General features: G+C 69.9%; 54 protein-coding genes (2 of these 54 cut by a window edge). 23 read left to right on the top strand and 31 right to left on the bottom strand.

Features of this window, described 5'->3' with window-relative positions:
* The 3 genes from fahA to ACFVX4_RS08515 form a co-directional block, all read left to right on the top strand.
* Window positions 1-272 carry the 3' portion of a fumarylacetoacetase gene (fahA, locus tag ACFVX4_RS08525; RefSeq protein WP_389973351.1) on the top strand. The gene continues 958 nt to the left of window position 1, outside the view, so 272 of the gene's 1,230 nt are visible here — the last part of the coding sequence; its start codon lies off the left edge, out of view; its stop codon occupies window positions 270-272.
* Complete coding sequence (locus ACFVX4_RS08520; RefSeq protein ID WP_389973348.1) at window positions 269-952, top strand: GPP34 family phosphoprotein; 684 nt, start codon at window positions 269-271, stop codon at window positions 950-952. The genes fahA and ACFVX4_RS08520 overlap by 4 nt, the downstream gene beginning before the upstream one ends.
* A 130-nt stretch (window positions 953-1,082) precedes the next feature.
* Complete coding sequence (locus ACFVX4_RS08515; protein WP_389973988.1) at window positions 1,083-1,691, top strand: Uma2 family endonuclease; 609 nt, start codon at window positions 1,083-1,085, stop codon at window positions 1,689-1,691.
* Between the two features lie 27 nt (window positions 1,692-1,718).
* On the opposite strand, the gene recQ is transcribed toward ACFVX4_RS08515, so the two are convergent.
* The 15 genes from recQ to ACFVX4_RS08440 all read right to left on the bottom strand — a co-directional run bounded on the left by recQ (window position 1,719) and on the right by ACFVX4_RS08440 (window position 19,879).
* Window positions 1,719-3,713, bottom strand: coding sequence for a DNA helicase RecQ (gene recQ / locus ACFVX4_RS08510; protein ID WP_389973345.1), 1,995 nt, complete (start codon window positions 3,711-3,713; stop codon window positions 1,719-1,721).
* A gap of 138 nt (window positions 3,714-3,851) precedes the next feature.
* Window positions 3,852-5,516 carry an NADH-quinone oxidoreductase subunit NuoN gene (gene nuoN / locus ACFVX4_RS08505; RefSeq protein ID WP_389973342.1) on the bottom strand — a complete coding sequence of 555 codons (1,665 nt, stop codon included), beginning with the start codon at window positions 5,514-5,516 and terminating at the stop codon, window positions 3,852-3,854.
* Window positions 5,513-7,108, bottom strand: coding sequence for an NADH-quinone oxidoreductase subunit M (locus ACFVX4_RS08500; RefSeq protein ID WP_389973339.1), 1,596 nt, complete (start codon window positions 7,106-7,108; stop codon window positions 5,513-5,515). The genes nuoN and ACFVX4_RS08500 overlap by 4 nt, the downstream gene beginning before the upstream one ends.
* A 5-nt stretch (window positions 7,109-7,113) precedes the next feature.
* Window positions 7,114-9,009 (bottom strand): NADH-quinone oxidoreductase subunit L, encoded by a 1,896-nt coding sequence (nuoL, locus tag ACFVX4_RS08495; RefSeq protein WP_389973336.1) that lies wholly within the window; start codon window positions 9,007-9,009, stop codon window positions 7,114-7,116.
* 14 nt (window positions 9,010-9,023) lie between these two features.
* Window positions 9,024-9,323, bottom strand: a complete 300-nt coding sequence (nuoK, locus tag ACFVX4_RS08490) for an NADH-quinone oxidoreductase subunit NuoK (RefSeq protein WP_093543641.1) — start codon at window positions 9,321-9,323, stop codon at window positions 9,024-9,026.
* Entirely contained in the window at window positions 9,320-10,147 is an 828-nt protein-coding gene (locus ACFVX4_RS08485; RefSeq protein WP_389973333.1) for an NADH-quinone oxidoreductase subunit J, read from the bottom strand. The genes nuoK and ACFVX4_RS08485 overlap by 4 nt, the downstream gene beginning before the upstream one ends.
* Complete coding sequence (gene nuoI, locus ACFVX4_RS08480) at window positions 10,144-10,782, bottom strand: NADH-quinone oxidoreductase subunit NuoI (RefSeq protein ID WP_389973330.1); 639 nt, start codon at window positions 10,780-10,782, stop codon at window positions 10,144-10,146. Before nuoI ends, ACFVX4_RS08485 begins: the two co-directional genes overlap by 4 nt.
* Window positions 10,775-12,178 (bottom strand): NADH-quinone oxidoreductase subunit NuoH, encoded by a 1,404-nt coding sequence (gene nuoH, locus ACFVX4_RS08475; RefSeq protein ID WP_389973327.1) that lies wholly within the window; start codon window positions 12,176-12,178, stop codon window positions 10,775-10,777. The genes nuoI and nuoH overlap by 8 nt, the downstream gene beginning before the upstream one ends.
* Window positions 12,175-14,706 (bottom strand): NADH-quinone oxidoreductase subunit G, encoded by a 2,532-nt coding sequence (locus tag ACFVX4_RS08470; protein ID WP_389973324.1) that lies wholly within the window; start codon window positions 14,704-14,706, stop codon window positions 12,175-12,177. The genes nuoH and ACFVX4_RS08470 overlap by 4 nt, the downstream gene beginning before the upstream one ends.
* Window positions 14,703-16,085: an NADH-quinone oxidoreductase subunit NuoF gene (nuoF, locus tag ACFVX4_RS08465; RefSeq protein ID WP_385325341.1), complete on the bottom strand. Its 1,383-nt coding sequence runs from the start codon at window positions 16,083-16,085 to the stop codon at window positions 14,703-14,705. The genes ACFVX4_RS08470 and nuoF overlap by 4 nt, the downstream gene beginning before the upstream one ends.
* Window positions 16,085-16,870 (bottom strand): NADH-quinone oxidoreductase subunit NuoE, encoded by a 786-nt coding sequence (gene nuoE / locus ACFVX4_RS08460; RefSeq protein ID WP_389973985.1) that lies wholly within the window; start codon window positions 16,868-16,870, stop codon window positions 16,085-16,087. Before nuoE ends, nuoF begins: the two co-directional genes overlap by 1 nt.
* Window positions 16,871-16,899: 29 nt before the next feature.
* The gene (locus tag ACFVX4_RS08455) at window positions 16,900-18,222 is read right to left on the bottom strand and encodes an NADH-quinone oxidoreductase subunit D (protein ID WP_389973321.1); all 1,323 of its coding nucleotides are present in this window, start codon (window positions 18,220-18,222) and stop codon (window positions 16,900-16,902) included.
* Window positions 18,222-18,950 (bottom strand): NADH-quinone oxidoreductase subunit C, encoded by a 729-nt coding sequence (locus ACFVX4_RS08450; protein ID WP_389973319.1) that lies wholly within the window; start codon window positions 18,948-18,950, stop codon window positions 18,222-18,224. The genes ACFVX4_RS08455 and ACFVX4_RS08450 overlap by 1 nt, the downstream gene beginning before the upstream one ends.
* Window positions 18,947-19,501 carry an NADH-quinone oxidoreductase subunit B family protein gene (locus ACFVX4_RS08445; protein ID WP_030926341.1) on the bottom strand — a complete coding sequence of 185 codons (555 nt, stop codon included), beginning with the start codon at window positions 19,499-19,501 and terminating at the stop codon, window positions 18,947-18,949. The genes ACFVX4_RS08450 and ACFVX4_RS08445 overlap by 4 nt, the downstream gene beginning before the upstream one ends.
* 18 nt (window positions 19,502-19,519) lie before the next feature.
* Window positions 19,520-19,879, bottom strand: coding sequence for an NADH-quinone oxidoreductase subunit A (locus ACFVX4_RS08440; RefSeq protein ID WP_003992243.1), 360 nt, complete (start codon window positions 19,877-19,879; stop codon window positions 19,520-19,522).
* An 818-nt stretch (window positions 19,880-20,697) separates the two neighbouring features.
* On the opposite strand from ACFVX4_RS08440, the gene ACFVX4_RS08435 reads away from it, so the two are divergent.
* Window positions 20,698-21,537 (top strand): C40 family peptidase, encoded by an 840-nt coding sequence (locus ACFVX4_RS08435; RefSeq protein ID WP_389973316.1) that lies wholly within the window; start codon window positions 20,698-20,700, stop codon window positions 21,535-21,537.
* Window positions 21,538-21,826: 289 nt separating this feature from the next.
* Window positions 21,827-23,098 (top strand): MFS transporter, encoded by a 1,272-nt coding sequence (locus tag ACFVX4_RS08430; RefSeq protein WP_389973313.1) that lies wholly within the window; start codon window positions 21,827-21,829, stop codon window positions 23,096-23,098.
* Window positions 23,099-23,281: 183 nt separating this feature from the next.
* Here the strand turns inward: ACFVX4_RS08430 and ACFVX4_RS08425 are convergent, their stop codons facing one another.
* A complete protein-coding gene (locus ACFVX4_RS08425; RefSeq protein WP_389973310.1) occupies window positions 23,282-23,473 on the bottom strand; it encodes a hypothetical protein in 192 nt (63 codons plus the stop codon).
* Between the two features lie 326 nt (window positions 23,474-23,799).
* On the opposite strand from ACFVX4_RS08425, the gene ACFVX4_RS08420 reads away from it, so the two are divergent.
* Window positions 23,800-25,158 carry an acyltransferase gene (locus ACFVX4_RS08420; RefSeq protein WP_389973307.1) on the top strand — a complete coding sequence of 453 codons (1,359 nt, stop codon included), beginning with the start codon at window positions 23,800-23,802 and terminating at the stop codon, window positions 25,156-25,158.
* Between the two features lie 36 nt (window positions 25,159-25,194).
* Here the strand turns inward: ACFVX4_RS08420 and ACFVX4_RS08415 are convergent, their stop codons facing one another.
* Together ACFVX4_RS08415 and ACFVX4_RS08410 are read right to left on the bottom strand one after the other, a co-directional pair.
* On the bottom strand, window positions 25,195-25,392 hold the full coding sequence (locus ACFVX4_RS08415) for a hypothetical protein (protein ID WP_389973304.1): 198 nt from the start codon (window positions 25,390-25,392) through the stop codon (window positions 25,195-25,197).
* A gap of 8 nt (window positions 25,393-25,400) precedes the next feature.
* The gene (locus tag ACFVX4_RS08410) at window positions 25,401-25,658 is read right to left on the bottom strand and encodes a hypothetical protein (protein WP_389973301.1); all 258 of its coding nucleotides are present in this window, start codon (window positions 25,656-25,658) and stop codon (window positions 25,401-25,403) included.
* Window positions 25,659-25,910: 252 nt separating this feature from the next.
* Here ACFVX4_RS08410 and ACFVX4_RS08405 point away from each other — a divergent pair, with 252 nt between their 5' ends.
* The 6 genes from ACFVX4_RS08405 to ACFVX4_RS08380 all read left to right on the top strand — a co-directional run bounded on the left by ACFVX4_RS08405 (window position 25,911) and on the right by ACFVX4_RS08380 (window position 32,613).
* Entirely contained in the window at window positions 25,911-26,765 is an 855-nt protein-coding gene (locus tag ACFVX4_RS08405; protein ID WP_266415666.1) for a helix-turn-helix transcriptional regulator, read from the top strand.
* Between the two features lie 11 nt (window positions 26,766-26,776).
* Complete coding sequence (locus ACFVX4_RS08400; RefSeq protein WP_266415668.1) at window positions 26,777-26,977, top strand: DUF397 domain-containing protein; 201 nt, start codon at window positions 26,777-26,779, stop codon at window positions 26,975-26,977.
* Between the two features lie 222 nt (window positions 26,978-27,199).
* Window positions 27,200-27,601, top strand: coding sequence for a hypothetical protein (locus tag ACFVX4_RS08395; protein ID WP_389973297.1), 402 nt, complete (start codon window positions 27,200-27,202; stop codon window positions 27,599-27,601).
* A gap of 96 nt (window positions 27,602-27,697) precedes the next feature.
* A complete protein-coding gene (locus tag ACFVX4_RS08390) occupies window positions 27,698-28,924 on the top strand; it encodes an MraY family glycosyltransferase (protein WP_389973294.1) in 1,227 nt (408 codons plus the stop codon).
* A 188-nt stretch (window positions 28,925-29,112) separates the two neighbouring features.
* Complete coding sequence (locus tag ACFVX4_RS08385; protein ID WP_389973291.1) at window positions 29,113-31,065, top strand: transglycosylase domain-containing protein; 1,953 nt, start codon at window positions 29,113-29,115, stop codon at window positions 31,063-31,065.
* Between the two features lie 387 nt (window positions 31,066-31,452).
* Entirely contained in the window at window positions 31,453-32,613 is a 1,161-nt protein-coding gene (locus ACFVX4_RS08380; protein ID WP_389973288.1) for an abortive phage infection protein, read from the top strand.
* 35 nt (window positions 32,614-32,648) lie between these two features.
* Here the strand turns inward: ACFVX4_RS08380 and ACFVX4_RS08375 are convergent, their stop codons facing one another.
* The gene (locus ACFVX4_RS08375; RefSeq protein ID WP_385325366.1) at window positions 32,649-33,935 is read right to left on the bottom strand and encodes a geranylgeranyl reductase family protein; all 1,287 of its coding nucleotides are present in this window, start codon (window positions 33,933-33,935) and stop codon (window positions 32,649-32,651) included.
* 97 nt (window positions 33,936-34,032) lie between these two features.
* On the opposite strand from ACFVX4_RS08375, the gene ACFVX4_RS08370 reads away from it, so the two are divergent.
* Window positions 34,033-34,557 (top strand): GNAT family N-acetyltransferase, encoded by a 525-nt coding sequence (locus ACFVX4_RS08370; protein WP_389973285.1) that lies wholly within the window; start codon window positions 34,033-34,035, stop codon window positions 34,555-34,557.
* 102 nt (window positions 34,558-34,659) lie between these two features.
* Here ACFVX4_RS08370 and ACFVX4_RS08365 read toward each other — a convergent pair whose 3' ends face one another.
* The gene (locus ACFVX4_RS08365; protein ID WP_389973282.1) at window positions 34,660-35,352 is read right to left on the bottom strand and encodes a demethylmenaquinone methyltransferase; all 693 of its coding nucleotides are present in this window, start codon (window positions 35,350-35,352) and stop codon (window positions 34,660-34,662) included.
* Window positions 35,353-35,490: 138 nt separating this feature from the next.
* On the opposite strand from ACFVX4_RS08365, the gene ACFVX4_RS08360 reads away from it, so the two are divergent.
* Window positions 35,491-36,222, top strand: coding sequence for a DUF3152 domain-containing protein (locus ACFVX4_RS08360; RefSeq protein WP_389973279.1), 732 nt, complete (start codon window positions 35,491-35,493; stop codon window positions 36,220-36,222).
* A gap of 23 nt (window positions 36,223-36,245) precedes the next feature.
* On the opposite strand, the gene ACFVX4_RS08355 is transcribed toward ACFVX4_RS08360, so the two are convergent.
* From ACFVX4_RS08355 to ACFVX4_RS08340, 4 genes are all read right to left on the bottom strand, one after another.
* On the bottom strand, window positions 36,246-36,872 hold the full coding sequence (locus tag ACFVX4_RS08355) for a hypothetical protein (RefSeq protein WP_389973276.1): 627 nt from the start codon (window positions 36,870-36,872) through the stop codon (window positions 36,246-36,248).
* Window positions 36,873-36,879: 7 nt separating this feature from the next.
* Window positions 36,880-38,079, bottom strand: coding sequence for a cyclic dehypoxanthinyl futalosine synthase (gene mqnC, locus ACFVX4_RS08350; protein WP_385325375.1), 1,200 nt, complete (start codon window positions 38,077-38,079; stop codon window positions 36,880-36,882).
* 72 nt (window positions 38,080-38,151) lie between these two features.
* A complete protein-coding gene (locus ACFVX4_RS08345; RefSeq protein WP_389973273.1) occupies window positions 38,152-40,002 on the bottom strand; it encodes a serine/threonine-protein kinase in 1,851 nt (616 codons plus the stop codon).
* Between the two features lie 356 nt (window positions 40,003-40,358).
* On the bottom strand, window positions 40,359-41,237 hold the full coding sequence (locus ACFVX4_RS08340; protein ID WP_389973270.1) for a menaquinone biosynthetic enzyme MqnA/MqnD family protein: 879 nt from the start codon (window positions 41,235-41,237) through the stop codon (window positions 40,359-40,361).
* A 417-nt stretch (window positions 41,238-41,654) separates the two neighbouring features.
* Here ACFVX4_RS08340 and ACFVX4_RS08335 point away from each other — a divergent pair, with 417 nt between their 5' ends.
* Both ACFVX4_RS08335 and ACFVX4_RS08330 read left to right on the top strand, forming a co-directional pair.
* The gene (locus ACFVX4_RS08335; protein ID WP_003967102.1) at window positions 41,655-41,858 is read left to right on the top strand and encodes a cold-shock protein; all 204 of its coding nucleotides are present in this window, start codon (window positions 41,655-41,657) and stop codon (window positions 41,856-41,858) included.
* 189 nt (window positions 41,859-42,047) lie between these two features.
* On the top strand, window positions 42,048-42,875 hold the full coding sequence (locus ACFVX4_RS08330; protein ID WP_389973268.1) for a MerR family transcriptional regulator: 828 nt from the start codon (window positions 42,048-42,050) through the stop codon (window positions 42,873-42,875).
* 71 nt (window positions 42,876-42,946) lie between these two features.
* Here ACFVX4_RS08330 and ACFVX4_RS08325 read toward each other — a convergent pair whose 3' ends face one another.
* Window positions 42,947-44,179, bottom strand: coding sequence for an amidohydrolase family protein (locus tag ACFVX4_RS08325; RefSeq protein WP_389973265.1), 1,233 nt, complete (start codon window positions 44,177-44,179; stop codon window positions 42,947-42,949).
* A gap of 275 nt (window positions 44,180-44,454) precedes the next feature.
* Here ACFVX4_RS08325 and ACFVX4_RS08320 point away from each other — a divergent pair, with 275 nt between their 5' ends.
* Window positions 44,455-47,412: a BTAD domain-containing putative transcriptional regulator gene (locus tag ACFVX4_RS08320; RefSeq protein WP_389973262.1), complete on the top strand. Its 2,958-nt coding sequence runs from the start codon at window positions 44,455-44,457 to the stop codon at window positions 47,410-47,412.
* Between the two features lie 302 nt (window positions 47,413-47,714).
* Entirely contained in the window at window positions 47,715-47,927 is a 213-nt protein-coding gene (locus tag ACFVX4_RS08315) for a hypothetical protein (RefSeq protein ID WP_389973259.1), read from the top strand.
* A 130-nt stretch (window positions 47,928-48,057) separates the two neighbouring features.
* Here the strand turns inward: ACFVX4_RS08315 and ACFVX4_RS08310 are convergent, their stop codons facing one another.
* Genes ACFVX4_RS08310 through ACFVX4_RS08300 form a run of 3 tightly spaced genes read right to left on the bottom strand, consistent with a single transcriptional unit; the run spans window position 48,058 to window position 49,575 of the window.
* Window positions 48,058-48,459 (bottom strand): PIN domain-containing protein, encoded by a 402-nt coding sequence (locus ACFVX4_RS08310; protein ID WP_389973256.1) that lies wholly within the window; start codon window positions 48,457-48,459, stop codon window positions 48,058-48,060.
* Window positions 48,459-48,734, bottom strand: coding sequence for a hypothetical protein (locus ACFVX4_RS08305; RefSeq protein ID WP_389973253.1), 276 nt, complete (start codon window positions 48,732-48,734; stop codon window positions 48,459-48,461). Before ACFVX4_RS08305 ends, ACFVX4_RS08310 begins: the two co-directional genes overlap by 1 nt.
* A gap of 58 nt (window positions 48,735-48,792) precedes the next feature.
* Window positions 48,793-49,575: an MBL fold metallo-hydrolase gene (locus ACFVX4_RS08300; RefSeq protein ID WP_389973250.1), complete on the bottom strand. Its 783-nt coding sequence runs from the start codon at window positions 49,573-49,575 to the stop codon at window positions 48,793-48,795.
* An 80-nt stretch (window positions 49,576-49,655) separates the two neighbouring features.
* Here ACFVX4_RS08300 and ACFVX4_RS08295 point away from each other — a divergent pair, with 80 nt between their 5' ends.
* The gene (locus tag ACFVX4_RS08295) at window positions 49,656-50,261 is read left to right on the top strand and encodes an ABATE domain-containing protein (RefSeq protein WP_389973247.1); all 606 of its coding nucleotides are present in this window, start codon (window positions 49,656-49,658) and stop codon (window positions 50,259-50,261) included.
* 60 nt (window positions 50,262-50,321) lie between these two features.
* Here the strand turns inward: ACFVX4_RS08295 and ACFVX4_RS08290 are convergent, their stop codons facing one another.
* Window positions 50,322-51,878 carry a FadD3 family acyl-CoA ligase gene (locus tag ACFVX4_RS08290; protein ID WP_389973244.1) on the bottom strand — a complete coding sequence of 519 codons (1,557 nt, stop codon included), beginning with the start codon at window positions 51,876-51,878 and terminating at the stop codon, window positions 50,322-50,324.
* Between the two features lie 91 nt (window positions 51,879-51,969).
* Between ACFVX4_RS08290 and ACFVX4_RS08285 the strand changes: the two genes are divergently transcribed.
* Genes ACFVX4_RS08285 through ACFVX4_RS08275 form a run of 3 tightly spaced genes read left to right on the top strand, consistent with a single transcriptional unit; the run spans window position 51,970 to window position 54,353 of the window.
* Window positions 51,970-53,118: a lipid-transfer protein gene (locus ACFVX4_RS08285; RefSeq protein WP_389973982.1), complete on the top strand. Its 1,149-nt coding sequence runs from the start codon at window positions 51,970-51,972 to the stop codon at window positions 53,116-53,118.
* 14 nt (window positions 53,119-53,132) lie between these two features.
* On the top strand, window positions 53,133-53,573 hold the full coding sequence (locus ACFVX4_RS08280) for a Zn-ribbon domain-containing OB-fold protein (protein ID WP_385325390.1): 441 nt from the start codon (window positions 53,133-53,135) through the stop codon (window positions 53,571-53,573).
* A 6-nt stretch (window positions 53,574-53,579) separates the two neighbouring features.
* The gene (locus tag ACFVX4_RS08275) at window positions 53,580-54,353 is read left to right on the top strand and encodes an enoyl-CoA hydratase/isomerase family protein (protein WP_389973241.1); all 774 of its coding nucleotides are present in this window, start codon (window positions 53,580-53,582) and stop codon (window positions 54,351-54,353) included.
* A 52-nt stretch (window positions 54,354-54,405) separates the two neighbouring features.
* Here ACFVX4_RS08275 and ACFVX4_RS08270 read toward each other — a convergent pair whose 3' ends face one another.
* Window positions 54,406-54,957, bottom strand: coding sequence for a hypothetical protein (locus tag ACFVX4_RS08270; protein WP_389973238.1), 552 nt, complete (start codon window positions 54,955-54,957; stop codon window positions 54,406-54,408).
* A gap of 160 nt (window positions 54,958-55,117) precedes the next feature.
* Between ACFVX4_RS08270 and ACFVX4_RS08265 the strand changes: the two genes are divergently transcribed.
* Complete coding sequence (locus ACFVX4_RS08265) at window positions 55,118-55,798, top strand: hypothetical protein (RefSeq protein WP_389973979.1); 681 nt, start codon at window positions 55,118-55,120, stop codon at window positions 55,796-55,798.
* A gap of 23 nt (window positions 55,799-55,821) precedes the next feature.
* Here ACFVX4_RS08265 and ACFVX4_RS08260 read toward each other — a convergent pair whose 3' ends face one another.
* Window positions 55,822-55,835, bottom strand: partial view of a PQQ-binding-like beta-propeller repeat protein gene (locus ACFVX4_RS08260; RefSeq protein ID WP_389973976.1) — the 3' portion only. 2,353 nt of this gene lie beyond the right edge of the window; the window shows 14 of its 2,367 coding nt (coding positions 2,354-2,367); its start codon lies beyond the right edge, outside the window; it ends in the stop codon at window positions 55,822-55,824.

Here is a 55,835-nt window from a genome sequence, read left to right as displayed (position 1 = left end):
CCCAGATGCTGGCCCAGATGACGGTGAACGGCGCGTCGCTGCGCACCGGTGATCTGTACGGCTCCGGCACGGTCAGCGGCGCCGAGCCCGGCCAGCGCGGCTCTCTCCTGGAGCTGACCTGGAACGGCCGCGACCCGCTGGACCTCCCGGACGGCAAGCGCACCTTCCTGGAGGACGGCGACACGGTGACGATGACCGCCTGGGCTCCGGGCCCGGACGGCACCCGGGTGGGAATCGGCGAGGTCACGGGGCGGATCGTTCCCGCGTCATGATGCCGCCCGCCCCGGAGCTCACGCTCCCCGAGGAGCTGCTGCTGCTCGCGCTGGACCCGCAGCGCGGCAAGCCGTACTGCCCCAACCGCTTCCTGGAGTACGCGACGGCCGGCGCGGTCCTGCGGGAGCTGGAGCTCCAGGGCCGGGTCACCGAACACCTCGGCCGGATACGGGTGGTCAGCCCGCTCGCTCCCCCGGACCCGTTGCTCGCCCAGGTCCTGGGGAGCCTGTCGGCCCCGGCCGTGGGCGGGCTCGCGGGCGACGCCGACACGCGGCGGTGGATCCGGCAGACCGGCCGGTACGTCGAGGAGCTGTGCCTGGAGCACCTGGTGCGCCGCTCGGTCCTGCGCAGGGAGACCCATCGTCTCCTCGGTCTGCTGCCGTACCACCGCCACCCGGCGGCGGACCCGGCTCTGTCGCTCGCCGTCCGGGACCGCTTCGCGGCCGCCGAGGCCGCCGGTTTCCCGGACCCGCGCAGCCGGACCCTGGCCGCTCTGGTCTCGGCGGTCGGTCTGACGGGCGCGGTGGCCCGGGGAGGCCTGCGGGACCGTTGGGCGATGCGCGACCTGGTGCACGAGGAGTGGACCGCGGACGCGGTGTACCGGAACGTCCGCCAGGACCGGGCGAACCGGAACCGCAGAAGAAGGAGCAGCGGCGGCGGGGGCTCCGGGGACAGCTGAGCGGGCGGCGCCGCTCCGGGGCGCCCACGCGTCAGCTTCGCACGGGTGTTCACACGTTCGGGGGAGCCCTCTCCCGTTCCCGACGGATACGCTGAAAAGTCCCACGAGACTCTGCGTCATGGGACCACTGATAAGCGTCGAACCCGAGGCCCCCGAGCCGCGGTGGGCGGTTCCGCCCGTGGGCGGCTGGACCGCCGATGGCCTGGACACACTCCCGAATCTGTCTCCGCACACGGAGCTGATCGACGGGAGCCTGGTCTTCCGGTGTCCGCAGACCGTGTTCCATTCACGGGCGATCGGCTTCTTCAGCAGGCGGCTGCAGTCACTGGTGCCGCATGACCTTGAGGTAATGGCCGAGTTCACCATCGACATCGACCGCTGCAACCGGCCCGAACCCGATGTGATCGTCGTGGGCGGCGAGATCATCCAGGGCCTGAACCAGACCCGCCTTCCCGCCGAGTCCGTACAGCTGGCCATCGAGGTCGTTTCCGACGAGTCCCTGACCCGGGACCGGGAGACCAAGCCCGTGAAGTACGCGCGGGCGAAGATCCCGCACTACTGGCGGGTGGAGAACCACGACGGCCGGGCGGTGGTGTACGTCTTCGAGCTGGAGCCGTCGACCGGTGCCTACGCCTCCACCGGCATCTTCCACGACCGGATGAAGGTCTCCGTCCCCTTCCCGGTCGATCTGGACCTCACCGCGATCACCGCGCGCCGCCGGGCGGCGGACCCGCAGTAGATCCGTCCGCCGCCCGGCCCGTACCGCTCACTCGTACTCGGGCGGCTCCTCGTCCCAGCCGAACTCGGGGTCGGCTTCGGGGGCCGCCAGGGCCGCCGGGGCCGGTGCGGGGGCGGCTTCGCGGGCCGGGGCAGGTTCCGCGGGGGCCGGCGCCTGGGTCTCCCCGAACGTCGCCAGCACCTCCAGCACCCCTTCCCCGTACGTCGCCAGCTTCTTCTCGCCCAGGCCGCTGATCCCGCCCAGCGCGGACACCGAGTCCGGCCGCGCCGTGGCGATCTCGCGCAGCGTCGCGTCGTGGAAGATGACGTACGCCGGGACGCCCTGCTCCTTCGCCTGGGCGCCCCGCCAGGCCCGCAGCGCCTCGAAGACGGGAACGGCCTCGGGAGCCAGCTCGGCGGCGGCCGCCTGCGACTTCGACTTGCGTTCGGCCTTCGTGGCGCGCGACGCGGGCTTCGGCGCCTCCTTGCGCAGCAGCACCTCGCGCTGCCGGCCGAGCACCGAACCGCTCTCCTCCGTGAGCACCAGCGTGCCGTACTCGCCCTCGACCGCGATCAGCCCCTGGGCGAGCAACTGCCGTACGACGCCGCGCCATTCGGCCTCGGCCAGCTCCTCGCCGATGCCGAAGACCGAGAGCTGGTCGTGGTCGAACTGGATGACCTTGGCCGTCTTGCGGCCGAGCAGGATGTCGATGATCTGGCCCGCACCGAACTTCTGCCCGCGCTCCCGCTTCAGCCGCACCACGGTCGACAGCAGTTTCTGCGCGACCACCGTGCCGTCCCAGTTCTCGGGCGGGGTGAGGCAAGTGTCGCAGTTGCCGCAGTCCGCGGCGGTGGGTTCCTGGCCGAAGTACGTCAGCAGCTGGGCGCGGCGGCACCGGACCGTCTCGCACAGGGCCAGCATCGAGTCGAGGTGGGAGGCCGCGCGGCGGCGGAACGCCTCGTCGCCCTCGCTGCCCTGGATGAGCTTGCGCTGCTGGACGACGTCCTGGAGTCCGTACGCCATCCAGGCCGTGGACGGCTGCCCGTCGCGGCCGGCGCGGCCGGTCTCCTGGTAGTAGCCCTCGACCGATTTCGGCAGGTCGAGGTGGGCGACGAAGCGTACGTCCGGCTTGTCGATGCCCATGCCGAAGGCGATGGTCGCGACGACGACCAGGCCTTCCTCGCGCAGGAACCGGGACTGGTGGACGGCGCGCGTGCCCGCGTCGAGGCCCGCGTGGTAGGGGACGGCCTCGATGCCGTTGCGGCAGAGGTACTCGGCGGTCTTCTCCGTCGAATTGCGCGAGAGGCAGTAGACGATGCCCGCGTCCCCGGCGTGCTCGTCCTTGAGGAAGGAGAGCAACTGCTTCTTCGGGTCGGCCTTCGGCACGATCCGGTACTGGATGTTGGGCCGGTCGAAACTGGCGACGAAGTGCTTGGCGTCGGGCATGCCCAGGCGCTGGGTGATCTCCTGGTGCGTGGCGTCGGTCGCGGTCGCCGTCAGGGCGATGCGCGGTACGTCGGGCCAGCGCTCGCCGAGGACGGAGAGGGTCAGATAGTCCGGGCGGAAGTCGTGACCCCACTGGGCCACGCAGTGCGCCTCGTCGATCGCGAAGACGGAGATCTCGCCGCGCGAGAGCAGCGCGAGCGTGGCGTCCAGGCGGAGCCGCTCCGGGGCCAGGTAGAGCAGGTCGAGCTCACCGGCGGCGAACTGGGCCTCCATCGAGCGGCGCTCGTCGAAGTCCTGCGTCGAGTTGATGAAGCCGGCCCGCACCCCGAGCGCCCGCAGCGCGTCCACCTGGTCCTGCATCAGGGCGATCAGGGGTGAGACGACGATGCCCGTACCCGCTCTGACCAGGGCCGGGATCTGGTAGCAGAGGGACTTGCCGCCACCGGTCGGCATGAGCACGACGGCATCCCCGCCCGCGACCACGTGGTCGACGATCGCTTCCTGCTCGCCGCGGAACTCCTCGTACCCGAACACCTTGTGCAGCGTCCGCCGCGCGTCGCTCTCGGTCACATCCATGGTCCCGCCCGTCGTGCCCATCGCTCTGTCCCCCGGGTCCGTCCCGCGTCCTGCGTATTGCCGTCGTCCCCTGCCACGATAGGCGCCGCCTACGACAACGCCGGACGGGCTTGACTTCTCAAGCCCGTCCGGCGTCGCTCCGGCTGTGTGCGGTGTGCGCTACCTCACGAACACTCCCGCCTGGCTCGCCAGGTCCAGGAAGTACTGCGGGGCCAGGCCCAGCACCAGCGTGACCGCGACTCCGACCGCGATCGTCGTCATCGTCAGCGGGGACGGGACGGCGACCGTGGGGCCGTCCGCCTTCGGCTCGCTGAAGAACATCAGCACGATGACCCGGATGTAGAAGAACGCGGCGATGGCCGAGGAGATCACACCGACCACGACCAGCCCGCCCGCGCCGCCGTCCGCCGCGGCCTTGAACACGGCGAACTTTCCGGAGAAGCCGGAGGTGAGCGGGATACCGGCGAAGGCCAGCAGGAACACCGCGAAGACCGCGGCGACCAGCGGCGAGCGCCGGCCGAGCCCTGCCCACTTCGACAGGTGCGTGGCCTCGCCGCCCGCGTCGCGTACCAGGGTGACGACGGCGAACGCGCCGACCGTCACGAAGGAGTACGCGCCCAGGTAGAAGAGGACCGACGAGATGCCGTCCGGGGTCGTCGCGATCACACCGGCGAGGATGAATCCGGCGTGGGCGATCGAGGAATAGGCCAGCAGCCGCTTGATGTCGGTCTGGGTGATGGCGACGATCGCACCGCCCAGCATCGTGACGATCGCGACGGCCCACATGACCGGGCGCCAGTCCCAGGCGAGGCCCGGCAGCACCACGTACAGCAGGCGCAGCAGCGCGCCGAACGCGGCGACCTTGGTGGCCGCGGCCATGAAGCCGGTGACCGGGGTCGGGGCGCCCTGGTAGACGTCCGGGGTCCACATGTGGAACGGGACGGCGCCGACCTTGAAGAGCAGCCCGGTGAGGATCATCGCGCCGCCGATCAGGAGCAGCACGTCGTTGCCCATGGTGTCGGCGAGTGCCGGGTCGATCCGGGTGACGGAGCCGTCGACCACGTTGGCGATGGCCGCGTACGAGACGGAGCCCGCGTACCCGTAGAGCAGGGCGATCCCGAAGAGCAGGAACGCCGAGGAGAAGGCGCCGAGCAGGAAGTACTTCACCGCGGCCTCCTGCGACATCAGCCGCTTGCGGCGGGCGACGGCGCACAGGAGGTAGAGCGGGAGGGAGAAGACCTCCAGGGCCACGAAGAGCGTCAGCAGATCGTTGGCCGCGGGGAAGACCAGCATGCCTGCCACCGAGAAGAGGACCAGCGGGAAGACCTCGGTGGTGGTGAATCCGGCCTTGACCGCCGCCTTCTCGCTGTCGCTGCCGGGGACCGAGGCGGCCTGGGCGGCGAAGGAGTCGACGTGGTTGCCGTGCGAGGCGGGGTCGAGCCGCCGCTCGGCGAAGGTGAAGACGGCGACCAGTGAGGTCAGCAGGATGGTGCCCTGCAGGAACAGCGTCGGCCCGTCGATCGCGATGGCGCCCATCGCGGCGATGTGCGCCTTCGTCGTGCCGTATCCGCCGGCCGCCAGTCCGACGACCGCGGCGAACGCGGCGGCCAGCGCGACGACCGTGAGGAAGACCTGCGTGTAATAACGGGCCCGGCGCGGCACGAAGGCCTCGACGAGTACGCCCACGACGGCGACACCGATCACAATGAGGACCGGGGCCAGCTGGGTGTACTCGATGACCGGTGCCTTGAACTTCTCGACCGGGGCGGCCGATGTCACCCCGCCCGCCATTGCCCACAGGCTGTGGACAGCTGTTGCGCTCACTTGGCGGCCTCCACCTCAGGCTGGGGGTCCTTCTTCTGGACGTCCGACATGGTGTGCTGCACCGCCGGGTTGACGATCTCGGTCAGCGGCTTCGGATAGACACCCAGGAAGAGCAGCAGCGCGATCAGCGGAAGGACCACCACCAGCTCCCGGACCTTGAGGTCCGCCATGCCCTGGAGCTCGGCCTTCACCGGGCCCGTCATCGTCCGCTGGTAGAGGACGAGGACGTAGAGCGCGGCGAGCACGATGCCGGTCGTGGCGATGATGCCCGCCGCCGGATACGCGCTGAACGCGCCGACCAGGACCAGGAACTCACTGACGAACGGGGCGAGTCCGGGCAGCGACAGGGTGGCCAGACCGCCGATCAGGAAGGTGCCGGCCAGGATGGGCGCCACCTTCTGCACCCCGCCGTAGTCGGCGATGAGCCGCGAACCGCGGCGGGTGATCAGGAAACCCGCCACCAGCATCAGCGCGGCGGTCGAGATGCCGTGGTTGACCATGTAGAGCGTGGCACCGGACTGGCCCTGGCTGGTCATCGCGAAGATGCCCAGGATGATGAAGCCGAAGTGCGAGATCGACGCGTAGGCGATCAGCCGCTTGATGTCACGCTGGCCGACGGCGAGCAGCGCCCCGTACACGATGCTGATCAGCGCCAGAACGATGATCACCGGCGTCGCCCACTTGCTGGCCTCCGGGAAGAGCTGGAGGCAGAAGCGGAGCATCGCGAACGTGCCGACCTTGTCGACGACCGCGGTGATCAGGACGGCGACCGGGGAGGTCGCCTCGCCCATGGCGTTGGGCAGCCAGGTGTGCAGCGGCCACAGCGGGGCCTTCACCGCGAAGGCGAAGAAGAACCCGAGGAAGAGCCAGCGCTCCGTGCCGGTCGCCATGGAGAGCGAGCCGTTCGCGCGGGCCTCGGCGATCTCGGAGAGCGAGAACGTCCCCGCGACGACGTAGAGCCCGATCACGGCGGCCAGCATGATGAGGCCGCCGACGAGGTTGTAGAGCAGGAACTTGACCGCGGCGTACGAGCGTTGCGCCGCCGCGTTCTCGTCGCTGCCGCTGTGTGCCCGGTCCCCGAAGCCGCCGATGAGGAAGTACATCGGGATGAGCATGGCTTCGAAGAGGATGTAGAAGAGGAAGACGTCGGTGGCCTCGAAGGAGAGGATCACCATCGCTTCGACCATCAGGATCAGGGCGAAGAAGCCCTGGGTCGGGCGCCAGCGCGAGGACTTCCACGTGGCGGAGCCACTATCGGATACAGCCAGGGGGTCGGCGTCGTGCCAGCCGGCCAGGATGACGAAGGGGATCAGCAGGGCGGTGAGCGCCATGAGCGCCACCCCGATGCCGTCCACACCCAGTTCGTACCGGACGCCGAAGTCCTTGATCCAGGCGTGCGATTCGGTGAGCTGGTAGCGGTCGCCGCCGGGCTCGAAGCGGGCGAGCGCGATGCCCGCCAGGACGAGTGTGGCCAGCGAGAAGACCAGCGCCAGCCATTTGGCGGTGGTGCGCCGGGCGGCCGGGACGGCGGCGGTGGCGACCGCGCCGATCGCCGGGAGCGCCGCCGTCGCTGTCAGGAGGGGAAAGGACATGGTGATCAGACCGCCCTCATCAGCAGGGTCGCGGCGATGAGAACCGCCGTACCGCCGAACATCGAGACCGCGTAGGAGCGGGCGTAGCCGTTCTGCAGCTTGCGCAGCCGGCCGGAGAGCCCGCCCATCGAGGCCGCCGTGCCGTTGACGACGCCGTCGACCAGGGTGTGGTCGACGTACACCAGGGAGCGGGTGAGGTGCTCGCCGCCGCGGACCAGGACCACGTGGTTGAAGTCGTCCTGGAGGAGATCGCGGCGGGCGGCCCGGGTGAGCAGCGAGCCGCGCGGGGCGACGACCGGGACGGGCTTGCGGCCGTACATCGCCCAGGCGATGGCGACGCCGATGACGAGCACCACCATGGTGGCGGCGGTGACCGTCGTGGCGCTGACCGGCGCGTGTCCGTGGCTGTGGCCGGTGACCGGCTCCAGCCAGTTCAGGAAGCGGTCGCCGATGGAGAAGAAGCCTCCGGCGAAGACCGAACCGAACGCCAGGATGATCATGGGGATGGTCATCGACTTCGGGGACTCGTGCGGATGCGGCTCGTGGCCCTCCGCGTCGGGCTGCCAGCGCTTCTCGCCGAAGAACGTCAGCAGCATCACGCGCGTCATGTAGAACGCGGTGATCGCGGCGCCCAGCAGGGCCACCGAGCCGAGGATCCAGCCCTCGGTGCCGCCCTTGGCGAAGGCCGCCTCGATGATCTTGTCCTTGGAGAAGAAGCCGGACAGGCCGGGGAAGCCGATGATCGCCAGATAGCCGAGGCCGAAGGTGATGAAGGTGACCGGCATGTACTTCCGCAGGCCGCCGAACTTCCGCATGTCGACCTCGTCGTTCATGCCGTGCATGACCGAACCGGCGCCGAGGAAGAGCCCGGCCTTGAAGAAGCCGTGCGTCACCAGGTGCATGATCGCGAAGACGTAGCCGATCGGGCCGAGCCCGGCGGCCAGGATCATGTAGCCGATCTGCGACATCGTCGACCCGGCGAGGGCCTTCTTGATGTCGTCCTTCGCACAACCGACGATCGCACCGAAGAGCAGCGTGACCGCTCCGACGACCACGACGACCAGCTGTGCGTCCGGCGCGGCGTTGAAGATCGCGCCGGACCTGACGATGAGGTACACACCCGCGGTCACCATGGTCGCGGCGTGGATGAGGGCCGAGACCGGGGTCGGGCCCTCCATCGCGTCACCGAGCCAGGACTGCAGCGGCACCTGGGCCGACTTGCCGCAGGCCGCGAGCAGCAGCATCAGGCCGATCGCCGTCAGCTTGCCCTCGCTCGTCTGCCCCGTCGCTTCGAGGACGGGGCCGAAGGCGAAGGTGCCGAAGGTGGTGAACATCAGCATGATCGCGATCGACAGGCCCATGTCGCCGACCCGGTTGACCAGGAATGCCTTCTTGGCGGCCGTGGCCGCGCTGGGCTTGTGCTGCCAGAAGCCGATGAGCAGGTACGACGCCAGACCGACGCCCTCCCACCCGACGTACAGCAGCAGGTAGTTGTCGGCGATGACCAGGATCAGCATCGCCGCGAGGAACAGGTTCAGATAGCCGAAGAAGCGGCGCCGGCGCTCGTCGTGCGCCATGTAGCCGATCGAGTAGATGTGGATCAGGGTGCCCACACCGGTGATCAGCAGCACGAACGTCATCGACAACTGGTCGAGCTGGAAGGCCACATCGGCCTGGAAGCCCTCGACCGGGATCCAGCTGAACAGCTTCTGGTGCAGCGCCCGGTCCTCCGCGCCCTTCCCCAGCATGTCGACGAAGAGCACGACACCGATGACGAACGACACGGCGGCGAGCAGGGTGCCGACCCAGTGTCCGGCCCGGTCCAGCCGTCGGCCGCCGCAGAGCAGGACCGCCGCTCCGAGCAGAGGCGCCGCGACGAGCAGCGCGATCAGGTTCTCCACGATTCAACGTCCCCTTACAGCTTCATCAGGCTGGCGTCGTCGACCGAGGCCGAGTGGCGGGAACGGAACACCGACACGATGATCGCGAGCCCGACCACGACCTCCGCCGCGGCGACGACCATCGTGAAGAAGGCGATGATCTGGCCGTCGAGATTGCCGTGCATCCGGGAGAAGGTGACGAACGCGAGGTTGCAGGCGTTGAGCATCAGCTCCACGCACATGAACACCACGATCGCGTTCCGCCGGATCAGCACCCCGGCCGCACCGATGGTGAACAGCAGGGCTGCGAGATAGAGGTAGTTGACCGGATTCACTTGGCGACCTCCTCTTCTTCGTTGTCACGGCCGAGCCGTTCCTCGGAGCGCTGCTCCAGCGCCTTGAGCTGGTCCAGCGACTCGTTCGACACATCGCGGATCTGGCCGCGGTTGCGCAGCGTCTGCATGACGGTGAGCTCGGAGGGCGTGCCGTCCGGGAGCAGACCCGGGATGTCCACGGCGTTGTGCCGGGCGTAGACACCGGGGGCGGGCAGCGGCGGCAGCTGCTTTCCGCGTACGCGCTCCTCGGACATCTCCCGCTGGCTCTTGGCCCGTTCGGTGCGCTCCCGGTGGGTGAGCACCATCGCGCCGACCGTCGCCGTGATCAGCAGGGCGCCGGTGATCTCGAAGGCGAAGACGTACTTGGTGAAGATGAGGCTGGCCAGCCCCTCGACGTTTCCGCCGTGCTCGGTGTTGGCGGTGCCGAGCCCGTTGAAGCTGTTCAGCGAGGCGTTGCCGATGCCCGCGATGAGCAGGATGCCGAAGCCGAGCCCGCAGCCGGCGGCCAGCCAGCGCTGCCCCTTCAGGGTCTCCTTCAGCGAGTCGGCCGCGGTGACACCGACGAGCATGACCACGAAGAGGAACAGCATCATGATCGCGCCGGTGTAGACGACGACCTGGACGATGCCCAGGAAGTAGGCGCCGTTGGCGAGGTAGAACACCGCAAGGACGATCATGGTCCCGGCGAGGCTCAGCGCGCTGTGCACGGCCTTCTTCATCAGTACGGTGGACAGCGCGCCGATCACGGCGACGATGCCGAGCACCCAGAACTGGACGGCCTCACCGGTCGAGGTCTGGGAGGCCGCAGCGGCCAGGGCGGTCATGCGCCCACCCCCTGCGCCGAGCCGTTGTTCTCGCTGTGCGCGTCGGCCGGCTTCTCACCCTTGGAGACGGCGACCTGGGGCTCCGTACCGGGCGCGGCCTCGGTGACGAGGCCCCGGTAGTAGTCCTGTTCGTCCATCCCGGGGAAGATCGCGTGCGGGGTGTCGACCATGCCCTCCTCCAAGCCCGCGAGCAGCTCGTCCTTGGTGTAGATGAGGCTTTCGCGGGTGGTGTTGGCGAGCTCGAACTCATTGGTCATCGTCAGCGCCCGGGTCGGGCAGGCCTCGATGCACAGTCCGCAGAGAATGCAGCGCGCGTAATTGATCTGGTAGACGCGGCCGTAGCGCTCACCCGGGGAGTAGCGCTCCTCGTCGGTGTTGTCCGCGCCCTCGACGTAGATCGCGTCCGCCGGGCAGGCCCAGGCGCACAGCTCGCAGCCGATGCACTTCTCCAGACCGTCCGGGTGACGGTTGAGCTGATGCCGGCCATGGAAGCGCGGCGCCGTCACCTTCGGCGTTTCCGGATACTGCTCGGTCAGCCGCTTCTTGAACATGGCCTTGAAGGTCACGCCGAAGCCGGCGACGGGGTTCTGGAACTTCTCCCCCGAGGACCCCGAGGACTCTGATGACTCAGACACCGTCCGCCTCCTTTCCGTCACTCGGATGTTCGTCACTCTGAGTATCCGACCCGCCACTGACAACGAGCTCCCGCTCGCCCCGCGGCCTGCGGCGCGGCACCGGCGGCAGGGTCTGTCCGGGCAGCGGCGGCACCGGGAACCCGCCCGCCATCGGGTCGAACGCCGGCTCCGGTCCGGCCTCCGCCGCGGCGGCCCGGCCCTTCTTGTCGCGGAAGATGTCGGCGACGAAGGAGATCAGCAGGATCGCGATCACGGCCCCGGCCACGTACAGCACGATCTTCGTGAAGTCGTAGCCCTCGTTGCGCAGCGCCCGCACCGTCGCGACCAGCATCAGCCAGACCACGGAGACCGGGATCAGGACCTTCCAGCCGAGCTTCATCAGCTGGTCGTAACGGACCCGGGGCAGCGTGCCGCGCAGCCAGATGAAGAAGAACAGCAGCAGCTGGACCTTGATGACGAACCAGAGCATCGGCCACCAGCCGTGGTTCGCGCCCTCCCAGAAGGTGCTGATCGGCCACGGGGCCCGCCAGCCGCCCAGGAACAGGGTCGTGGAGACCGCGGAGACGGTGACCATGTTGACGTACTCGGCAAGCATGAACATCGCGAACTTGATCGACGAGTACTCGGTGTTGAAGCCGCCGACCAGGTCGCCCTCGGACTCCGGCATGTCGAACGGGGCACGGTTGGTCTCGCCGACCATCGTGACGATGTAGATGATGAAGGAGACCGGCAGCAGGATGATGAACCAGCGGTCGTGCTGCGCCTCCACGATCTTCGAGGTCGACATCGACCCCGAGTAGAGGAACACCGAGGCGAACGCGGCGCCCATCGCGATCTCGTAGCTGATCATCTGCGCGCAGGAGCGCAGACCGCCGAGGAGCGGGTACGTCGATCCCGACGACCAGCCGGCCAGCACGATGCCGTAGATCCCGACCGAGGCGACCGCGAGGATGTAGAGCATCGCGATCGGCAGGTCGGTGAGCTGCATCGAGGTGCGGTGCCCGAAGATCGAGACCTCGTTGCCGGACGGTCCGAACGGGATCACCGCGATCGCCATGAACGCCGGGATGGCGGCGACGATCGGGGCGAGCACGTACACGACCTTGTCGGCCCGCCTGACGACGAGGTCCTCCTTCAGCATCAGTTTGATGCCGTCGGCGAGCGACTGGAGCATGCCCCAGGGTCCGTGCCGGTTGGGGCCGATGCGCAGCTGCATCCAGGCGACGACCTTGCGCTCCCACACGATGGAGAAGAGCACGGTCACCATCAGGAACGCGAAGCAGAACACCGCTTTGATGACGACGAGCCACCACGGGTCGGTGCCGAACATCGACAGGTCCTCGGCGGCGAGCACGGCACTGTGCGGTGCCGCGGCCAGTTGAGCGAAGGCACTCACGCCCCCACCTCCGGTGTGACGTCGGGAGTACCCGGTGCGGCGGGGCCGATCCGGACCAGACCGCCGGGCCGGGCGCCGGTGTCGGCCGGGACGCCCCGCCCGACGGAGTTCAGCGGCACCCAGACCACCCGGTCCGGCATGTCGGTGACCTTCAACGGGAATGCGACGCTGCCCGCCGGACCGGTGACGGCCAGCAGATCGCCGTCCTTCACACCCGTCTCGGCCGCGGTGGTCGCGGACAGCCGGGCGACCGCGGCGTGCCGGGTGCCGGCCAGCGCCTCGTCGCCCTCCTGGAGCCGGCCCAGGTCGAGCAGCATCCGGTGGCCCGCGAGGACCGCCTCGCCGTCGCCGGGCCTGGGCAGCGGCTGCGCCGGCTCGTTCGGTTCGGTGGCGTGCGCCCCGGTCCAGCCGCCGAGCCGGTCCAGCTCACGGCGTACGGACTTCAGGTCCGGCAGCGCGAAGCGACCGGCTCCGTCGGAGCCTGTGACGCGGCCCATCGCATCGGCCAGCATGTGCAGCACCCGGGCATCGCCCGGCGCCAGCGTGCGCGTCATCTGCTCGGGCTTCAGCGCCGCCTCGAACATCCGCGCCCTGCCCTCCCAGTTGAGGAAGGTGCCGGACTTCTCGGCCACCGCGGCGACCGGGAAGACCACATCGGCGCGCTCGGTGACCTCGCTCGGCCGCAGCTCCAGCGAGACCAGGAAGCCGACCTGGTCCAGTGCCTCCAGGGCCCGTGCCGGGTCCGGCAGGTCCACGGTCTCGACCCCGGCGACGAGCAGCGCACCCAGTTCGCCGGTGGCCGCGGCCTCGACGATCTGGCCGGTGTCGCGGCCGAAGCGGGACGGGAGCTCGGCGACGCCCCAGACGGCCGCCACCTCGTCCCTGGCCCGCGGGTCGGTCGCCGGACGGCCGCCCGGCAGCAGCGACGGAAGCGCGCCCGCCTCCACCGCGCCGCGCTCGCCGGCCCGGCGCGGGATCCACACCAGCGCGGCCCCGGTCGCGGTGGCCGTCCGTACCGCGGCGGTGAGCCCGCCCGGCACCGCGGCCAGCCGCTCACCGACCACGATCACGGCGCCCTCGCCGCGCAGCGCCTCGGCCGCCGCGGCTCCGTCGCCGTCGAGCCCGACACCGCCCGCGATGGCGTCCAGCCACTCGGTCTCGGTGCCGGGGGCGGCGGGAAGCAGCGTGCCGCCCGCCTTCTCCAGGCCGCGGGTGGCGTGCGAGGCGACCGCGAAGGTGCGCTGTCGGTGCTTGCGGTTCGCCTTGCGCAGCCGCAGGAAGACGCCGGGCGCCTCCTCCTCCGACTCGAACCCGACCAGCAGCACCGTCGGGGCCTTCTCCAGCGAGGTGTACGTGACACCCGCGCCGTCCAGGTCCCGGCCGCGCCCGGCCACGCGGGCGGCCAGGAAGTCGGCCTCCTCGCTGCTGTGGACCCGGGCCCGGAAGTCGATGTCGTTGGTGTCCAGCGCGACCCGGGCGAACTTGCTGTACGCGTAGGCGTCCTCGACGGTCAGCCGGCCGCCGGTGAGCACGCCCGTCCGGCCGCGCGCGGCGGAGAGACCGGCGGCCGCGGCGGCCAGCGCCTCGGGCCAGCTCGCCGGTTCCAGGTCACCGTCCGCGTTGCGCACCAGCGGAGTGGTGAGCCGGTCCCGCTGCTGTGCGTAGCGGAAGCCGAAGCGGCCCTTGTCGCAGACCCACTCCTCGTTGACCTCGGGGTCGTTGGCGGCGAGCCGCCGCATGACCTTTCCGCGCCGGTGGTCGGTGCGGGTCGCGCAGCCGCCCGCGCAGTGCTCGCACACCGACGGCGAGGACACCAGGTCGAAGGGCCGGGAGCGGAACCGGTACGCCGCCGAGGTCAGTGCCCCGACCGGGCAGATCTGGATGGTGTTCCCGGAGAAGTACGACTCGAAGGGGTCGCCCTCGCCCGTACCGACCTGCTGGAGCGCACCGCGCTCCAGGAGCTCGATCATCGGGTCGCCCGCCACCTGGTTGGAGAACCGGGTGCAGCGCGCGCAGAGCACGCACCGCTCACGGTCCAGCAGCACCTGGGTGGAGATCGGGACGGGCTTCTCGAACGTGCGCTTCTTGCCGTCGAAGCGGGAGTCGGAGCCGCCGTGCGACATCGCCTGGTTCTGCAGCGGGCACTCGCCGCCCTTGTCGCAGACCGGGCAGTCCAGCGGGTGGTTGATGAGCAGCAGCTCCATCACACCCTTCTGGGCCTTCTCGGCGACCGGCGAGGTGAGCTGCGACCTCACCACCATGCCGTCGGTGCAGGTGATGGTGCAGGACGCCATCGGCTTGCGCTGGCCCTCGACCTCGACGATGCACTGGCGGCAGGCGCCGACCGGGTCGAGGAGCGGGTGGTCGCAGAAGCGCGGGATCTCGATGCCGAGGAGTTCGGCGGCCCGGATGACCAGGGTGCCCTTGGGCACGCTGATCTCGATGCCGTCGATGGTCAGCGTGACCAGGTCCTCGGGCGGGATGGCCGCCTCGCCGCCCCCGGAGGGCGCACTCGTGGTGACTGTCATGCGTTCACCCCCTGGTGAGCGTTCTTGTCGTCGGCCCAGACGGTCGACCTGGCGGGATCGAAGGGGCAGCCCTTGCCCGTGATGTGCTGCTCGTACTCCTCGCGGAAGTACTTCAGCGAGGAGAAGATCGGCGAGGCGGCTCCGTCGCCGAGGGCGCAGAAGGACTTGCCGTTGATGTTGTCGGCGATGTCGTTCAGCTTGTCGAGGTCGGCCATCTGTCCCTTGCCGGCCTCGATGTCGCGGAGCAACTGGACCAGCCAGTAGGTGCCTTCGCGGCAGGGCGTGCACTTGCCGCAGGACTCGTGGGCGTAGAACTCGGTCCAGCGGGTGACGGCCCGCACGACGCAGGTCGTCTCGTCGAAGCACTGGAGCGCCTTGGTGCCGAGCATGGAACCGGCGGCGCCGACGCCCTCGTAGTCGAGCGGTACGTCGAGGTGCTCGTCGGTGAACATCGGGGTCGACGAGCCGCCCGGGGTCCAGAACTTCAGCCGGTGGCCGGGGCGCATGCCGCCGCTCATGTCGAGCAGCTGGCGCAGCGTGATGCCGAGCGGCGCCTCGTACTGTCCGGGGCCCGCGACATGCCCGCTGAGCGAGTACAGCGTGAAGCCGGGGGACTTCTCGCTGCCCATCGACTTGAACCAGTCCTTGCCCCGGTTCAGGATCGCGGGAACCGAGGCGATGGACTCGACGTTGTTCACCACAGTGGGGCAGGCGTACAGACCGGCGACCGCGGGGAAGGGGGGTCGCAGCCGGGGCTGGCCACGCCGTCCTTCGAGAGAGTCGAGCAGTGCGGTTTCCTCACCACAGATGTACGCGCCGGCACCGGCGTGCACCGTGAGTTCCAGATCGAGCCCTGAGCCCAGGATGTTCGTCCCCAGATAACCCGCCTCGTACGCCTCTCGTACGGCCTCGTGCAGACGTCGCAGCACGGGGACGACCTCACCGCGCAAGTAGATGAACGCGTGCGACGAACGGATCGCGTAACAGGCGATCACGATGCCCTCGATGAGGCTGTGCGGGTTGGCGAACAGGAGCGGGATGTCCTTGCAGGTGCCCGGTTCCGATTCGTCGGCGTTGACAACTAGATAGTGCGGTTTGCCGTCGCCCTGCGGGATGAACTGCCATTTCATCCCGGTGGGGAAGCCCGCGCCGCCGCGTCCGCGCAGACCGGAGTCCTTGACGTAGGCGATGAGGTCGTCCGGTGACATGGCGAGGGCCTTGCGCAGTCCCTCGTATCCCTCGTGGCGCCGGTAGGTCTCCAGGGTCCAGGATTCCGGCTGGTCCCAGAAGGCGGAGAGGACGGGGGTGAGCAGTTTCTCGGGGCTGCCCCCGTTTCCGTTGCCACTTCCGTTGTCATTGATCTCGGTCGCCAACGTCATCACTCCCCCTCCTCGGCGGTCGGGCCGGCCGGGTGGTCCGGGTCCTGCGGGACGGCGGCGTGGCCGGACTCGCCGCGCGGGGCGCTGCCGCGCGGCGCGACGACGCGCGGGTGCGGCTCCTCGCCCTTGGCGAGCCGGAGGCCGATCAGCGAGGCGGGGCCCGCGCCGCCGGAGGCCTCGACGGCACCGGGTCGCTCGTCGGGGAAGCCGGCCAGGATCCGGGCGGTCTCCTTGTACGAGCAGAGCGGGGCGCCGCGGGTGGGTTCGACGGTGCGCCCGGCGATCAGGTCGTCGACCAGGCGGGTCGCGCTCTCGGGCGTCTGGTTGTCGAAGAACTCCCAGTTGACCATCACCACGGGGGCGAAGTCGCAGGCCGCGTTGCACTCGATGTGTTCGAGGGTGATCTTCCCGTCCTCGGTTGTCATATCGGGCCCGTCGTTGCCGACGCCGAGGTGCTCCTTGAGCCGGTCGAAGATGGCGTCGCCGCCCATCACCGCGCACAGGGTGTTGGTGCAGACACCGACCTGGTAGTCACCGCCGGCCCTGCGCCGGTACATCGTGTAGAAGGTGGCGACCGCGGTGACCTCGGCGGTGGTGAGGCCGAGCAGCTCGGCGCAGAACGCCATGCCCGTGCGGGAGACGTAGCCCTCCTCGGACTGCACCAGGTGCAGCAGGGGCAGCAGGGCGGACCGGCTGTCGGGGTAGCGGGCGATCACCTCCTTCGCGTCCGCTTCGAGCCCGGCGCGCACCTCGGCCGGGTAGGCGGGGGCGGGGAGCTGCGGCATCCCCAGACTGACTTCCTGACGTGCTTCGGTCACCGGTCGACGCCTCCCATCACGGGGTCGATGGACGCGACGGCGACGATGACGTCGGCGACCTGGCCGCCCTCGCACATCGCCGCCATGGCCTGGAGGTTGGTGAAGGACGGGTCGCGGAAGTGGACCCGGTAGGGGCGGGTGCCGCCGTCCGAGACGACGTGCACGCCGAGTTCGCCCTTGGGGGACTCGACCGCGGTGTACGTCTGTCCGGCCGGGACCCGGAAGCCCTCGGTCACCAGCTTGAAGTGGTGGATCAGGGCCTCCATGGAGGTGCCCATGATCTTCTTGATGTGGTCGAGCGAGTTGCCGAGCCCGTCCGGGCCGAGCGCGAGCTGGGCCGGCCAGGCGATCTTCTTGTCGGCGACCATCACGGGGCCGGGTGCGAGCCGGTCGATGCACTGCTCGACGATCCGCAGCGACTGGCGCATCTCCTCCAGGCGGACGAGGAAGCGGCCGTAGGCGTCGCAGCTGTCGGCGGTGGGGATGTCGAACTCGTAGTTCTCGTACCCGCAGTAGGGGTCGGTCTTGCGCAGGTCGTGCGGCAGTCCGGCGGAGCGCAGCATCGGTCCGGTGACGCCGAGGGCCATGCAGCCGGTCAGGTCGAGATAGCCGACGTCCTGCATACGGGCCTTGAAGATGGGGTTGCCGGTGGCGAGCTTGTCGTACTCCGGCAGGTTCTTCTTCATGGTCTTCACGAACTCGCGCAGCTGGTCGATCGCGCCGGGCGGCAGGTCCTGGGCGAGTCCGCCGGGGCGGATGAACGCGTGGTTCATGCGCAGGCCGGTGATCAGCTCGAAGAGATCGAGAACGAGTTCGCGATCGCGGAAGCCGTAGATCATGATCGTGGTGGCGCCGAGCTCCATGCCGCCGGTGGCGATGCACACCAGGTGCGAGGAGATCCGGTTGAGCTCCATCAGGAGCACGCGCAGGATGGTGGCCCGGTCGGGGATCTGGTCCTCGATGCCGAGGAGCTTCTCGACGCCCAGGCAGTACGCCGCCTCGTTGAAGAAGGGCGTCAGATAGTCCATGCGCGTGACGAAGGTGGTGCCCTGTGTCCAGTTCCGGAATTCGAGGTTCTTCTCGATGCCGGTGTGGAGGTAGCCGATGCCGCAGCGGGCCTCGGTGACGGTCTCGCCGTCGATCTCCAGGATCAGCCGCAGCACGCCGTGCGTGGACGGGTGCTGGGGGCCCATGTTGACGATGATGCGCTCGTCGTCGGACTTGACCGCGGACTCGACGACCTCGTCCCAGTCGCCGCCGGTGACTGTATATACAGTCCCCTCGGTCGTCGCCCGGGGCGTTGCGTGGGGAGTAGACATCAGGAGTACGACCTCCGCTGGTCCGGAGCCGGGATCTGGGCGCCCTTGTACTCGACGGCGATGCCGCCGAGCGGATAGTCCTTGCGCTGCGGGAAGCCCTGCCAGTCGTCCGGCATCATGATCCGGGTGAGGGCGGGGTGCCCGTCGAAGATGAGCCCGAAGAAGTCGTAGGTCTCGCGCTCGTGCCAGTCGTTGGTCGGATAGACCGCGACGAGGGACGGGATGCGCGGATCGCTGTCCGGGGCCGACACCTCCAGGCGGATCAGCCGGCCGTGCGTGAGCGAGCGCAGGTGGTAGACGGCGTGCAGCTCACGGCCCTTGTCGCCGAGGAAGTGGACGCCGCTCACCCCCGTGCAGAGCTCGAAGCGCAGCGCCGGGTCGTCGCGCAGGGTCTGCGCGACCCGGACGAGGTGCTCGCGGGCGATGTGGAAGGTGAGCTCGCCGCGGTCGACGACGGTCTTCTCGATGGCGTTCTCGGGAAGCAGGTCCTGTTCCTCCAGGGCCCCTTCGAGCTCGTCGGCGACTTCGTCGAACCAGCCGCCGTACGGACGGGACGTGGCGCCCGGCAGGGTCACGGTGCGGACGAGGCCGCCGTAGCCGGAGGTGTCACCGCCGTTGTTGGCGCCGAACATGCCCTTGCGTACACCGATGACCTCGCCGGTCTCGTCGCGCGGCGCGGGCACACCGTTGTTGTTGCTCTGTTCGTCGTGGTTGTCGTTCCCGCTCATCGCAGCAGCCCCTTCATCTCGATCAGGGGCAATGCCTTGAGTGCCGCGTCCTCCGCCTCGCGGGCGGCCTCCTCCGCGTTGACCCCGAGCTTGGAGCCCTGGATCTTCTGGTGGAGCTTGAGGATCGCGTCCATCAGCATCTCGGGCCGCGGCGGACAACCGGGCAAATAGATGTCAACCGGAACAATATGATCAACACCTTGAACAATGGCGTAATTGTTGAACATTCCGCCCGATGATGCGCAAACTCCCATGGAGATCACCCACTTGGGGTTGGGCATCTGGTCGTAGACCTGCCGCAGGACGGGAGCCATCTTCTGGCTGACCCGTCCCGCCACGATCATCAGATCCGCCTGCCGCGGCGATCCGCGGAAGACCTCCATCCCGAAACGGGCCAGGTCGTAGCGCCCGGCCCCGGTCGTCATCATCTCGATGGCGCAACAGGCGAGGCCGAAGGTGGCAGGGAAGACGGAGGATTTCCGCACCCAGCCGGCGGCCTGCTCGACAGTGGTCAGCACGAAGCCGCTGGGCAGCTTCTCTTCGAGTCCCATGGTGTGCCCCTCAGCCCCTCAGTCCCATTCCAGGCCGCCGCGACGCCACACATACGCGTAGGCGACGAAGACGGTGAGCACGAAGAGCAGCATCTCCACGAGCCCGAAGATCCCCAGGGCGTCGAAGGTGACCGCCCAGGGATAGAGGAAGACGATCTCGATGTCGAAGACGATGAAGAGCATCGCCGTCAGGTAGTACTTGATGGGGAAGCGGCCGCCTCCGGCTGGAGTGGGGGTGGGTTCGATACCGCACTCGTACGCTTCGAGCTTTGCCCGGTTGTACCGCTTGGGGCCGATAAGCGTGGCCATGACCACGGAGAAGATCGCAAACCCTGCCCCGAGGGCGCCGAGCACGAGGATGGGCGCGTAGGCATTCACGCTCCTCGCTCCTTCCAGTCGTCCTTGACCGTTGGACCGCATCGGGCGACCGGCTCACCGCCTCACCAAGATCGTGCACATGTGAGGCAGTTCACAAGCCCGACTGCCCCGCATCCTATGCCCGCCATCCTGTGATCTGCGACACGGGGTACGACAACGCCTTTGTGATCTCCACCACCTGACGAAGGATCATGAAGTCGGATGAGCGGTGATCTTCACACGCGAAGCGGCCGAGTGATCACGAGACGTGACATCTGATGCTGTTACCGCTGGTCAAACGGCTGCCGCCCTATCAAGAGATGGCCATACCAAGCAAATTGGCGATGGACACCCCGGGGTGATACAGGACCCGCCACCCTCCGGACTCGACCACCCGCCCCCCGACCCACCCCCGGTTCACCCGGCCCCGTCCGGACCGATCGAACTCACGCGGGGAGGGGGGCCACGAGGAGCGAAGTGGACACACAGGGTCATTTGTGATTATCGACGCGAATGAGATATCTCCCCTCGCCCGGCGGCCCCTTGGGCGCATGGCGCATAAACGCCCCTCGCACGCCAGTCGCACCGTGACCTGCGTCACTCCATCAAGGCTTCGATAAAAGCGGGCTTGGCCATCGGTGTGAACGGATGGTAAGTGGCGGGCAATTCGGGCGTATTACCGAAAGCCCGTGATCACGGCGGTGATCAGGCATGACCGTTTTGCCCGTTACGGCGTCAATAAGGGCGCCAAGAAAGCGGATTCACAGATTCCGGACGTAACTGTGTCGCAACACACGTTTCTTGATGGGAGCCCCGAGGCCCTGGTAGCGCTAGTACCCATGTCCCACACCGCTCACATACCCAGCCACCGGAAGCCCCGCCGAAACGCCTCGAAGACGGCGCTGCGGGCCGGAGTTGCCGGTGGCGTCCTCAGCACCATCGCGGTCGCAGGCGCTGCCGGTCCGGCCCAGGCCGAGCCGGTGACCCAGACCATCGAGATGCCCACCATCACCTCCGGGCTCTCCACCGCCGTCGCCGCGTCCGCCCAGGCCACGCAGCAGGTCGCCCAGGACCTGCAGACGCAGGCCCAGGAGGACGCCGCAGCCGCCACCGCGGCCAAGACCGCCAAGAAGGCCAAGGCCGAGGCGGTCCGCAAGGCGGAGGCCAAGAAGAAGGCGGAGGCGGCCGCCAAGGCCAAGGCGGAGGCCGCCGAGCGCGCTTCCCGCTCCACCGCCCGTACGACGCTCAGCGCGACCTCCGGCTCCACCACCGGCACGGCCGCGTCCACGTCCACGTCCTCCTCTTCCTCCTCGTCGAGCGCGACCGGCTCCGCCGCGGCGATCGTCGCCTTCGCGCAGGCCCAGGTCGGCGACGCGTACGTGCCCGGCGGCACCGGCCCCAACTCGTGGGACTGCTCCGGCCTCGTCCAGGCCGCGTTCCGTTCGATCAACGTCGACCTGCCGCGCGTCTCGCAGTCCCAGTCCACCGTCGGCACCCAGGTCTCGCTGAGCAACCTCCAGCCGGGCGACATCCTGTACTGGGGCAGCGCGGGCAGCGCGTACCACGTCGGGATCTACGTGGGCAACGGCCAGTTCGTCGGTGCGCAGAACTCCAGCACCGGTGTGGTCCAGCGCCCGCTGTCCTACGACCCGCCGTCGGGCGCGGTCCGCGTTCTCTGATTCGACGGAACCCCTGGGTTCACGGATTCACAAGCGTCTTCGCGGCGCGCGGCGAAGGGCCGTCACTCCCCCGCTCGGGAGCGACGGCCCTTCGCCGTTTCCGGCCGCCGTTCGCGGTCGCCGTCTCCGCCACCTCTCCCTGCCGCCGCTCCCTGTCGCCTCTTCCAGCGGAAAGGCGATCACCCCTGCCGGCGACGTTTATGTCGCGAACCTGCCGGACACCGTCCACCGACGCTTGTGAACTGGGGCGAACTGCCCTCGCGTCACCGAGCACAGGACGGCACCCGCCATGACCACCACCGCGGCCACCACCCCCTCCGAACGCACCGCCCTCCCTCCCCGCACCCCCTTGCGCGGCCGGCTCGCCGTCGTCTCCGTCATGCTGGGCATCTTCTCGATCGTCACCACCGAGATCCTGCCCATCGGCCTGCTCACCTCGATCGGGTCCGACTTCGCCGTCTCGGACGGCACGGCGGGCCTGATGATGACGATGCCCGGACTCCTCGCGGCGGTCTCCGCCCCCTTGGTCACCGTGGCGACGGCGCGTGTCGACCGGCGCCTGATGCTCTGCGCCTTCATGCTCCTGCTGGCCCTGGCCGACTTCCTCACCGCCGCCGCGACCGACTACCGCCTCGTCCTGGTCTCCCGGGTGATGGTCGGGGTCACCATCGGCGGCTTCTGGTCCATCGCGGCCGGACTGGCCGGCCGGCTGGTCCCCCCGGCGTCGGCCGGCCGAGCGACAGCGGTGATCTTCTCGGCCGTCCCGCTGGGCTCCGTGCTCGGCGTCCCCGTCGGTACGTTCATCGGCGGCCTGGCCGGCTGGCGGACGGCGTTCGTGGTCATGGGGGTGCTGAGCGTGGGCGTACTGGCCCTGATGCTCCTGGTGGTTCCGGCCCTGCCACCGGCCCAGGTCACCCGCGCGAGCCTGCTGCGCACCGTGCTCAACCGGCCCGGCACCCGGTTCGCCCTGCTCCTCACCTTCCTCATCGTTCTGTCCCATTTCGCGACGTACACCTATGTCACCCCCTTCCTGGAACAGGTCACGCACGCCGGTCCGGCGCTGATCACGGTGTTCCTGCTGGTCTACGGCGCCGCCGGGATCGTCGGCAACTTCGTCGGCGGCGCACTCGTGACGCGCCGCCCGCGCGCCGCGGTCGCCCTCGCCGCGGGACTGATCACCGCCGCGACCGCGCTGCTCCCGGTCCTGGGCAGGTGGGAGGCCGGAGCCGTCGCGCTGCTGGTCGTCTGGGGTGTCGCCTACGGTGCGGTGCCGGTCTGCTCGCAGACCTGGTTCGCCAAGGCCGCGCCCGACGCGCCCGAAGCGGCGTCCGTCCTCTTCACCGCGTCCTTCCAGGCGACCTTCGCCCTCGGCGCCCTGGCGGGCGGAGCCGTCCTCGACCGTCTGTCCGTGTCGGCGGTCATGCTGCTGGGCGGCGCGACCGCGGCTCTCGTGGTGGTCGTGACGGTCGTGACGGTCGTGACGGGGACGGGCTCGGGGCGCTTCGGCTTCCGGGGGCGTCGCGCGGTGGGCGCGGACCGTGGCATGGGCCGATCCCTGTGACCGTTCAACTCGCTTACGGGCAGCTGCACTAGCAACGACCCCGACGTCGTCGTCACCACCGGCGTCGCCCAGCTGCGCGCCTTCGTGCTCGGAGTGCAGGCCGGGGAGTTCGACCACCTGATCTGAATCCCGGCCCGCAAGGTGTTCGGGCAGCCCTTCTCAAGCCCGGTCCTTCAGGACCGGTCAACTTGACGGGCGCCCGTAACGCTTGCAGCTCAAGTAGGTCGCCGGGAGCGCGCCGTCGTCGAGGCAGATCCGCACGACTGCCGCCCCGCCAGGAACGTCCGCCGGCACGGCGAACGGGGTGAACTTCTCACTGGCGCCGCAGGTTCGGGAGGTGTAGTTGAGGCCCAACTGCTTGTTATGGTCCTCCATTTGACGGAACTTCCCGGTCGGACCGCACCAGCATAGGGCTGGTTTGCCGCCCCGGGCGTGGAGTATGCGACACCGGCCTCGATCGGCCCGACCTGACTCGGTCGGCCCGACCCGGCTTGGAACTCCGGTGGATCTCCGAACCGTACTTGCTCCGGTCGACAGAATTCTGACCTGTCCGATCCCCACGAACAAGATCGGGGCCATGGTAGGGAGAACCCCACCATGGCACGCAGTGCTGGCACCCCAATGAATTCGGGTGCTGCCACCCAATGCATTCGGGGGACCGCTTTACTGTCCGTATCGCCTGCTGACTGCAAGATGATTGCATGCAGCAAACCCCCGCTCATTCGCCCGGTCGCGGTCGCGATCCATTCATAGACGTCATCAGAGCGCTGTGCGTGCTGGCCGTGATTTCCCAGCACTGGCTCATGCCCGTACTGGCTTATGAGAATGGGCATTTGAGTACCGGGAATGCTCTCGCAAGTCCTGGCTGGTGGATTGTCACATGGCTGACGCAGGTCATGCCCATGGTGTTCTTCGCCGGCGGGGCCGCCAATTTCTTCTCGTTCCGATCGGTGAAATCGGTGCGCACCTGGCTCCGGAGCAGAATTGCGCGTCTCCTGGTGCCGGTCATACCCCTGGCAGCCGTGTGGCTGCTGCTGCCCCACGCGTTGATCGGCGCGGGTGTGCCTGAGCAACCGGTGCTGATGGCGGGCAAAATAGCCGGCCAGCTGCTCTGGTTCCTCGCCGTCTACGTGCTCGTGGTCGCGCTCACGCCGGTGATGTTCAGGTGGTACCGCCGGTACGGATGGCATGTGATCGGCGCACTCGCCGTCTGCGCCCTGGCCGTCGATGTACTGCGCTTCGAGGTCAGCCCCGCGATCGGTTTCGTGAACGCCCTGTTCGTCTGGCTGGCGGCCCACCAGTTCGGCTTCCACTACGCCGACGGCGGCCTGCGCATGCGGAGCAGGTGGACATCGGCGGGTCTGGCCGCTGTCGGCTTCGGACTCACCGCGGCCGCTGTGTTCTTCGGGCCCTATCCCGCATCCATGATCGGAATGCCCGGGGCCCCGGTCTCCAACATGAGCCCGCCGACCGCGGTGATGCTGTCGCTGACGATCGGCCAGCTCGGACTCTGGCTGACGCTCAAGCCGGTCATCACGCGATTCGCCGAACGCCCACTCGCCACCGCCGTCCTGCAATGGTGCGGAACCCGCTTCATGACCCTGTATCTCTGGCACATGCCCGCACTCGTGATGACAGCGGGAATCGCAACGGTCGGACTCGGATTCGCGACACCGACGCCCGGCAGCCCGATGTGGTTCGCGGTGGCACCGCTGTGGGTCGGCGTTTCGGGGATATTCCTGGTGACCTTCACCAGAATTTTCGGCCGGTTCGAATTCCGTCGCCGTTCCGGTGCGGCATCGGACATGAGCCTCGGCAAGGTCGTTCTCGCGGCCGTGCTTTCCGCCGGCGGCCTCCTCGGACTCGCCGCGCAGGGGTTCATTTCCCCCGGAAACCCGCTCACCCCGGTGCTCTGGGTACTGCTGGTACTGACGGGGCTGCTCGTCGTACGGGAGAAGAACACCCCGAAGGCCATTGTCGCGCAGGGCTCTCGCACCGTGCCCGTCCAGTTGGCCGTGCGACAGGAAGGTACCGGGGTGCTCTCCCGGCAGGGCACCTGACAGGAGCCTCGCACCCTTCGTGCGGGCAGGGACGCCTCAGCCTCCGGAGGCGGAGAGGGTGAACCACACCGTCTTCGAGTGCGGCGACCGCGCCCCGTACGCGGTGGTCCCCCACCGGGCGGCGAGCCCCTCCACGAGGAGGAGCCCCCGGCCGCCCTCGGCCGCACCGGCATCCGCGCCGGTCTCCGCCCCCGGGGTACGCGCAGGCAGACGGCCGGGTTCGTCGTCCGTCACGTACACCGTCACCTGCCGCCGGTTGACGGTGACCCCACCCGGACCTGCGGCGAGTCCGTATGGCAGTACGCGTTGGAGACGACCTCGCTCGCACAGAGCCGGGCGTCGTCGACGAGGCGTGGGTGCCCGGTGGCCCACAACACCGTCGCCACGAAGTCCCGCACGATCTTGGGGGCGGTGGGGGCGTTCGGCGCGACGAGCCGGTACCGCTCACCGCGTTGCGGAAGGTAGGGGGCGGGTGGCGGAGGAGCGGTTACGGAGGTCATGGCGCGGTCTCCCTGCGTGAGGCGGTCTCCGGGGACGTCGTGCGACGACTGCATTGCCCTGAGGCCCTTCGGCACTCAACTTGCCTATGGGCAGCGGCATTTCGCGGCGATGGCGCGCTTTGAGCGCCCGTCCACTGGGACCATAGGGCGCAAGAGAAAGCAGTAGCAAGGTTGCCACTGCTACTTCACGCGATCGGGTGGACCGGGGCAACCGCGCCACGCAAGACTGCGCGGCGACGAAGGATGGTGACCATGCCACCGAGGGACAACCCGACCGCACGCCAAGCACGCCTGGGCTGCGAACTGAGGAAGCTGCGCGAGCAGGCCGGCCGGACCGCCCGTGAGGCCGCCGGGCTCATCTCGACCGACCAGGCGAAGATCAGTCACATGGAAGCGGGCCGCATCGGCATCAGCGAGGCGCGGATCCGTCGCCTGGCCAGCTTCTACGCGTGTGACGACGCCGTGTTGATCGAGGCGCTGTGCGCCATATCGCAGGAACACCGGGGCCAGTTCTGGTGGGACGAGTACCGCGGTGTGCTGGCCCCGGGCTTCCTGAACATCGCGGAGCTGGAACACCACGCCGTCTACATGCGCTGCCTCCAGTCCGTGACGCTGCCGGGACTGATCCAGACGCCGCAGTACGCGCGAGCCCTGTTCGAGGGAGTGCTGCCCAAGCTGCCCGAGGACGAGGTGGAGGCGAGGGTCGAACACCGCATGCGCAGACAGGCCGTCCTCGACCGCGAGAAGCCGCCGAAGTTCGACGTCATCATCCACGAGGCCGGTCTCCGCATGCGGGTGGGCGGCCGCGAGGTCGCGCACGGTCAGCTGGTGCGCCTCCTGGAGGCGGCCGACAGGCCGAATGTGACCGTGCGCGTGATCCCGTTCGCCAGCGAGGAGTTCGTCGAGGTGACCCAGACCGTGCTGTACGCGGGCGGTGTCGCGCCACAGCTGGACACCGTTCACATCGACGCCCCGTTCGGAGGCGTTCAGCTGGACGCCGTGGCCGATCTGAACCGGTACCGCATGCAACTCGACTTCGCCCAGCGGGTCAGCCTCGCTCCCGAGGAGTCGCGAAGCTTCATTCACCACCTCGCACGAGACCTGTGATAATCCGCAGCATGAGCGCAGACATCGAGTGGCAGAAGTCGTCGTTCTCCGGCGGCGGCGGAGAACAGTGTGTCGAGGTCTCGCGGCAGGCCGAGGAGATCCTGGTGCGCGAGAGCGACGACCCGCGCGTGGTGACCAGGACGAGCCGCAGCAAGTTCGCTGCCTTCATTCAGGGTGTCAAGGCGGGCGAGTTCGACCACTTCGCCCAGTAGCGTCTGCCCGCCTGCCTCAGGAGAGCCCCCGCCCGGCGGGGGCTCTCCTGCTTTTTGACGCAACAATGCCCCGGGACATAGTTGCGCCACACATTCCCGTGACGCTACCGTCACCCTGCGTCGCCACGTGGCAAGGGCCAGCCGCACCCGCACACCGCGCGGCGCCACACCCCCCTGCCCCCGCGCCATTTGGCGCGCACCGTTGCGATCGGACGGTCGACGATGCGTACGCCCCTCAGCCCCTTACAACCGGTCGTCGAGCACGGCTACCGGTTCGAGGCCCTCCGCTACGGCCCAGCCACCGGCTTCGTCCCCGAGCCGATCGACCTGCGCATCCTGGCCACGCCCCAGGAGGCCGTCCGCGCCATCCGCGTCCAGCTCCGGGCGAACCATCTCTTCGGCCTCACGCCGCGCGAACTGATCCGCGCCCACCACTGGTCCGACCAGGGCGGCTGGGTGCAGGCCCTGGGGGCCCTCCACCGCGGCGAACCCTGCGGGTTCACGCTCATGCTGAGGGGTGGCCGGCACATCGAATGGCACGTCCGCCCGCTGACGTACGTATCGCTCGACACCCGCGCCCACCACCGTCCCGCCCCACGCCCCGTCGCACAGAAAACCGTATGAGTTAGGCTCGCCGGGGCGCAGCGAGGGCATCGATCGGGCTCAGGTATCGGCCCGCTGGGCCGGAATGTGAGGCCGCCCGTGCGGGATTACTTGCTCATGCTGTTCATCACGGCGGCCGTGACCCATCTCCTGACCGGCCCCGTACGGAAGTTCGCGATCTCGGTCGGCGCGATGCCCGAGATCCGGGCGCGGGACGTCCATCGCGAACCCACTCCGCGCCTCGGTGGCGTGGCCATGTTCGGCGGGCTGGTGGCCGGACTGCTGGTCGCCTCCCACCTGCCGCATCTGGAAGGCATCTTCACCCAGAGCTCGACGCCGCGGGCACTGCTGTCCGGCGCCGCGCTCATCTGGATCCTGGGTGTCCTGGACGACAAATGGGGCGTCGACTCGCTGGTCAAGCTCGGCGGCCAGGTGCTCGCGGCCGGGGTGATGGCGTTCCAGGGGCTGACCATTCTCTGGCTCCCGGTGCCGGGCACCGACGGGATCTACCTCTCCGACTGGCAGGGCACGCTGCTGACCGTGGGGCTGATCGTCGTCTCCATCAACGCGGTCAACTTCGTCGACGGGCTCGACGGGCTGGCCGCCGGCACGGTGGGCATCGCGGCGACGGCGTTCTTCCTGTACGCGTACCGGCTCTGGTACGGCTACGGGATCGAGGCCGCCGCGTCCACCACGCTGATCTCCGCGATCCTGGCGGGCATGTGCCTCGGCTTCCTGGTCCACAACTCGCATCCGGCCCGGATCTTCATGGGTGACTCGGGCTCGATGCTGCTCGGCCTGCTCATCGCCGGGTGCGCGGTCTCGGTGACGGGCGAGGTCGACCCGAGCCTTCTCAGCCAGTCGGTGGACGGCAGGTCCGGGTCGGCCGCGATGGTGCCGGTCTACATTCCGCTGATGCTGCCGCTGTCCGTCATCGCGCTGCCCGTCGCGGACCTCGTGCTCGCCGTCATAAGGCGTACGTGGAACGGAATGTCCCCCTTCGCCGCCGACAAGGGTCACCTCCACCACCGCCTGCTCCAGCTCGGCCACTCGCACCGCCGGGCCGTGCTGCTCATGTACTTCTGGTCGGCGCTGTTCTCGTTCGGGATCGTGGCCTACTCGGCGCGGGGCGCCAAGTCCTGGATGCTGTTCGGGGTCGCGTTCGTCTGCGCGGTGGGCCTGATCCTGCTGCTCCAGCCCCGTTACGAATCCGGCCTCACCCGCCGCCTGCTGCCGCGCAGGCCCAGGGGCCGCGTGGTCGCCACGGGCGGGAGGCGCACCGAGGCCGACGAGGTACGCCAAGTGGCGGCTCGGGCCCTCGGGTCCGATTCAAGCGAACGCTGACGCGAAGTCAGACGTACTCGCCGGCCGACAAGTGGGGTGTCGCGGACCGTTCCCCCGAAAAGGTCGTCCGGTGCGAGTTCGCCACCCGTGTCGGACAGGGCCCCGAGACAACCTGATCGCGATCCGGAACATCTCCTCTCACAAGTCCGCATCGCACTGGTGCGGGACGGTGAACGAGGAGCTGGAGCATGGCCCGACGCCCCATCCGCCCGATCCGCCTTCGCGGGCTCCGCGTCGACTACCCCCGCCGGGGGAGAAGCAACTGGCGCCGCTGGGTCCCTTCGTGGCGGCAGGTGCTGAGCGGGATCCTGCTCGGATTCGGTGCGCTGGCCGGGCTGTTCGCCGTGGTGTACGCGTCCGTCGACATCCCGGACGAGAACGCCGAGGCTCGCAGGCAGGGCACCGTCTACTACTGGGCGGACGGCAGCCAGATGGTGAGCGTGGGCGCGGTCAATCGGCAGAACGTCACGCTCGCCGACATACCCGGTTCGGTGGAGCACGCGGTCATCGCCGCCGAGAACGAGACCTTCTACTCCGACTCAGGGGTATCGGCGAAGGGGATCGCCCGTGCGGCCGTCAGCATGGTCGAAGGCGGTGAGACCCAGGGCGGCTCCACCATCACCCAGCAGTACGTGAAGAACACCTATCTCAGCCAGGAGCAGTCGGCCACTCGGAAGTTCAAGGAGTTCTTCATCTCGCTGAAGCTGAGCAACAAGCAGAGCAAGGAGGAGATCCTCCAGGGATATCTGAACACCAGCTGGTTCGGCCGCGGCGCCTACGGCATCCAGGCAGCGGCGCACGCGTACTACGGAATCCCCGCGAAGGACCTCGACCCCAGCCAGGCGGCGTTGCTCGCGGCCCTGCTCAAGGGGGCGGAGCAGTACGACCCCGCGGGCGGCAAGGGCAACCACGAACGCGCCGTCGACCGCTGGAAGTGGATCCTCGACCGGCAGGTGGAGAACGGCGCGATGACGAAGGCCGAGCGGGCCGCGTACCAGAAGTTCCCCGAGCCGAAGCCGGCCGCGAAGCCGACCAGCCTCGGCGGCCAGACCGGCTATCTCGTCGACATCGCCAACAAGTACATCAAGAAGCGTTCGGGCCTCACCGACAAGGACCTCTTCCGGGGCGGCTACCGGGTGCACACCACCTTCGACAAGGCCAGGGTGGGGCAGCTGGAGCGGGCCGTGCGCAGTGTGCGCAAGCGCGACCTCGACCCCAAGAAGCGCTCCGAGGACAAGTACGTCGAGGTCGGCGCCGCATCCGTGCGGGCCGACGGGGCCGTGGTCGCGGTGTACGGCGGAGCCGACGCGATCACCCACTTCGCCAACAACGCCGACACCGCGGGCGTCCCCGTCGGCTCGGCCTTCAAGCCCCTCGTGCTGGCGGCGGCTCTTCAGCACGGCGGCGGGATCACCCTGGACAGCGGCTACGACAGTGCGGGGCGTCTGCTCACGGGCAGCACGCGCGCGCTGCCCGCCTCCCCGGGTGTCGGTCCCGACCAGGTGAGCGTTGCGGTGCCGACGACCCTGCGCGAGGCGCTGGTCGAGTCGGCCAACACCACCTTCGTACAACTCGGCAAGCACATCGGTCTGGACAAGGTGAAGGAACTGGCGGTCGCGGCCGGGCTGCACGAGGAGAGTCTGGCCCGCCTGGACAAGTCCTTCCCCCTCGGCACGTCCACACCGAGCGCGGTCAGGATGGCGGACGCGTACACCGCCTTCAGCAACGACGGCATGAGGGCCGATCCCTACTCGGTGACCAAGGTGATCCAGGACGGCAAGGCGGTCGAGGGCTTCGGGAAGCCCGAGCCGCGGCGCGCGATGGACGCCTCGGTGGCGAACGATGTGAACAGCACCCTGGGGATGGTGGCCCGAACGACGCTGGGGCAGGACGGGACGTTCACCGCGACCGCCAAGCCAGGGGCTGCCGACGACCTCTCGGCGGGCGCGACCGACAAGGACGACCGGATGAAGTCGGCCTGGTTCATCGGCCACACCAAGGGGCTGACCACGGCCGTCACGATGTTCCGCAGCAAGCCGGGCACCCCTCAACTGCTGGGAATGCAGGGTGTGGGCGGACCCCATTCGGGGCGCGGCAATGTATTCCCGCTCCGGATCTGGAGCGCCTACGCCCGCAGCTGATTGAGATCCTTCATATTCCGCCCCCCACTTCCTTTGCCGTGGCTCCGCAATGGGGCTCCCGGCCTCCGGGTCCGGTATGACTGCTCTCCCCTGTTGACCACGATCTGGGGGGGCGGTCGTATCACCGGCCCCGGAGGCATTGGTGGACCGCTGATGAGGCGCGCCATGGCTGCCGACGTCGACAGCACCCCCGCGCCTGCCTTCCGACCGCACGCTGTTCGGCGTCGCGCCCGGCTGCGCAGTCGGCGCGGCAACCTAAGTCGCCGTTCCGGACGCCGGGTTCATCCCTTGGTCGCGCGCCCGCAGACTTTCGGGGGACGCCCACCCCCGCACCCGCTCGGCAGACTGGCCGCGACACGCGAACCGCCGACCATCCGGGGAGCCAGAGTGCACCGCAATGAGCACAGTGGAGGAATCAGCCGGGCGAAGTTCCTGGCCGGGGCGGGGGCGATCGGGGCCGCGACGGCCACCGGACCGTTCCTGGCCGGCGCCCCCGCCGCGGCGGCCACGACCGGCCGACGGGGCGGGCGCGGGATCAGCAAGGGTCTGACGCATCGAGGAGTCTGCTACACGATCGGTGCGGGTGAGACCCCCGGCACCGCGTGGAGCGCCACTCGCATGCGCGAGGACCTCCGGGCCATCAGGAACGACCTGCACGCCACATCGGTCGAGGTGACGGGTGACGGCGTCGACCGTCTCAACGCCACCGCGTCCGAGGCCGCCGAGCTGGGCCTGCACATCTGGCTCCAGCCGACCCTGGGCGACCGCCCCGCGTCGGAGATCCTCGCCCACCTCGCGGAGACCGGCCGGCACCTGGAGCGGCTGCGCCGCCAGGGCGCGCGGGCCGACCTGAGCGTGGGCTGCGAGTTCTGGCTGTTCGTGCCGGGCATCGTGCCCGGCGACAACGCACAGGAACGGATCCGCAACCTGATGGCCGGCACCTACGACCCGGAGCAGATGATGTGCCGCCTGTCCGCGTTCACGGCACGGGCCGCCGCGGTCGGACGGTCGGTCTTCGGCGGCAAGCTGTCGTACGCGGCCGCGCAGGACGACGAGGTCGACTGGAGCCTCTTCGACATCGTGGGCATCGACTACTACTCGTACTTCCCCGACCGCGCGGACTACATCCGCGAGCTGCGCCGGTACCTGCGCTGGGGCAAACCGCTGGCGATCACGGAGTTCGGCACCTGCACGTACGCGGGGGCGCCCCAGCAGGGCGGCATGGGATGGGACACCGTCGACTACACCAAGCAACCGCCCGCGATCAAAGGTGACTTGGTACGCAGCGAACGCACCCAGGCCGCCTGTCTCACCGAACTCCTCGGCGTCTTCGAGGAGATGGGCCTGTACGCCGCGATGGCCTTCGAGTTCCTGACCCCCGACGCCCCGCACTCCCCCGTCCCCCGCTACGACCTGGACATGGCGAGCTACGCCGTGGTGAAGCCGATCAAGGACCGGTTCGACGACCCGGAGTCCGACTGGCACTGGGAACCGAAGCAGGCCTTCCACGCGCTGGCGCGTTGCTACGGACGGGCGGGTCGCCGCTGACGCGCATCGTCCGGAGCGCCGCCCCCGACAGCCTCTCAGGCCTTCGGGGCCACCTTCGACAGCCCGTTGATGATGCGGTCCATCGCGTCGCCGCCCGTGGGGTCGGTGAGGTTGGCGAGCATCTTCAGGGTGAACTTCATCAGCAGGGGGTGCGTCAGGCCGCGCTGGGTGGCGATCTTCATGACCTTCGGGTTGCCGATCAGCTTCACGAAGGCGCGGCCCATCGTGTAGTAGCCGCCGTAGGTCTCCTTGAGCACCTTCGGGTAGTTGTTCAGCGCCAGTTCGCGCTGGGCCGGGGTCGCGCGGGCGTGGGCCTGGACGATGACGTCCGCGGCGATCTGGCCCGACTCCATGGCGTACGCGATGCCTTCGCCGTTGAACGGGTTGACCATGCCGCCCGCGTCACCGACGAGCAGCAGGCCCTTGGTGTAGTGCGGCTGGCGGTTGAAGGCCATGGGGAGGGCGGCGCCGCGGATCGGCGTCGTCATGTTCTCCGGGGTGTAGCCCCAGTCCTCCGGCATCGACGCGCACCACGCCTTGAGGACCTCGCGCCAGTCCAGCTCCTTGAACGCGGAGGAGGAGTTGAGGATGCCGAGGCCGACGTTGGACGTGCCGTCGCCCATGCCGAAGATCCAGCCGTAGCCGGGCAGCAGCCGGTCCTGGGGTCCGCGCCGGTCCCACAGCTCCAGCCAGGACTCCAGGTAGTCGTCGTCGTGGCGGGGCGAGGTGAAGTACGTACGCACGGCCACGCCCATCGGGCGGTCCTCGCGGCGGTGCAGGCCCATGGCGAGCGACAGCCGGGTGGAGTTGCCGTCGGCGGCGACGACGAGCGGGGCGTGGAAGGTGACCGGGGTCTTCTCCTCGCCGAGCTTCGCGTTGACGCCGGTGATGCGGCCGGTGCGGTCGTCGACGATCGGGGCGCCGACGTTGCAGCGCTCGTGCAGCCGCGCGCCCGCCTTCTGCGCCTGGCGGGCCAGTTGCTCGTCGAAGTCGTCGCGCTTGCGGACCAGTCCGTAGTCCGGGTACGAGGCGAGATCGGGCCAGTCCAGCTGGAGGCGGACACCGCCGCCGATGATGCGCAGGCCCTTGTTGCGCAGCCAGCCGGCCTCTTCGGAGATGTCGATGCCCATGGAGACGAGCTGCTTGGTGGCGCGCGGGGTGAGGCCGTCGCCGCAGACCTTCTCGCGGGGGAAGGCCGTCTTCTCCAGGAGCAGGACGTCCAGTCCGGCCTTGGCGAGGTAGTACGCGGTGGTGGAGCCGGCCGGGCCTGCCCCGACGACGATCACATCCGCGCTGTGCTCGGAGAGGGGCTGCTCGGTCACGGTCGGATCTCCCGAAGGCTCGAAATCGCGTGCCGCGCGGCACCTGTCCCGTGCAGTCTATGGGGGTTCGCTGATCGACTTTCCGAAGGGCTCCCAGATGTCGACCGTGCTTCCCGGCGCTCCCTCCGTACAGCTGCGCGTCCCCATCGACGAGGACGCGCTGTCCTGGCATCGCGCCTTCGACGATCCCGAGGTGATGGAGTTCTTCGGCGGTGCGTCGGAGGAGCTCTCGATGTACGAGGAGTGGACCGCCCGGCAGCGCAGATTCGACGCCGAACTCGGCTACTGCCTGTGGACGGTGCTGGGCGAGGGCGGCGAGGTGGCCGGCTTCACGGGCGCCCAGCCCTGGTCGCGGACCGAGTACGGGCCGGTGGGCGAGATCGAGATCGGCTGGCGGCTGGCCCGGTCGGCCTGGGGCCGGGGTTACGCCACCGCCGCCGCGCGCCTCACGCTGGAGCGGCTGCGCGCGGCCGGGGTGGAACGGGTGGTGGCGACGATCGACGCGGGGAACGAGCGGTCGATCGCCGTGGCCCGGCGGCTGGGGATGGAGCGGGCCGAGAGCTTCACGACGCCGCGGCCGGGCCAGGAGGTGGTCTGCTTCCGGATGCCCCTGACGCCGTGAGCGCGGGCGTCAGCCGGTGTCGTCGAGGGACCAGGTGGACAAGGGCCGCCCGGTCCCCGTCGGCGGAAGTCGCCCAACCGTTGTCTCAGGGACGCACATGTCTCAGGGACGCACACCCCGGTGCAGCGCCACCACACCGCCGGTGAGGTTGCGCCAGGCGACCTTCGACCAGCCGGCCCGCTGGAGCGCGTCCGCGAGCCCCGCCTGGTCGGGCCAGGCGCGGATGGATTCGGCGAGATAGACGTACGCGTCGGGGTTGGACGACACCGCGCGCGCGACCGGCGGCAGCGCCCGCATCAGGTACTCGGTGTAGACCGTGCGGAACGGCGCCCAGGTCGGCTGCGAGAACTCGCAGATCACCACCCGGCCGCCCGGCTTGGTCACCCGGTACAGCTCGCGCAGCGCCGAGTCCGTGTCCTGGACGTTGCGCAGCCCGAAGGAGATGGTCACCGCGTCGAAGGTCTCGTCGCGGAACGGCAGCCTGGTGGCGTCGCCCGCGGTGAAGGGCAGCCAGGAGTTGCGCTTCTTGCCCTCCTGGAGCATGCCGAGGGAGAAGTCGCACGGCACGACGTACGCGCCGGTCGCGGCGAACGGCAGCGAGGACGTCGCCGTGCCCGCGGCCAGGTCGAGGATCTTCTCCGCGGGCCGGGCGTGCACCGCCTTCGCGACCTCCTTGCGCCACAGCCGGGCCTGGCCGAGTGACAGCACGTCGTTGGTGAGGTCGTAGTTCGCCGCCACGTCGTCGAACATCGTGGCGACTTCGTGCGGCTGCTTGTCCAGGGAGGCTCGGGTCACCCGTCCATTCAAGCAGCCCGGTCCGCGGTGCTCCGCGCCGGTCGCAAGTCGTTATCCGGGTGGACTGAACCAATCGGTTCCAGCGACGGTCAGTACAGAGGGGGCACAAGAGCCACCGGGATCCAGGGGGGAGCCCAGATGTCCGCACGAGGTGCACGCCTCCGGCCGGGGCCGGAAGGCCGCCGAAGACGCCTGTTCGCCGTCGGCGTCACGGCGGCGCTGATCTGTGCCGTCGCCGCGCTGGGGCCCCGGTGGGGCAGCGGTGCCGACGGCAAGGCGTCCACGCCGTCCGCGTCCGGGAGTTCGCCGGGCACCGGCACGTTCACCGTCGCCCGCGCGGGCGCCCCGGACCCCGGCAAGGGCAAGGGCAGGGCCAGGGCGTACCGCGTCGAGGTGGAGGACGGTTCGGGCGTCGACCCGGACCGGGCCGCCGCCGAGATCGCCCGCATCCTGGCCGCGCCACGGGGCTGGTCGCACCACGGCGAGCACACCTTCCGCCGGGTCTCCGACGGACCGGCGGGACTCGTCATCCGTATCGCCACCCCCGCGACCACCGACGCCATCTGCGGGAAGGGCGGCCTCGACACCCACGGCGAGGTCAACTGCCGGGTCGGCACCGACGTCATGGTCAACCTCAAGCGCTGGCAGCAGGGATCACCCGAATTCCACGGCCCGCTCGCCGAGTACCGGGCCCTGATCATCAACCACGAGGTCGGCCACTGGCTGGGCCACGGTCACGAGACCTGTCCGGGCAAGGGCCGCCCCGCGCCCGCGATGATGCAGCAGATCTACGGGCTGAAGGGGTGCGTCTCCAACGCCTGGCCGTACGACGCCAAGGGCCATTACCTGGGCGGCCCTGCGGTGCCGTGAACCGGCCCCGCCGTACGGACGCGTCAGCTGCGGCGGAAGACCAGCCGTCCGCCGAGCACCGTCGCCACGCAGCTCCCGGCGCCCTCGGTGCGCAGCGCTGCCGGGTCCGGTACGCCGAACACCGCCAGATCCGCGGGCCCGCCGACGGCCAGGGCGGCCGCGAACGCCTCGGCCGGCTCCGGTACGGACGCCAGCGGGTCGAGCGACACGTGTTCCGGCACCGGGCCGGGGGCGTGGACGCGCAGTCCCGAGCGGGCGACCGCGGTGCGCACGGCGGGGCGGGCGAAGGGGCCCCGGACGGCGGTCGTGCCGTGCCGCAGCATCCGTTGCAGGCCGCGCCGGGCACTCGCGCCCCAGCGGGCCTCGTCCATGCCGAGTGCGGTGAGCGCGTCGCCGGTCAGCGGGTCGGTGCCGAGCTCGTCGGCCTCGCGCGGGTCCGGGTGGTAGGCGGCCTCCAGCAGGGCCGGGGCCGCCGCGTTCAGCAGCCCCGGGGTGATCAGCCCGGACCAGCGCCGGGTCCGGGCCCCGGGACGGGCGGCGGTCAGCTCCCCGTACGCACCGATGGCGACGACCACGCCGCCGTCCACGGCCACGGCGTCCGCCCCGTCCGGGGCACCGTGCACCGCGTCGGCGGCATGAACGGTCAGCAAGGCTGCCTCAGTTGGCGTTGAGGAGCTTCAGCTCCGGGTGTGCCGTGCCGCCCTCGATCGCGGTGGACGAGATGTGCGAGACCACGCGCTCGTCGACCGGGTCGTTCGCCGGGTCGTCGTGGACGACGAGGTGCTCGTACGTGGTGGCGCGCTGGGCCGGCACCCGGTCCGCCTTGCGGATCAGGTCGATGATCTCCAGCCGGTTGGAGCGGTGCTTGGCACCGGCCGAGGAGACGACGTTCTCCTCCAGCATGATCGAGCCGAGGTCGTCGGCGCCGTAGTGCAGCGACAGCTGGCCGACCTCCTTGCCGGTGGTCAGCCAGGAGCCCTGGATGTGGGCGACGTTGTCGAGGAAGATCCGGGCGATGGCGATCATCCGCAGGTACTCGAAGAGCGTGGCCTGCGTCTGCCCCTTCAGCTTGTTGTTCTCGGGCTGGTACGTGTACGGGATGAACGCACGGAAGCCGCCCGTCCGGTCCTGCACGTCGCGGATCATCCGCAGGTGCTCGATGCGCTCGGCGTTGGTCTCGCCGGTGCCCATCAGCATGGTGGAGGTGGACTCGACACCGAGGCGGTGGGCGATCTCCATGATCTCCAGCCAGCGCTCGCCGGACTCCTTGAGCGGGGCGATCGCGGTACGCGGCCGGGCCGGCAGCAGCTCGGCGCCGGCTCCCGCGAAGGAGTCGAGGCCGGCGGTGTGGATGCGCTGGACGGCCTCCTCGACGGAGACCTTGGAGATCCGGGCCATGTGCTCGACCTCGGAGGCGCCCAGCGAGTGGATGACCAGCTGCGGGAACGCCTTCTTGATCGCGGAGAAGTGCTCCTCGTAGTACTCGACGCCGTAGTCCGGGTGGTGCCCGCCCTGGAACATGATCTGCGTACCGCCGAGTTCGACGGTCTCCGCGCAGCGGCGCAGGATGTCGTCGAGGTCGCGGGACCAGCCCTTGGCGGTGTCCTTCGGCGCGGCGTAGAAGGCGCAGAACTTGCAGGCCGTGACACACACGTTCGTGTAGTTGATGTTGCGCTCGATGATGTACGTCGCGATGTGCTCCGTACCGGCGTAACGGCGGCGGCGTACGGCGTCGGCGGCGGCACCCAGCGCGTGCAGCGGCGCCGAACGGTAGAGGTCGAGCGCCTCCTCCGGAGAGATCCGACCGCCCTCGGCGGCTCGGTCGAGGATGGGCTGGAGGTCGGCCTTCTCGGTCACCGGGCTGTCACCTTTCGGCGGTTTTTCAACGGATCTACGGACCGGTTCAGCGTACGCCAGCCCCTCTCGGGGTCAGCCGCCGGACCGGCTCAGCGTGCCGTACGGCAGCCCCGCGCCCCGCTCCTCGGACCGGAAACGCAGGGTGCCGTCGGCGGCCCGGGTGAAGTGGACGTCGGTGGTGGTGGAGGTGCACAGGGCCGGGGTGCTGGGCCGGTCCGGGTCGGTGCGTTCGTGGAGCGTCAGTTGCTCGGCGGTGCCGGAGGTGAGGCCGGCGACGCTGTTGCAGCTGACGGTGACCCCGAGGCTGGTGATCTCGGTGTTCATCCGGACCACGTCCGTGCCCGTCTTCCCCGCGGTGAAGACGGCGGTGAGCGTGCCGTGCGGCTGCCCGGTGGTCTTCTCGGTGACCGGGCCCTTCCAGGTGCCGATGAACTCCTTCGGGAGTTCGGTGATCTGCTCCGGGCTGCTGGTGCCCGAGTCCGCGGGCTGCGACGGCCGGCCGGACGGGGTGGCGGCGGGCGGGGTGCTGCCGACGTTGCCGTGCTCGGCGTTGCTCCGGCCGCCACCGCCCGGCATCAGGTCGAAGACGAACGCGCTGCCCACGGTCACGGCGGCGAGCGCGCCCGCCACCGCGAGGGCGACGGTGCAGCTCAGCCTCCGGCCCCGGTCCGCGTCCGGCCGGGCCGGGCCGGAGTCCGCGCTGACGGTGACGGAGAAATGGGGGTCGGACGCGCGTTGTCCGGGCAGCCCGGACGCACCGGTCCGCGGCGACGGCCAGGACGCCCCCGATGTCCTGGCCGGCTCGGCCGCGCCCGCGGTCACGGGCCACGAGGGCAGTACGCCCGGATGGGACAGCCGGGTCGGGTCGTGCGTGGGGAAGGGCTCGGCCGGCGACCCGAACCCGCCGCCCACGACCCCGGCCCCGTTCGCTCCATCGGCGCCGTCCGGGCCGTAGGCACCGTTGGTGCCGCCCACATCCCAGGCCGCGCTGCTGAACGGCACCGGCCCCGACTGCACCGGCGCGTCCTGCGGCTCCAGGTCCAGCAGCGCGACCGCCGCCCGGCTGACCTCGCGCACCAGTGGTCCGGGCAGCCAGCCGGCCGCCACCAGCGCGGCGGCCCCGCCCGGCGCCAGCCGCCGGGCCAGTTCCATGGGTGTGGGCCGGTCCTCGGGCTCCTTCTCCAGGCACCCGGCGACGACCTCCCGCAGGTCACCCTCCAACTCCCCCAGCTCCGGCTCCTCGTGCACCACCTTGTAGAGGAGTACGGCCGAGGAGTCGCCGAGAAAAGGAGCGGTACCGGTCGCCGCGTACACGAGCACCGCGCCGAGCGAGAAGACATCGGCCGCGCCCGAGATGTCGGTGCCCCGGATCTGCTCCGGCGCCATGTAGCCGGGCGAGCCGACCGAGACCCCGGTGGAGGTGAGCGAGGCGGTGGCGCCGATCGCGTGCGCGATCCCGAAGTCGATCAGCCGGGGGCCGTCCAGGGCCAGCAGTACGTTGGACGGCTTCACATCACGGTGGATGACGCCCTGTTCGTGCACCGCGGCCAGCGCCTCGCCGAGTCCGGCGCCCAGCGTCCGTACCGCGTTCTCGGGCAGCGGCCCGTGCTCGGCGACCGCGGCGGAGAGCGGAGGGCCGGCCACGTAACCGGTGGCGACCCACGGAATGGGTGCGTCCGGGTCGGCGTCCAGAACGGGGGCCGTCCACTGCGCACCGATCCGCCGTGCCGCGTCCACCTCGCGCCGGAAGCGCGCGCGGAACTGCTCGTCGAGGGCGAAATGCGGGTGCACGACCTTGACCGCGACGGTGCGCCCGCCGGCGCTGCGCCCCAGATAGACCCGGCCCATGCCGCCCGCACCGAGCCTGCCGAGCAATCGATAGGCACCGATGGTCAGCGGTTCGCCGGCTTCCAGCGGCTGCATATGGACTCCCCCTGTGGACCGGCCTGACCTCCGACCGAAGCCTAGGGGGCGAAGGTCATCGGGTCACAGAGGAAACCATCCGCCTATTTCGTCCCTAAGGGAACGAACAACAGCTTTCGACACAACAAAAGGCGTGAATGCGTCGTTCACCCGAGCGATTCCGGGTTCCAGCCCGGGATGCACTGCGAGCACCATCCAGGAATCGGCTATTCGACGCGAATTAACCCGAATCGAGGCCGGACCGGCAGAAGGGCCGGGAGAAGCAACGAGAGAAGGGCGGGGGGATAAGCGACCCGGAGAAGTACAGGATTCACCTATACCCCGCTTATCCCGGGCACCCCCGCCCCGCCTTCCGGTCAGCCGCCGAGCAGCTCGACCTTCACGTCCGCCGGGAAGCCGGTCGTCGAACCGACCCGGCGCGCGAACTCCTGCACGCCCGCCAGCTGGTCCGGGCCGAAGCGGAAGTCCAGGGTCGTGAAGTACCGCTCCAGCACCTCCGAGTCGAAGGCCTCCCAGCGCGCCGCCTGTTCCGCGACCTTGGTGACTTCCTCCAGGGAGAGGTCCCGCGAGGCCAGGAACGCCTCGTGCACCTTGTTCACCTGGTCGGGCCGGCTCGCCAGATAGTCCTTGCGGGCCGCCCAGACCGCGAAGACGAACGGCAGCCCGGTCCACTCCTTCCACATCCGGCCCAGGTCGTGGACCTGAAGGCCGAGCCGGGGCGCGTCGTGCAGGTTGGCGCGCAGCGCGGCGTCGCCGATCAGCACGGCGGCGTCCGCCTCCTGCATCATCAGGCCGAGGTCCGGCGGGCAGGTGTAGTAGTCCGGACTGACCCCGTAGCGCTCGGCGAGCAGCAGCTGGGCCAGGCGGACGGAGGTGCGCGAGGTCGAGCCGAGGGCCACCCGGGCCCGGTCCAGCTGGTCCAGCGGCACCTGCGACACGATCACGCACGACATGACGGGCCCGTCGCAGCCCACCGCGATGTCGGGGAAGGCGACCAGGTCGTCGGCGTTGCGCAGGTACTCCACCAGCGTGACGGGGCCGATGTCCAGATCGCCTCTGATCAGCTGCTCGCTGAGCTTCTCCGGGGTGTCCTTCGAGAGCTCCAGGTCGAGCAGGGTCCCGGTGCGTGCCAGTCCCCAGTACAGGGGGAGGCAGTTCAGGAACTGGATGTGGCCGACGCGCGGCCGGATGCGACGATCGTCGCCTGCGACGGTTGAGACGATTGAATTGTCCACATCGCGAGGCTAGACCCGTGGCGCGATCCGGACGGCACCGGGGGCGCGGGGCGCACCCGGTCTCACCCCCCGGGAGTGCGCATCCCACCGTGCGGATACGCGGATGCCGTCCCGAGGTACCCCGGAACCGCTTCCGGGGCACCCCGAAGGCGTCCTCCGTACCCCTCGAAGTCGCCGCAACGACACCCGCCGGTACGCCCACTTCGCCAGCTCATCGGCACGACAATCAAACATCCGAGTGAAGTGATCTTTCCCTCTACCGTTCGATACACGCTGCGTGCTAGGCTCGACGCAAGTTGCAGTTTGGTTTCCCTTGCAGTACAGAGCCTGCGGAGCATGTAACCCGCAGGCTTTTGTAGTTTTCAGACTTCTTTGCAGGTTCTGGAGCAGGGCAACCCTTTGGCCCAAGGAGGGCTTATGGCTACCGGAACCGTCAAGTGGTTCAACGCTGAAAAGGGCTTCGGCTTCATCGCCCAGGACGGCGGCGGCCCGGATGTCTTCGTCCACTACTCCGCGATCAACGCGTCCGGGTTCCGCTCTCTCGAGGAGAACCAGGTCGTGAACTTCGACGTCACTCAGGGACCCAAGGGTCCGCAGGCTGAGAACGTCACCCCGGCCTAGTTGCCCGGGTCGGCCGATCGCGGCCGGCTAGTAGTACCCAAGGAGCCCCGCTCCTCCGCCTCGGCGGGGAACGGGGCTCCTGCCTTTTCCGTTCCTCCTCATCTTCCGACGCCCGCCTTTTCTTCCGATGCCCGGCCGGGCGCGACGCTTGACCTTGACACCGTGTGAAGCGGTGCGCTGGGAGACATCATGTTCACCATCGGAGACTTCGCCCGGTACGGACGGGTGTCGGCCCGGATGCTGCGTCACTACGACGCCATCGGGCTGCTGCACCCCGACCGCACCGACCCCGCCACCGGCTACCGCTTCTACGGTGCCGCCCAGCTCGCCCGTCTCAACCGCGTCATCGCCCTCAAGGATCTCGGCTTCACGCTCCAGCAGGTGCAGGCCATCCTCGACGAGCAGGTGGGGCCGGAGGAGCTGCGCGGGATGCTGCGGCTGCGCCGGGCGGAGCTGGAGGAGGCCATGAGGGCGGCGGCCGCACGGCTGGCGCAGGTCGAGGCGAGGCTCCGGTCGATCGAGAGCGAGGGACGCATGTCCGTGGACGATGTCGTCGTCAAGAATGTTGCCGCTGTACGGGTCGCCGAGCTGGCCGGCACCGCGGCCGGCTACGAGCCGGAGGACATCACTCCGGTGATCGGGCCGCTGTACGACCGGCTGTTCCCGTTGCTGGGCGAGGCGGGCGTCGGTCCGAGCGGTCCCGGGATCGCGTACTACGAGGACGCCCCGGAAGGCGGCGGCGCGGTCGTCGTCCACGCGGGGGTCACGGTGTCCGCCCCGGTGGGCCCGCTGGGCGACACCGGGATCACGGTGGTCGAGCTGCCCCCGTTCGAGGCCGCGACCATCGTCCACCGGGGTTCGATGGACGGCGTGCTGCCGACCGCCCAGACCCTGGCCCGCTGGATCGACGCCAACGGCTACCGGTCAGCGGGATACACCCGTGAGATCAGCCTGGAGTGCCCCGAGGACCGGGACAAGTGGGTGACGGAGCTCCAGGAGCCGGTCACCAAGGTCTGACCCGCTCCGGAGACACATGGGTGGGAAAAGAACGTGACACCCGATGCCTGGAGTGTCACGTTCTTTTCCCCCTACCGTCCTCCTCCGGGCCCCGCCCACAGCCCGTCGTCCGTCAGCCCCAGCAGATCGATCGCGTTGCGGCGCACGATCCGGTCCACCACATCGGCGTCCAGATGTCCCATCTGCGCCTCGCCGACCTCGCGCGACTTGGGCCAGGTGGAGTCGGAGTGCGGGTAGTCCGTCTCGTACAGGACGTTCCCGACGCCGATCGAGTCCAGGTTCTTCAGCCCGAAGGCGTCGTCGAAGAAGCAGCCGTAGATGTGCTCGGCGAACAGCTCCGACGGCGGGCGGTGGACCTTGTCGGCGACGCCGCCCCAGGCCCGGTTCTCCTCCCAGACCACGTCGGCGCGTTCGAGGATGTACGGGATCCAGCCGATCTGGCCCTCCGCGTACATGATCCGGAGGTTCGGGAACCGTTCGAACTTGCCGCTCATCAGCCAGTCGACCATCGAGAAGCAGCAGTTGGCGAAGGTGATGGTGGACCCGACGGCGGGCGGGGCGTCGGCCGAGGTGGACGGCATCTTCGAGGACGAGCCGATGTGCATCGCGATCACCGTCCCGGTCTCGTCGCAGGCCCGCAGGAACGGATTCCACTCGTCCGTGTGAATCGACGGCAGCCCGAGGTGCGGGGGTATCTCGGAGAACGCCACCGCGCGCACACCGCGCGCCGCGTTCCGCCGGACCTCGTCCGCGGCCAGCTGTGCGTCCCAGAGCGGGATCAGGGTGAGCGGTATGAGCCGGCCCCGCGCCTCGGGCCCGCACCACTCCTCGACCGTCCAGTCGTTGTACGCGCGCACCCCGAGCAGCCCCAGCTCGCGGTCCTTCGCTTCGGTGAAGGTCTGTCCGCAGAAGCGCGGGAAGGTGGGGAAGCAGAGGGCGGACTGGACGTGGTTGACGTCCATGTCGGCGAGCCGGTCGGGGACCGAGAACGAACCCGGACGCATCTGCTCGTACGTGATGATCTCCAGCTTGATCTCGTCCCGGTCGTAGCCGACCGCGGTGTCGAGCCGGGTGAGCGGGCGGTGCAGGTCCTCGTACACCCACCAGTCGCCGATCGGCCCGTCGTCGCCCTTCGCACCCATCACGGGCGCGAACTTTCCGCCCATGAAGGTCATTTCCTTGAGCGGTGCGCGGACGATCCGCGGGCCGCGGTCGAGGTACTTGGACGGGAGCCGGTCCCGCCAGACATGAGCGGGCTCCACCGTGTGGTCGTCCACCGAGATGATCTTCGGGAAGGTCTCCATGTTCTCCACGGTAGCGCCGATCTGACGAACCGTCAGCTATCTGGACCGGACCCCGTTCCGTAATCGTTGTCGAGGGCTTGTGCAGAGAGTCACCCACTGCTGACGTGCCCACCCAAGACAAGGCAGACTGTTGAGCGCGATACCAGCGGTACCGAGCAATCCGGATCCACCCGCCCCGTACCGGCACATGGGCGGGCAATCCAGGCGGACGGCATCAACACGCGGCATCGGCACGATGGGCAGCACCGGCGGGGCGAGCAGGGCAGGGGGCAGCAATGGACCGTGACAACGGACCGCACGTGCGTGTTCCGGAGCAGCGCGCTCCGCGACAGCGGTCGGCGGGCGGCGTCGATCTGCGCTTTTCCGTGCTCGGTCCGGTACGGGCATGGCGGGACGGCGAAGCGCTGTCCTCCGGCTCGCCGCAGCAGCGGGCCCTGCTGGCGGCGCTGCTCCTGCGCGGCGGCCGCACGGCCACCGCCGCCGAACTCATCGACGCCATCTGGGGCGACGAACCGCCCTCGCAGGCGCTCGCCACCATACGTACGTACGCCTCCCGGCTCCGCAAGGTCCTCGACCCGCAGACGCTGGTCAGCGACGCCGGTGGATACGCGATCCGGGCCGGCCACGACGCCCTGGACGTGACGGTGGCCCAGGAACTGGCGGCCGACGCGGAGAAGGCCCGCGTGTCCGGCGACCGCTACCAGGCCCGGACCCTGCTCGACAAGGCACTCGGGCTGTGGGACGGCGAGGCCCTGGCCTCCGTGCCCGGACCGTACGCCGAGAACCAGCGCACCCGCCTGGAGGAATGGCGGCTCCAGCTCACCGAGTCCCGCCTGGACCTGGATCTGGAGGTCGGCTGCCACGCGGAGGCGGTCTCCGAACTGACCGCGCTCACGGCCGCGCACCCCCTGCGGGAACGGCTGCGCGAACTCCTGATGATCGCCCTGTACCGCAGCGGCCGCCAGGCCGAGGCGCTGGCCGTCTACGCCGACACCCGACGGCTGCTCGCCGACGAACTGGGCGTCGACCCGCGCCCCGAGCTCGCCCAGCTCCAGCAGCGCATCCTGCGGGCCGACGAGGAACTCGCCCACCCCGCGGACGAACCGGCCCCGGCCCCCGCGCCGGTGCGCCCCGCCCAGCTCCCGGCCACCGTCCCGGACTTCACCGGCCGCGCCTCCTTCGTACGCGAACTGGGCGACCGGCTGGCGACCGCCGAGGGTTCGGTGATGGCCGTCTCGGCGCTGGCCGGCATCGGCGGCGTCGGCAAGACCACCCTCGCCGTGCACGTCGCCCACCAGGCACGCCAGCACTTCCCGGACGGCCAGCTGTACGTGGACCTCCAGGGCGCGGGCGCACGGGCCGCCGAACCGGAGACGGTCCTCGGCGCGTTCCTGCGCGCCCTGGGCACCGCGGACTCGGCGATCCCCGACTCCCTGGACGAACGCGCCGCCCTGTACCGCTCCACGCTCGACGGCCGCCGCATCCTGGTCCTCCTCGACAACGCCCACGACGCGGCGCAGGTCCGCCCGCTCCTGCCCGGCACCGCGGGCTGCGCGGCGCTGATCACCAGCCGCGTCCGGATGGTCGACCTGGCCGGTTCCCATCTGATCGACCTGGACGTGATGTCCCCCGAGGAGGCGCTCCAGCTCTTCACCCGCATCGCGGGCGAGGAACGCATCGACTCCGAGCGCGAGGCCGCCCTGGACGTGGTCGCCGCCTGCGGCTTCCTCCCCCTGGCCATCCGCATCGCCGCCTCCCGCCTGGCCGCCCGCCGCACCTGGACGGTCTCCGTCCTGGCCGCCAAGCTCGCCGACGAACGCCGCCGCCTGGACGAACTCCAGGCCGGCGACCTCGCGGTGAAGGCCACCTTCGAACTCGGCTACGGCCAGCTGGAACCCGCCCAGGCCCGCGCCTTCCGCCTCCTCGGCCTGGCCGACGGCCCCGACATCTCCCTCGCCGCGGCGGCGGCCCTGCTCAACCTGGAGGCCCACGCGACGGAGGACCTCCTGGAGGCCCTGGTCGACACCAGCCTCCTGGAATCGGCCGCCCCCGGCCGCTACCGCTACCACGACCTCGTGCGCCTCTACGCGCGTTCCTGCGCCGAACGGGACGAGGAGTCCCCGGAGGAGCGGGAGTCGGCGCTGTCGCGGCTGCTGGACTTCTATCTGGCCACGGCGGCGGGGGTGTACGCGCTGGAGCGGCCGGGGGACCGTGCCGTCGACCACCTGGTGGCCACCGAGCACCCGGGGCTCGAATTCCCCGACGGGCCGGAGGCCGTGGACTGGCTGTACAGCGAGGCCGATTCGCTGCTTGCCTGCGCCCATCAGAGTGCGTCGAGCGGAATGCTGCAGCGTGCCGTCGACCTGCTCTGCGCGGCAAAGGACCTCGCCGAGTCGGGTGCGAACTCCCGCCAGTACGAAACCACCGGTGCGGCCCTGCGCGACGCGGCGAGGGCTGCCGCCGACCCGCACTCCGAAGCGCGGGCCCGTGCCTCGCTGTCCACCGTCTACCTCGTCTCCGGCCGCTTCACACTGGCCGACGAGGAGGCACGGCACGCAATGGATCTGGCCGAGAGCACCAAGGACCCGATCCCCGCGTGCTGGGCACCCAACGATCGCGGCATCATCGCGTTCTACCAGGGGAGGCACGAAGAGGGCGAGAAGTTCCTGCAGGCGGCCATAGACAACTACCGCGCGGACGGAAACCTGGTCGGTGAGGCATCCGCACTGTGCAATCTCTCGCGCATCCACGTGAACATGAACCGCACGGCCAGCGCGGTCGAGCTCGCCCAGCAGGGCACAGCCATCTTCGACGGGGTGGGACTCAGTCTCCGCACGGCCAACGGTCGCTTCGCGCTGGGCATCGCGCTGACTCAAGCCGGAAGGCCGACCGAGGCGCTGAAGGAGCTCGACGAGGCGCTGCGCGTGTTCCAGGGCAACCGTCAACGGCTCTGGGAAGGCTCGACCCACTTCCGAATGGCGGAGGCACACCTGGCCGACGAGCGTCCCGCGCAGGCGGCTCAGCACGCGGAGCAGGCACTGGCTCTGCGCGTCATCGGAGGCGAATGGATGCGGGGCAATGTTCTGATCACTCTGGGACACGCCCTCGAACGCCTCGGTCAGATCGACCGGGCACATGCATGCTGGACCGAAGCACTGGCCATCCACGAGCAGTTCGGAGCCGCGGAGGCGGACAAGGTCCGGGCACTCCTCAACCCGGTCAGTGCCGCCTGAGAGCCTGTCGGGTGACCTTCGATCGGAGAGCGTGCGTGCCAGGGCGTGGCCGCCCGATCAGAGGTCACCCGACAGGCTCTGAGGCACCGGAACCGGCAGAGAGCCGTCGGCGTTCATCGAACGTTTATCGCCACTCGTCATTCTTAAGCCCATCGATCCGTCGCGTCGGGGGGCAGGCGGGTTGCACGGGGGACCACACCGCTAGGGTGAACGGCCCTGACATGCCCGTCCGACGGCCCACGGGGGAGTCGCCGGACGGGCATCGCCGACCGAGCAAGCAAGATCTCTGGGAGTTGACAGGCATGAGCGACGCACTGAAGCCGAAGACCGGTGGCGCCACCACTCAGGAGAACCACGCCGGCAGCCCGAGCAGCGGTGACAGCGCCGTCAAGCCGCTGGAGAACCACGCAGGCAGCGTGACCGAGGACATCACGACCCTGGAGAACCACGCCGGCAGCACGCCGAAGAACCTCCTCAAGACGCAGGAGAACCACGCGGGTTCCGAGAAGGCCTGAACGTCACTCGACGGGGAGGCGGCCGCGGCGGCGCGGAGGGGGAGCCGTCGCGGCCGCTGTACGTCCGGGGGGACGTACAGCCACCACCGGCAGAGGGGCACGAGCCACCGGCTCGTGCCCCTCTCCGCGTTCACCCCTGGAGCCCCCGGACCAGCACCCCCGCCCCGCACAGCTTCCCCATGTCGTCCTCGTCCGAGGTGAAGACCACCACCCGCCCCCGCTGCCGCCCCGCGATCACCGCGAGGGCCGCGTCGATGGCGTACTTGTGGTCGTGCAGACCTGTGTCCGCCAGCAGTCCGATCGCCTCGTCCGCGACCTCCTTGGTCACGGGCTCGACGACGATGCGGGACATGGCCCAGTTCCACTCCGAGCGCCGGATCCTGCTGTGGTACGCCTCGATGAGGGTCATGGAGCCGGTCACGACCCGGGCGCCCATCTGATGGGCCTTGGCGAGCGTGGCCGACATGGCACGCTCACGGCGCACCGCCCTCGACAGGGCCTCGCTGTCCAGCACGAAACAGAGATCGGACATCACGCAGCCGTCGCCCCGCCCTGCGCACCGGACTCCCGGTCCTCGAACCACCGCTCGATGTCGCGCATCTCCGACGCGGCAGCCGCCTGTTCCTCCTCGGTGGGCGGCCCGCCCTTCTCCTGCATCCACGCCACCAGCTCCCCCAGCCGGTCGTGCTCGCGCTGGCGCTCCATGGCATGGGTGACATACGCGCTGAACGCCCCCGGACCCACCTCGCTGCGGATCTCCTCCGCGAGCTCCTCCGGCAGCGTGACCGTGTACTTCTTGGTTGCCATACCCATCACCATACCGACACACCGGACATCCCGGCGCCCTGTTCCCCTCAGTTGGCGCTCAGTCCATCCGGAGGCGGTCGGCCAGACCGGCGGCGGTGAAAGCGGCTACCAGTTCGTCACGCCCCTCGGTGAAGTGGGCCCAGCTGTCGTAGTGGACGGGGACCACTCGGCGGGCACCGAGGATCCTGGCGGCCTCGGCCGCCTGCGCGCTGTCCAGGACGATCGGCTCGCCGTCGAAGATCACGGGGAAGCGGGGAGCACCGGCGAAGAGAATCGCGGTCTCCACGGGGGCGAAGCGCTCGGCGATCTGCTCGACCAGGCCGAGGGAGGCGTTGTCGCCGCTGACGTAGACGGTGGGCAGACCCTCCCCGGTCAGCACGAAGCCGACGACTTGGCCGAGGATCGTCTCGACCTCCTCGCGCGTCCCGGGCCCGTGGAGGGCGGGCACGCCCGTCACGGTGACGGTGCCGCCGCCGGGGCGGTCCAGCTCGATGGACTCCCAGTCGGCCAGCCCCTTGGCGCGGACTCCCAGGCGCCGCCCGCCACCGGGAGTGGTGAGGGTGAGCGGGATGTCGGCCAGCAGGGCTCGGCCGGAGTTGTCGAGGTTGTCGGCGTGCTCGTCGTGGGAGAGCAGGACCACGTCGACGCTGCCGAGGTCGGCGGGGCTGCCGGAGGAGGGCGCGGTCTTGGCCAGGAGCGGGCCGTCGGGTGCCTGGTAGTCGCCGGGGGCATCGAAGGTCGGGTCGGTCAGGAACCGCAGGCCGCCGTACTCGAAGAGGGCGGTCGGGCCGCCGAAGACGCGGACGGGGAACTGCTCACTGGTGGGGCTGGTGGCAGACACGAAATAGATCCTCACGGATAGAGGGTGACTTATCCGTGAGTCACTGTAAGCACTTCTCACGCATACAGGCAAGCCGTACCATGAGAACCATGAAGGAGATCGTGACCGCCGAACCACTGCCGCCCGCACCGGGCGCCGAGCAGTACCCCGCCCTCGACCTCGCCAACAGCACCATCGCCCTGCCCGGCGGGCACTGCATCGATCTCCTCGGCACCCCGGGCGCCGCCGAACAGTGGCTCGTCGACCGGGGCCTCGCCCCGGCGGACACCGGAATGATGGAGATGTGCACCACCCTGCTGCGCTCCCTGCGCGAACAGGTGCGCGCCCTGCTCGCGGCCCACACCGCCGGGCTGCCCGCCCCCGCCGGGGCACTGACCGCCGTCAACAACGCGCTCACCCGGGCCCCCGCCGCTTCCCTGCTCCACTGGGATCCCACCCGTGGCCTGTACCGCGAGACGGCCCACCCCGTCACCCAGATCGTCGAGCACGCCCTCGCGGTCCTCGCCGCCGACGCCGCCGACCTGCTGACCGGCCCCGACGCCGAACGGCTCACCGCCTGCGGCTCCGCCCCCTGCAACCGCTACCTCCTGCGGCACGGTCGCCGCCACTGGTGTTCCATCCGCTGCGGCGACCGCGCCCGAGCAGCCCGCGCCTACGCCCGACGCACCCGGCCCACGACGGACTGACCAACGCTCCGCGAGGTTCTCGCCCTCGCCGGGTCCGACAGCCTCTGAGCCCTCCCCGTGCTACCCCCGCCCCCGCAGCTCCCCCTTCACCACCTTGCCGCCGGCGTTGCGCGGCAGTTCGGTCACGAACTCCACCGCCCTGGGGACCTTGTAGTTCGCCATCTCGCGCCTGGACCAGGCGATCAGGTCGTCGGCCGTCACCGTCGCGCCCGGCCTGCGCACCGCGTACGCCTTGCCCACCTCGCCGAGGCGGGGGTCGGGGACGCCGATCACCGCGACGTCGGCCACGTCCGGGTGCAGACCCAGGAGCTGTTCTATCTCGGCCGGGTACGCGTTGAAGCCGCCGACGATGAACATGTCCTTGATCCGGTCGGTGATCCGCAGGTTGCCCGCCTCGTCGAGGACGCCCACGTCGCCGGTGTGCAGCCAGCCGTCCGGGGTGATCGCGGCGGCCGTGGTCTCCGGGTCCTCGAAATAGCCCTGCATCACGTGGAAGCCGCGGACCAGGACCTCGCCGGGCGCGCCGGGGGCGGCCAGGACGCAGACCTCGGTGTCCGGGATCGCCCGGCCGGACGTCGAGGCGATCGTCCCGGCCGGGTCGCCCCGGCGGCACATCGTGACGATGCCGCTCGCCTCGGAGAGGCCGTACGCGGTGAGAACCGTGGTGATGTGGAGTTCCGCGCGCAGGCGCTCCACCAGTTTCAGCGGGACCACCGCCGCGCCCGTCACCACCAGGCGGAGGGCGGAGAGGTCGTGGGCGGAGCGCGCCGGGTGGTCGAGGAGGGACTGGTGGAGGGTGGGCGGGCCGGGCAGGACCGAGATGCGTTCGGCGGCGATGTTGGCCAGGACCGTGTCCACGTCGAAGACCGGTTGCGGGACCATCGTCGCGCCCCGCATCAGGCAGGCGATGATGCCCGCCTTGTAGCCGAAGGTGTGGAAGAACGGGTTCACGATCAGATAGCGGTCGCCCTCGCGCAGATCCGCCAGTTCGCTCCAGATCGCGTAGCAGCGCAGGGTCTGGGCGTGGGTGATGACGGCGCCCTTGGGCCGGCCCGTGGTGCCCGAGGTGTAGATGATGTCGGAGGGGGACGCGGGGGCGATGGCGTCGGCGCGGGAGCGTACCGCCGCGCCGGACACGCCCTCCCCCGACGCCAGGAAGTCCTTCCAGGTGACGTAGTCGTCGGGGGCGGCGTCCGCCAGCACCACCACCTTTTCCAGGCAGGGGAGTTCGGCCTCCGCCCGGCGCAGCGACGCCACGTACGACGTGCCGAGGAAGGTTCCCGTGACGAAGAGGAGTTTCGCCCGGCTGCGTTGCAGGATGTACGCCGCCTCGGCGCCCTTGAAGCGGGTGTTGAGGGGGACGAGGACCGCACCGGCCGTCACCGCTCCCAGCGCGGAGACGATCCAGTCCAGGGTGTTCGGGGCCCAGACCGCGACCCGGTCCCCCGGTTCGACGCCCGAGGCCATGCACGCGGCGGCGGCCCGCTCCACGCGGTCGCCGAGTTCGGCGTACGAGATCCGGGTGCGGCCGTCGACGACCGCCTCCCGGTCCCCGTACCGCCGCGCCGCCGCCCGTACCAGCTTCGGGATGCTGCCCCACTCCTCGTCGCCGCGCATCGTTCGCCCTCCTGACGCAGTAGCTGACTATCCGTCAGATTAGCTGTAGCCTCAGCCGCTGTCAGCAGTCATGACGGCCTGGGAGGCGGCGGTGACGGCACTCAAGGACGCGGCAGCGATAGCCGGCATAGGACAGACGGCCTTCGCGAAACAACTGCCGGAATCCGAGAAGACCTTGGCCTGCCGGGCCATCGTCGCGGCGCTCGACGACGCGGGCATCGACGCGTCGGAGGTGGACGCGTTCGCCTCGTACACGATGGAGGAGACCGACGAGGTCGAGATCGCCAAGGCCATCGGGGCGGGCGATGTCACCTTCTTCAGCAAGGTGGGGTACGGGGGCGGCGGCTCCTGCGCGACGATCGCGCATCTCGCCGCCGCCGTGGCGACGGGGCAGGCGGGCGTCGGGGTCGCCTGGCGGTCGCGGAAGCGGGGGTCGGGGCCCCGGCCCTGGAAGAACACCGCCGTGCAGCTGCCCACCCCCGCCCAGTGGACCCGCCCGTACGGACTACTGCGGCCGGCCGACGAGATCGGGATGCTGGCACGGCGGTACATGCACGAGTACGGGGCGACCCGCGACCATCTCTTCAACGTCGCCCTCGCCTGCCGCAACCGCGCCAACCAGAACCCGGACGCGGTGATGTACGAACGGCCGCTGACCCGCGACATGTATATGACCTCGCGCTGGATCAGCGAGCCGCTCTGCCTCTTCGACAACTGTCTGGAGACGGACGGGGCGCTGGCCTGCGTCATCGTCTCCGCCGAGCGGGCCCGCGACTGCCGGCAGAAGCCCGTGTACATCCACTCCGTCGCCCAGGGGCTGCCCGCCCAGCACCACGGGATGGTCAACTACTGGAACGACGACCCGCTCACCGGCCCGGCCTGGACGGCCGCCCGGCAACTGTGGAAGCAGGCCGACTTCGGCCCGGACGATGTCGATGTGGCGCAGATCTACGACGCGTTCACCCCGCTCATCCCGCTCTCCCTGGAGGGCTACGGTTTCTGCGGGCGCGGCGAGGGCGCCGCGTTCACCGAGGGCGGGGCGCTGGAGAGCGGCGGGCGGCTGCCCATCAACACCGGGGGCGGCGGGCTCAGCGAGGGGTACGTGCACGGCTTCAACCTGATCAACGAGGGCGTCAAGCAGTTGCGCGGCATCTCCACGGCCCAGGTCCCGGGCGCCGGGACGTGCCTGGTCACCGCCGGTGAGGGCGTTCCCACATCCGCCGTACTGCTGAGGAGCTGAGGGAGTTGACCGGGATGGATGCTCTGCTGCTGCCCGTCGTGGACGAGGACGGCGCCCCCTTCTGGGAGTACGCGGCCCGCGGTGAACTCCGCGTCCAGGCGTGCGCCGCCCCGGAGTGCGGACGGCTCCGCTTCCCGCCCCGGCCGTGCTGCCCGCACTGCCGGTCCTTCGAGAGCGAGTGGCGGCCGATGAGCGGACGCGGCCGCATCTGGTCCTACGTACTGCCGCATCCGCCGCTGCTGCCCGCGTACGCCGCGCAGGCCCCGTACAACGCCGTCGTGGTCGAGCTGGCGGACGCCCCGCAGATCCGGCTGGTCGGGAATGTGGTGAGCGGTCCGGACGCCCCGCTGGACTCGGTGGATCCCGCGCGGCTGCGGATCGGTGCGCCGGTGCGGGCGGTGTTCTGCCCGGCCGGTCCCGGGGCGACCCTGGTGCGCTGGCTGCTGGAGAGGTGAGGGGCGATGGCGCTGCGTACGGAGACGGACGAGGAGACCGGGGTCGCGCTCGTCACGCTCGACCGGCCCGGGAAGCACAACGCGATCGACCTGGCCACGGCCGCCGAACTGGCCGCCGCCTGGCGGGCGTTCCGCTTCGACGACGGGGTGCGTGCCGTGGTCCTCACCGGTGCGGGCGGCCGGGCCTTCTGTACGGGGATCGACCGGGACGCGGACGTGCCGCAGCCCTCGTCCCCGTACACGATCGACGATCCGCTGCTCACGATCGGGCCGAAGGCGAACGACCTGTGGAAGCCGGTGATCGCGGCCGTGGAGGGAATGGCCTGCGGCGGGGCGTTCTATCTGCTGGGCGAGGCGGAGTTCGTGATCGCGTCCGAGGAGGCGACGTTCTTCGACCCGCACACGACGTACGGCATGGTCAGCGCGTACGAGGCGATCTCCATGGCGCAGCGGATGCCGTTCGGCGAGGTGGCCCGGATGTCGCTGATGGGGACGGCCGAACGGATCTCGGCCCGCCGCGCGTACGAGACCGGGCTGGTCAGCGAGGTGACGGCACCCGGCGGCGCGGTGGACGCGGCGCTGCGGGCGGCGGGCGCGATCGCCTCGTACCCGACTCAGGCGGTGCAGGGGACGGTACGGGCGGTGTGGTCCGCGCGGGAGGCGGCCAGGGCGCAGGCCATGGCCCACGCCCCGCACCTCATCGCGCTCGGGAATCTGCCACCGGAGCGGCAGGCCGGACTGTTCCGGGGGCGGGGCACAGGCGAGTTCCGGACACGCTGACGGGTCGGCTGACGGTCCGACCGGCGGACCGACCGGCGGACCGGCCTGCGGGTCAGTAGGTCAGTTCGGCCTCGACCCGGCACTTCTTCACCTTGGAGACCTTGCGCGGGTCGTCCATCCGTACGGAGACGGTCTCGGTCTCGCCGCCCACGACGTCCACGGTGGCGTAGCCGATGTCGATGGCGTTGCCGCGTGCGTTGAGGAAGGCCACCTCGACCTTGTAGGTGTGCGAGCCGGAGGCGTTGGCGGTGAGCCTGACGGTGGAGGTGGTGACGGCCTTGCGCTTGCCCTTGCGGGGCTGGGCGCAGCGGAAGATGTCCGCCTGGGGCTCATCGGACGCCGTGGCGCTCGGGGTCTCCGTCGCATAGTCCGTACCGCCGGAGGAGCTGCTCGACGAGTCGTAATCGTCGTCGTCGTAGTCGCTGCTGTGGTAGTTGCCGTTGCTCTTCTCGGAGTTGGAGCAGCCACCGCCGCCGCTGCTGCTGCTCGAACCGCCGCTCTTGCTCTTGCCGCTGCGGCCGCCGTGGCTGGAGGTCGAGAAACCGGTGAGTGCGAGTACCACCACGACCAGTACCGCGGAAAGCTTTATGTGCTGCCGCATCATCGATGCAGCCCCCCTTGTGTTGTTGTCCGTTTCTGCAGTTGTCGAACGACCGTGCGTCACGCTAGCGCAAGGTGGCGGGGGCCAGGGGCCGGGCGTAGCGTCGAGCCCGAGAGCGGTGCAGAGCTGTGACGCCGGTCCGCGCACGCGCAGGAGGCCGATGATGATCCGCAACGTCCTGGGCTCGGTGCTCGCTCTCGCCGGAGCGGCGGCCGCCGTGCTGAGCCCCTTCCGTGACTGGTACGACGGTCGCCTCGGGCGTCACTACCGGATCGACGAACTGTTCACCGGCCTCACCGCCGGCCGGCCCGGACCGCTGGGCTCGATCCTGCTCGCGTTCCTCTTCGCCGCCCTGCTGGCGGTGGTCGGTGTGGTGCTGCGATCACGGCTGCTGGTGGCGGCCTCGGGTGTGGTGGTGCTGGGGTTCACCGTGCTGTGGATGGTGCGCCAGGGGGAGTCGGTGGGCAGTCTGACGGTCGCGGGCGACGGTTCCGGGCCGGGGTGGGGCGTGGCCGAGGCGGCGGCGGGCGGGGTGCTGCTGCTGTTGGGGGCGGTGGTGATGTCCGGGCGGCGCGGTGCCGGGGGCCGACTTGCCCGCAGGGCGCGCAACGAGCCGTACGCGGCGCCCGGCTCGGAGAACCCGGACACCTGGCCGCCGACTCAGGAGCCGGGACCGTCCGTGCAGACGAGCACGCTGCCGGAGCCCGAACCGGAGCTGTACACAGGGCCGGATCCGGCGGACCGGCGCTCGACTCCGGCTCCCGCTCCGGAGGACCGGGACACGGCCCCGTATCCCGTCGTGCCGGACGAGGGCCCGGACGCGGAGGGGCGCCCGCGCCGCTGAGAGGCTGTCGGGCCCGACGCGACCTACGCCCTGGCCC

Origin of the sequence: Streptomyces sp. NPDC058240, assembly GCF_042882135.1 — a bacterium.
Taxonomy (GTDB): Bacteria; Actinomycetota; Actinomycetes; order Streptomycetales; family Streptomycetaceae; genus Streptomyces.
The sequence above is the reverse complement of the archived record's forward strand: the minus strand, read 5'-3'. Positions and strand labels throughout refer to the sequence as shown.

Bases quoted from the DNA above. Each gene is read 5' to 3' on its own strand.
- ACFVX4_RS08325 (WP_389973265.1), bottom strand. From the start codon at position 44,179: ATGGAGACCTTCCCGAAGATCATCTCGGTGGACGACCACACGGTGGAG.
- ACFVX4_RS08395 (WP_389973297.1), top strand. From the start codon at position 27,200: ATGCGTACGCCCCTCAGCCCCTTACAACCGGTCGTCGAGCACGGCTAC.
- ACFVX4_RS08265 (WP_389973979.1), top strand. From the start codon at position 55,118: ATGATCCGCAACGTCCTGGGCTCGGTGCTCGCTCTCGCCGGAGCGGCG.
- ACFVX4_RS08385 (WP_389973291.1), top strand. From the start codon at position 29,113: ATGGCCCGACGCCCCATCCGCCCGATCCGCCTTCGCGGGCTCCGCGTC.
- ACFVX4_RS08345 (WP_389973273.1), bottom strand. From the start codon at position 40,002: ATGCAGCCGCTGGAAGCCGGCGAACCGCTGACCATCGGTGCCTATCGA.
- ACFVX4_RS08390 (WP_389973294.1), top strand. From the start codon at position 27,698: ATGCTGTTCATCACGGCGGCCGTGACCCATCTCCTGACCGGCCCCGTA.
- nuoF (WP_385325341.1), bottom strand. From the start codon at position 16,085: ATGACGTTGGCGACCGAGATCAATGACAACGGAAGTGGCAACGGAAAC.
- ACFVX4_RS08500 (WP_389973339.1), bottom strand. From the start codon at position 7,108: ATGTCCTTTCCCCTCCTGACAGCGACGGCGGCGCTCCCGGCGATCGGC.
- ACFVX4_RS08310 (WP_389973256.1), bottom strand. From the start codon at position 48,459: ATGTCCGATCTCTGTTTCGTGCTGGACAGCGAGGCCCTGTCGAGGGCG.
- ACFVX4_RS08290 (WP_389973244.1), bottom strand. From the start codon at position 51,878: ATGCGCGGCGACGAGGAGTGGGGCAGCATCCCGAAGCTGGTACGGGCG.
- ACFVX4_RS08270 (WP_389973238.1), bottom strand. From the start codon at position 54,957: ATGATGCGGCAGCACATAAAGCTTTCCGCGGTACTGGTCGTGGTGGTA.
- ACFVX4_RS08315 (WP_389973259.1), top strand. From the start codon at position 47,715: ATGAGCGACGCACTGAAGCCGAAGACCGGTGGCGCCACCACTCAGGAG.
- ACFVX4_RS08455 (WP_389973321.1), bottom strand. From the start codon at position 18,222: ATGTCTACTCCCCACGCAACGCCCCGGGCGACGACCGAGGGGACTGTA.
- ACFVX4_RS08430 (WP_389973313.1), top strand. From the start codon at position 21,827: ATGACCACCACCGCGGCCACCACCCCCTCCGAACGCACCGCCCTCCCT.
- ACFVX4_RS08305 (WP_389973253.1), bottom strand. From the start codon at position 48,734: ATGGCAACCAAGAAGTACACGGTCACGCTGCCGGAGGAGCTCGCGGAG.
- ACFVX4_RS08295 (WP_389973247.1), top strand. From the start codon at position 49,656: ATGAGAACCATGAAGGAGATCGTGACCGCCGAACCACTGCCGCCCGCA.
- ACFVX4_RS08400 (WP_266415668.1), top strand. From the start codon at position 26,777: ATGAGCGCAGACATCGAGTGGCAGAAGTCGTCGTTCTCCGGCGGCGGC.
- ACFVX4_RS08485 (WP_389973333.1), bottom strand. From the start codon at position 10,147: ATGACCGCCCTGGCCGCTGCGGCCTCCCAGACCTCGACCGGTGAGGCC.
- ACFVX4_RS08405 (WP_266415666.1), top strand. From the start codon at position 25,911: ATGCCACCGAGGGACAACCCGACCGCACGCCAAGCACGCCTGGGCTGC.
- ACFVX4_RS08470 (WP_389973324.1), bottom strand. From the start codon at position 14,706: ATGACAGTCACCACGAGTGCGCCCTCCGGGGGCGGCGAGGCGGCCATC.
- ACFVX4_RS08335 (WP_003967102.1), top strand. From the start codon at position 41,655: ATGGCTACCGGAACCGTCAAGTGGTTCAACGCTGAAAAGGGCTTCGGC.
- ACFVX4_RS08370 (WP_389973285.1), top strand. From the start codon at position 34,033: ATGTCGACCGTGCTTCCCGGCGCTCCCTCCGTACAGCTGCGCGTCCCC.
- ACFVX4_RS08435 (WP_389973316.1), top strand. From the start codon at position 20,698: ATGTCCCACACCGCTCACATACCCAGCCACCGGAAGCCCCGCCGAAAC.
- ACFVX4_RS08420 (WP_389973307.1), top strand. From the start codon at position 23,800: ATGCAGCAAACCCCCGCTCATTCGCCCGGTCGCGGTCGCGATCCATTC.
- ACFVX4_RS08520 (WP_389973348.1), top strand. From the start codon at position 269: ATGATGCCGCCCGCCCCGGAGCTCACGCTCCCCGAGGAGCTGCTGCTG.
- ACFVX4_RS08275 (WP_389973241.1), top strand. From the start codon at position 53,580: ATGGCGCTGCGTACGGAGACGGACGAGGAGACCGGGGTCGCGCTCGTC.
- ACFVX4_RS08280 (WP_385325390.1), top strand. From the start codon at position 53,133: ATGGATGCTCTGCTGCTGCCCGTCGTGGACGAGGACGGCGCCCCCTTC.
- ACFVX4_RS08425 (WP_389973310.1), bottom strand. From the start codon at position 23,473: ATGGAGGACCATAACAAGCAGTTGGGCCTCAACTACACCTCCCGAACC.
- ACFVX4_RS08360 (WP_389973279.1), top strand. From the start codon at position 35,491: ATGTCCGCACGAGGTGCACGCCTCCGGCCGGGGCCGGAAGGCCGCCGA.
- ACFVX4_RS08320 (WP_389973262.1), top strand. From the start codon at position 44,455: ATGGACCGTGACAACGGACCGCACGTGCGTGTTCCGGAGCAGCGCGCT.
- ACFVX4_RS08445 (WP_030926341.1), bottom strand. From the start codon at position 19,501: ATGGGACTCGAAGAGAAGCTGCCCAGCGGCTTCGTGCTGACCACTGTC.
- recQ (WP_389973345.1), bottom strand. From the start codon at position 3,713: ATGGGCACGACGGGCGGGACCATGGATGTGACCGAGAGCGACGCGCGG.
- ACFVX4_RS08450 (WP_389973319.1), bottom strand. From the start codon at position 18,950: ATGAGCGGGAACGACAACCACGACGAACAGAGCAACAACAACGGTGTG.
- ACFVX4_RS08330 (WP_389973268.1), top strand. From the start codon at position 42,048: ATGTTCACCATCGGAGACTTCGCCCGGTACGGACGGGTGTCGGCCCGG.
- nuoE (WP_389973985.1), bottom strand. From the start codon at position 16,870: ATGCCGCAGCTCCCCGCCCCCGCCTACCCGGCCGAGGTGCGCGCCGGG.
- ACFVX4_RS08410 (WP_389973301.1), bottom strand. From the start codon at position 25,658: ATGACCTCCGTAACCGCTCCTCCGCCACCCGCCCCCTACCTTCCGCAA.